This is a genomic window from Porphyromonas somerae DSM 23386 (assembly GCF_000372405.1).
GTDB lineage: Bacteria > Bacteroidota > Bacteroidia > Bacteroidales > Porphyromonadaceae > Porphyromonas_A > Porphyromonas_A somerae.
Window position 1 is genome coordinate 1 of record NZ_AQVC01000012.1, and the last position, 57,671, is coordinate 57,671.

General features: G+C 46.2%; 40 protein-coding genes, 5 tRNA genes and 1 pseudogene (1 of these 46 running past the window's edge). 32 read left to right on the forward strand and 14 right to left on the reverse strand.

Annotated elements, in window-relative coordinates; translation table 11 throughout:
• Positions 1-208 precede the first annotated feature (208 nt).
• The 5 genes and pseudogenes from A3GK_RS11205 to A3GK_RS0103460 all read right to left on the reverse strand — a co-directional run.
• A pseudogene (locus tag A3GK_RS11205) lies at positions 209-430 on the reverse strand (transposase); the annotation flags it as partial.
• A gap of 381 nt (positions 431-811) precedes the next feature.
• A tRNA-Gln gene (locus A3GK_RS0103445) sits at positions 812-882 on the reverse strand.
• A gap of 49 nt (positions 883-931) precedes the next feature.
• Entirely contained in the window at positions 932-3,535 is a 2,604-nt protein-coding gene (gene clpB, locus A3GK_RS0103450) for an ATP-dependent chaperone ClpB (RefSeq protein ID WP_018028092.1), read from the reverse strand.
• Positions 3,536-3,722: 187 nt separating this feature from the next.
• Positions 3,723-6,014 carry a family 20 glycosylhydrolase gene (locus A3GK_RS0103455; RefSeq protein ID WP_018028093.1) on the reverse strand — a complete coding sequence of 764 codons (2,292 nt, stop codon included), beginning with the start codon at positions 6,012-6,014 and terminating at the stop codon, positions 3,723-3,725.
• Positions 6,011-7,066 (reverse strand): aminotransferase class I/II-fold pyridoxal phosphate-dependent enzyme, encoded by a 1,056-nt coding sequence (locus A3GK_RS0103460; protein ID WP_018028094.1) that lies wholly within the window; start codon positions 7,064-7,066, stop codon positions 6,011-6,013. The genes A3GK_RS0103455 and A3GK_RS0103460 overlap by 4 nt, the downstream gene beginning before the upstream one ends.
• Positions 7,067-7,339: 273 nt before the next feature.
• On the opposite strand from A3GK_RS0103460, the gene A3GK_RS0103465 reads away from it, so the two are divergent.
• The 7 genes from A3GK_RS0103465 (at position 7,340) to A3GK_RS0103495 (ending at position 17,542) form a co-directional block, all read left to right on the forward strand.
• Positions 7,340-8,044: a succinate dehydrogenase cytochrome b subunit gene (locus A3GK_RS0103465; protein WP_018028095.1), complete on the forward strand. Its 705-nt coding sequence runs from the start codon at positions 7,340-7,342 to the stop codon at positions 8,042-8,044.
• A gap of 23 nt (positions 8,045-8,067) precedes the next feature.
• Entirely contained in the window at positions 8,068-10,008 is a 1,941-nt protein-coding gene (locus A3GK_RS0103470) for a fumarate reductase/succinate dehydrogenase flavoprotein subunit (RefSeq protein WP_018028096.1), read from the forward strand.
• Between the two features lie 30 nt (positions 10,009-10,038).
• Complete coding sequence (locus A3GK_RS0103475) at positions 10,039-10,794, forward strand: succinate dehydrogenase/fumarate reductase iron-sulfur subunit (RefSeq protein ID WP_018028097.1); 756 nt, start codon at positions 10,039-10,041, stop codon at positions 10,792-10,794.
• A gap of 693 nt (positions 10,795-11,487) precedes the next feature.
• Positions 11,488-14,331 (forward strand): carboxypeptidase regulatory-like domain-containing protein, encoded by a 2,844-nt coding sequence (locus A3GK_RS0103480; RefSeq protein ID WP_018028098.1) that lies wholly within the window; start codon positions 11,488-11,490, stop codon positions 14,329-14,331.
• Positions 14,332-14,434: 103 nt separating this feature from the next.
• Positions 14,435-14,746: a hypothetical protein gene (locus A3GK_RS0103485; RefSeq protein WP_155799424.1), complete on the forward strand. Its 312-nt coding sequence runs from the start codon at positions 14,435-14,437 to the stop codon at positions 14,744-14,746.
• 75 nt (positions 14,747-14,821) lie between these two features.
• Complete coding sequence (locus A3GK_RS0103490) at positions 14,822-16,363, forward strand: DUF6850 family outer membrane beta-barrel protein (protein WP_162138132.1); 1,542 nt, start codon at positions 14,822-14,824, stop codon at positions 16,361-16,363.
• A 21-nt stretch (positions 16,364-16,384) separates the two neighbouring features.
• Entirely contained in the window at positions 16,385-17,542 is a 1,158-nt protein-coding gene (locus A3GK_RS0103495; protein ID WP_018028101.1) for a DUF4876 domain-containing protein, read from the forward strand.
• Between the two features lie 180 nt (positions 17,543-17,722).
• On the opposite strand, the gene A3GK_RS0103500 is transcribed toward A3GK_RS0103495, so the two are convergent.
• Positions 17,723-18,649 carry a YitT family protein gene (locus A3GK_RS0103500; RefSeq protein ID WP_018028102.1) on the reverse strand — a complete coding sequence of 309 codons (927 nt, stop codon included), beginning with the start codon at positions 18,647-18,649 and terminating at the stop codon, positions 17,723-17,725.
• A gap of 315 nt (positions 18,650-18,964) precedes the next feature.
• Between A3GK_RS0103500 and A3GK_RS0103510 the strand changes: the two genes are divergently transcribed.
• The 6 genes from A3GK_RS0103510 to A3GK_RS0103535 all read left to right on the forward strand — a co-directional run bounded on the left by A3GK_RS0103510 (position 18,965) and on the right by A3GK_RS0103535 (position 28,339).
• Positions 18,965-21,010, forward strand: coding sequence for a glycogen debranching enzyme N-terminal domain-containing protein (locus tag A3GK_RS0103510; protein WP_018028104.1), 2,046 nt, complete (start codon positions 18,965-18,967; stop codon positions 21,008-21,010).
• A gap of 10 nt (positions 21,011-21,020) precedes the next feature.
• Entirely contained in the window at positions 21,021-22,280 is a 1,260-nt protein-coding gene (locus A3GK_RS0103515; protein ID WP_026161686.1) for a glycosyltransferase family 4 protein, read from the forward strand.
• Between the two features lie 34 nt (positions 22,281-22,314).
• The gene (locus A3GK_RS0103520; RefSeq protein WP_018028106.1) at positions 22,315-23,613 is read left to right on the forward strand and encodes a glycoside hydrolase family 57 protein; all 1,299 of its coding nucleotides are present in this window, start codon (positions 22,315-22,317) and stop codon (positions 23,611-23,613) included.
• 79 nt (positions 23,614-23,692) lie between these two features.
• Entirely contained in the window at positions 23,693-24,712 is a 1,020-nt protein-coding gene (locus A3GK_RS0103525) for a branched-chain amino acid aminotransferase (protein ID WP_026161687.1), read from the forward strand.
• 132 nt (positions 24,713-24,844) lie between these two features.
• Entirely contained in the window at positions 24,845-27,085 is a 2,241-nt protein-coding gene (locus tag A3GK_RS0103530) for a GH92 family glycosyl hydrolase (protein WP_026161688.1), read from the forward strand.
• A 12-nt stretch (positions 27,086-27,097) separates the two neighbouring features.
• Positions 27,098-28,339 (forward strand): ABC transporter permease, encoded by a 1,242-nt coding sequence (locus tag A3GK_RS0103535; RefSeq protein ID WP_018028109.1) that lies wholly within the window; start codon positions 27,098-27,100, stop codon positions 28,337-28,339.
• 209 nt (positions 28,340-28,548) lie between these two features.
• Here the strand turns inward: A3GK_RS0103535 and tamL are convergent, their stop codons facing one another.
• Positions 28,549-30,852 (reverse strand): translocation and assembly module lipoprotein TamL, encoded by a 2,304-nt coding sequence (gene tamL, locus A3GK_RS0103545; protein ID WP_018028110.1) that lies wholly within the window; start codon positions 30,850-30,852, stop codon positions 28,549-28,551.
• Positions 30,839-35,761 carry a translocation/assembly module TamB domain-containing protein gene (locus A3GK_RS0103550; RefSeq protein WP_018028111.1) on the reverse strand — a complete coding sequence of 1,641 codons (4,923 nt, stop codon included), beginning with the start codon at positions 35,759-35,761 and terminating at the stop codon, positions 30,839-30,841. Before A3GK_RS0103550 ends, tamL begins: the two co-directional genes overlap by 14 nt.
• Positions 35,762-36,451: 690 nt before the next feature.
• On the opposite strand from A3GK_RS0103550, the gene A3GK_RS0103555 reads away from it, so the two are divergent.
• From A3GK_RS0103555 to pnp, 6 genes are all read left to right on the forward strand, one after another.
• On the forward strand, positions 36,452-38,056 hold the full coding sequence (locus A3GK_RS0103555; RefSeq protein WP_244860718.1) for a THUMP domain-containing class I SAM-dependent RNA methyltransferase: 1,605 nt from the start codon (positions 36,452-36,454) through the stop codon (positions 38,054-38,056).
• 9 nt (positions 38,057-38,065) lie between these two features.
• Positions 38,066-39,700, forward strand: coding sequence for a DEAD/DEAH box helicase (locus tag A3GK_RS0103560; RefSeq protein WP_018028113.1), 1,635 nt, complete (start codon positions 38,066-38,068; stop codon positions 39,698-39,700).
• Between the two features lie 113 nt (positions 39,701-39,813).
• Positions 39,814-41,277 (forward strand): cell division FtsA domain-containing protein, encoded by a 1,464-nt coding sequence (locus A3GK_RS0103565; RefSeq protein WP_018028114.1) that lies wholly within the window; start codon positions 39,814-39,816, stop codon positions 41,275-41,277.
• 11 nt (positions 41,278-41,288) lie between these two features.
• Positions 41,289-42,638 (forward strand): cell division protein FtsZ, encoded by a 1,350-nt coding sequence (ftsZ, locus tag A3GK_RS0103570; RefSeq protein WP_021903447.1) that lies wholly within the window; start codon positions 41,289-41,291, stop codon positions 42,636-42,638.
• A gap of 15 nt (positions 42,639-42,653) precedes the next feature.
• Positions 42,654-43,103 (forward strand): GatB/YqeY domain-containing protein, encoded by a 450-nt coding sequence (locus A3GK_RS0103575; RefSeq protein WP_018028116.1) that lies wholly within the window; start codon positions 42,654-42,656, stop codon positions 43,101-43,103.
• Positions 43,104-43,148: 45 nt separating this feature from the next.
• A complete protein-coding gene (gene pnp, locus A3GK_RS0103580; protein ID WP_026161690.1) occupies positions 43,149-45,371 on the forward strand; it encodes a polyribonucleotide nucleotidyltransferase in 2,223 nt (740 codons plus the stop codon).
• 128 nt (positions 45,372-45,499) lie between these two features.
• Here pnp and A3GK_RS10975 read toward each other — a convergent pair whose 3' ends face one another.
• From A3GK_RS10975 to rpsU, 3 genes are all read right to left on the reverse strand, one after another.
• Positions 45,500-46,096, reverse strand: coding sequence for an aminotransferase class IV (locus A3GK_RS10975; RefSeq protein WP_018028118.1), 597 nt, complete (start codon positions 46,094-46,096; stop codon positions 45,500-45,502).
• Positions 46,097-46,098: 2 nt separating this feature from the next.
• On the reverse strand, positions 46,099-47,085 hold the full coding sequence (locus A3GK_RS0103590; protein ID WP_018028119.1) for an aminodeoxychorismate synthase component I: 987 nt from the start codon (positions 47,083-47,085) through the stop codon (positions 46,099-46,101).
• 151 nt (positions 47,086-47,236) lie between these two features.
• Complete coding sequence (rpsU, locus tag A3GK_RS0103595) at positions 47,237-47,428, reverse strand: 30S ribosomal protein S21 (RefSeq protein WP_018028120.1); 192 nt, start codon at positions 47,426-47,428, stop codon at positions 47,237-47,239.
• Between the two features lie 251 nt (positions 47,429-47,679).
• Here rpsU and A3GK_RS0103600 point away from each other — a divergent pair, with 251 nt between their 5' ends.
• The 10 genes from A3GK_RS0103600 (at position 47,680) to A3GK_RS0103645 (ending at position 54,049) form a co-directional block, all read left to right on the forward strand.
• Positions 47,680-48,801, forward strand: coding sequence for an N-acetylmuramoyl-L-alanine amidase family protein (locus A3GK_RS0103600; protein ID WP_026161691.1), 1,122 nt, complete (start codon positions 47,680-47,682; stop codon positions 48,799-48,801).
• Positions 48,802-48,825: 24 nt separating this feature from the next.
• The gene (locus A3GK_RS0103605; RefSeq protein WP_026161692.1) at positions 48,826-49,518 is read left to right on the forward strand and encodes a hemerythrin domain-containing protein; all 693 of its coding nucleotides are present in this window, start codon (positions 48,826-48,828) and stop codon (positions 49,516-49,518) included.
• Between the two features lie 12 nt (positions 49,519-49,530).
• Positions 49,531-50,124, forward strand: coding sequence for a response regulator transcription factor (locus A3GK_RS0103610; RefSeq protein ID WP_018028123.1), 594 nt, complete (start codon positions 49,531-49,533; stop codon positions 50,122-50,124).
• A 7-nt stretch (positions 50,125-50,131) separates the two neighbouring features.
• Entirely contained in the window at positions 50,132-51,256 is a 1,125-nt protein-coding gene (hemW, locus tag A3GK_RS0103615) for a radical SAM family heme chaperone HemW (RefSeq protein WP_018028124.1), read from the forward strand.
• A 45-nt stretch (positions 51,257-51,301) separates the two neighbouring features.
• Positions 51,302-51,850, forward strand: coding sequence for a nitroreductase family protein (locus A3GK_RS0103620; protein WP_018028125.1), 549 nt, complete (start codon positions 51,302-51,304; stop codon positions 51,848-51,850).
• Positions 51,831-52,604: a Rossmann-like and DUF2520 domain-containing protein gene (locus A3GK_RS0103625; protein WP_018028126.1), complete on the forward strand. Its 774-nt coding sequence runs from the start codon at positions 51,831-51,833 to the stop codon at positions 52,602-52,604. Before A3GK_RS0103620 ends, A3GK_RS0103625 begins: the two co-directional genes overlap by 20 nt.
• 11 nt (positions 52,605-52,615) lie before the next feature.
• Complete coding sequence (locus A3GK_RS0103630; RefSeq protein ID WP_018028127.1) at positions 52,616-53,140, forward strand: KdsC family phosphatase; 525 nt, start codon at positions 52,616-52,618, stop codon at positions 53,138-53,140.
• Between the two features lie 2 nt (positions 53,141-53,142).
• Positions 53,143-53,757 (forward strand): Maf family nucleotide pyrophosphatase, encoded by a 615-nt coding sequence (locus tag A3GK_RS0103635; protein ID WP_018028128.1) that lies wholly within the window; start codon positions 53,143-53,145, stop codon positions 53,755-53,757.
• 93 nt (positions 53,758-53,850) lie between these two features.
• Positions 53,851-53,926: transfer RNA gene (locus A3GK_RS0103640), tRNA-Pro, on the forward strand.
• Between the two features lie 49 nt (positions 53,927-53,975).
• Positions 53,976-54,049, forward strand: a tRNA-Arg gene (locus tag A3GK_RS0103645).
• A gap of 634 nt (positions 54,050-54,683) precedes the next feature.
• Here the strand turns inward: A3GK_RS0103645 and A3GK_RS0103650 are convergent.
• Positions 54,684-54,756: transfer RNA gene (locus A3GK_RS0103650), tRNA-Gly, on the reverse strand.
• Positions 54,757-54,770: 14 nt separating this feature from the next.
• Positions 54,771-54,856, reverse strand: a tRNA-Leu gene (locus A3GK_RS0103655).
• A gap of 163 nt (positions 54,857-55,019) precedes the next feature.
• On the opposite strand from A3GK_RS0103655, the gene A3GK_RS10980 reads away from it, so the two are divergent.
• Positions 55,020-55,526: a YbjN domain-containing protein gene (locus A3GK_RS10980; RefSeq protein ID WP_018028129.1), complete on the forward strand. Its 507-nt coding sequence runs from the start codon at positions 55,020-55,022 to the stop codon at positions 55,524-55,526.
• Between the two features lie 95 nt (positions 55,527-55,621).
• Here A3GK_RS10980 and A3GK_RS0103665 read toward each other — a convergent pair whose 3' ends face one another.
• Positions 55,622-57,019 (reverse strand): trigger factor, encoded by a 1,398-nt coding sequence (locus A3GK_RS0103665; RefSeq protein WP_018028130.1) that lies wholly within the window; start codon positions 57,017-57,019, stop codon positions 55,622-55,624.
• Positions 57,020-57,199: 180 nt separating this feature from the next.
• Here A3GK_RS0103665 and A3GK_RS0103670 point away from each other — a divergent pair, with 180 nt between their 5' ends.
• Both A3GK_RS0103670 and A3GK_RS0103675 read left to right on the forward strand, forming a co-directional pair.
• On the forward strand, positions 57,200-57,520 hold the full coding sequence (locus A3GK_RS0103670; RefSeq protein WP_018028131.1) for a DUF4298 domain-containing protein: 321 nt from the start codon (positions 57,200-57,202) through the stop codon (positions 57,518-57,520).
• A 30-nt stretch (positions 57,521-57,550) separates the two neighbouring features.
• Positions 57,551-57,671, forward strand: partial view of a fumarate hydratase gene (locus A3GK_RS0103675; RefSeq protein ID WP_018028132.1) — the 5' portion only. Its footprint extends 1,508 nt past the window's final position; only the first 121 of its 1,629 coding nucleotides appear in the window; it begins with the start codon at positions 57,551-57,553; its stop codon lies off the right edge, out of view.

A 57,671-nucleotide genomic window follows, 5' to 3' on the forward strand; every position in this document is an offset into this window, starting at 1 on the left:
TGGTCTATCTTTGTTGTTTATGGGAAGCAAAGCGAAAAAAATAAGTACTTTTGCAGTTCAAAGAGGCATTCTGCCTTACACACTTTTTGGGATACTACCGTTCGTTCATTGCGAGTGCTTTTTGGAGCTTCGTTCTCCCTTTCTCATCAATCATCTTTTCCCCGTTGGCAAGTAGAAGGTATCCTGTTCCCTTGATTAGTTTTTTCTTTCACTCGTCTACCTCTTTTGCCACTAATTCTCTTCGTACTTTATCAAGGGTGTCATTCATTAGCTTAATGACGTGAAAGTGGTCAAATACGTGTATGGTATCAAGGGTATTTTCACGTACTGATTTAGAGAAAGCTGATGACATATCTGTCGCCACATACTTTATCTGAACTTTCTTCTTCCTTACCCTTTTCCAAAACGTTGTAAGAGCATCCGCCCCCTTTCCGTCGCCAACAGGTCTTTTTGAGTCTCTTTGGAATCTTCTTTTTGCTTATTCTGTTCCTTTGCTAGTTGGTGCATAGGGCATAGCTTGCTAGTGTCGTCTACCAGCTTAGATCCATTCACCAAGCCTTGCCTGCGACATTCGGGGCAAGTGGGTAGCCCTTGCCCCTTAGTGTAGGGGTGCTTGTGGAGGTCAAAGAGACTGCCACTCTTACCAGGGTTATTCGCCAGCCCATCCTTAGGCTCATCCTTGAGTGAGCCATCTGGCAGAGTGGTTGGGGCTTTGTCGGTAGGGCGGACACGGCACTTGCAATTCCAATCAAGCGGAGTGGTATATGCCGTAAATGAAAAAGGCGAGAAGTCAATTGACCTCTCGCCTTTGCTGTCGCGCAGGGACTCGAACCCCGAATTAAAGGACCAGAATCTTTTGTGTTACCATTACACCACGCGACAGTGTCAGTGGTATCTCTACCCTTTCGGTGGCAAAGATACCACAAAAATATTAATTAGCCAATGATTGATTTATGAATTTCATCTCATTGTCTACATAATCAAGTTGTATCGCCTTATCCTTTTGGATTTTCTCCTCTAAGACTGCGATAGATAGTGGGTTCATCACCTCTTTTTGGATCACTCTCTTTACTGGTCGAGCACCGTATTGTGGGTCAAAACCAAGCTCTGCAATGTGCTCTACCGCCCTATCGGTATAGGTGAGCGTGATGCCATTATCGGCAAGTGACGTAATCACCCTATCCAGCTGTATACGTACTACCTCGGCTATCTGCTCCTTATTCAATGGGTGGAATACAATGGTCTCATCAATACGATTGAGGAACTCTGGCCTTATTCGCTCCTTTAGGAGTGACAATACCTGCTTCTCCGTTGTCTCTTCTATTTCGTGGGCATTATCTGCGGTCAACTTCTCAAAGTTGTGCTGGATAATATCCGAACCCATATTAGAGGTCATGATGATGATGGTATTCTTAAAGTTGACGGTACGACCTTTATTGTCCGTAAGTCGTCCATCGTCAAGCACCTGCAATAGCACATTGAAGACATCGGGGTGAGCCTTTTCAATCTCATCAAAAAGCACGACTGAGTAGGGTTTACGCCTAATCGCTTCGGTGAGCTGTCCACCCTCTTCATAGCCTACGTATCCTGGAGGTGCTCCTACCAGACGTGAGGCGGAGTGCTTCTCTTGGTACTCACTCATATCAATGCGCGTCATCATATCCTGATCATCGAATAGAAACTCTGCCAGTGCCCTTGCTACCTCCGTTTTACCTACACCTGTGGTACCGAGGAAAAGGAAAGAGCCGATAGGCTTCTGTGCATCTTGCAATCCTGCACGGCTTCGCCTTACCGCATTAGCAATTGCTTCAATCGCTTCATCCTGTCCTACTACTCTCTTGTGCATCTCCTCCTCTAGGTGTAGTAGCTTGGTACGCTCCGAAGTCATCATCTTGGAGACCGGGATATTGGTCCACTTAGAGACTACCTCTGCGATATCCTCAGCATCAACGACCTCCTTGATGAGGGCTGAATCGCCTTGAATCTCGTGGAGTTTTTGCTCCGCTGTCTCGATACCCTTTTGAAGCTCCTGAATCTCACCATATCTGATCATCGCTACACGCTCGTAATTTCCATCACGCTCAGCTTGCTCAGCCTCGAATTTGAGGTCCTCTATCTTCGCTTTATTCTGCTGGATAGTTTCCATTTGGTTCTTTTCACGCTCCCACTTACTGGTAAGGGTCGATTGCTCCTCCCTGAGAGTGGCTATCTCCTTATCGAGTTGCGACACCTTATCGGTATTGCCCTCCATCTTGATCGCCTCGCGCTCAATCTCTAGTTGTTTGATCTTACGAAGGCACTCATCGAGCTCCTCGGGGAGTGAATCCACTTGCATCCTTAGTCGAGCTGCTGCTTCATCCATAAGGTCAATTGCCTTATCGGGTAAGAATCGATCCGTAATGTATCTACTAGATAGTCTCACAGCTGCGATGATGGCGTCGTCGAGGATACGCACTTTGTGGTGATTTTCGTACCTTTCCTTTAGTCCACGCAATATGCTGATGGTAGAGAGCTCATCTGGTTCGTCCACAGTGACTATCTGGAAGCGTCGCTCCAGTGCTTTATCCTTTTCAAAATACTTACGGTATTCATCAAGGGTGGTTGCACCGATCGTGCGGATCTCACCTCTCGACAATGCAGGCTTCAGGATATTGGCAGCATCCATAGCTCCTTCACCGCCACCGGCACCTACTAGTGTGTGGATCTCATCGATGAATAAGATCACCTCGCCCTCCGACTTTTTAACTTCATTCACGACGCTCTTCAAGCGCTCCTCAAACTCACCCTTGTACTTAGCTCCTGCTACTAGAGCACCCATATCGAGCGAAAATATCTGCTTGCTCTTAAGGTTCTCTGGCACGTCACCACGCACGATACGCCTTGCCAACCCTTCGGCAATAGCGGTCTTTCCTACTCCTGGTTCGCCTATCAGGATAGGATTGTTTTTAGTTCGCCTACTCAATATCTGCAACACACGGCGGATCTCATCATCACGCCCTATGACAGGGTCAAGCTTGCCACTCCTCGCTTGTTCGCAAAGGTTGATGGCATACTGACCAAGTGCGTCGTAGGTATTGTCGGCACTAGGGTTATCTGCTTTTGCTCCGTTTCTTATATTCATAATGCTTTCCTTTAATCTCTTTTCATTTACCCCACTAGCTTTTAGTAATCGGCTAGCGGTATTCTCCTCTTGTAATAATGCCAAAAGTAGGTGCTCTATAGCGACAAACTTATCGCCCATCTCACTAGAGAGCTTTTCGGCACTTTGTAGTAGTTTGGCAGAGTCGTTGGATAGATAGGGCTCGCCCCCTTCTACACGTGGAAGCTTCCTTACCGCTTCATCTACGCTGGCACGAAGCCTCTGAAGATCGCCTCCTGCCTCTGGGATGCTCTTCTCTATCAAATGACCACCGCCATTGAGCAGTGCCTGTAGTAGGTGTAGTGGCTCAATCGCCTGCTGTCCTAACTCTTTGGCACTTTGTATTGTCGCTTGAATTATCTCTTGCGATTTAATTGTATATTTCTCCCAATTCATATATTCTTATGCTATTTGTTATCGTTTTTACATATAGTATTGTACAAAATTCCAGCCAATGGTGGCTGGCGGACAATTTGTAATAGAGCTATGATACTATTGTCTGTAGGCTGTGACAAAAAAGAGAGTGGTAGGTCAATTCCTACCACTCTCGCTCAAAATTTGTCAGAGATGTAAGTCAGTATCGTTACCAAATGACAATCTCATCGGTGAATAAGAACTTATCTTTGATAGGCAAGTGGTACTCTATCTTGAGGTAACGAGCTGTAGTATTTGGGGTAAATCTAAAAGTCTCAAAGCGCAGGCGAGTATCTTTTGGGTCGGTCTGTGACATAACCCTATCCACCACTTCGTACTGCTTGCCATCCATAGAAGTGGAGAGCTCCACCCACTCTGGCATGTGTACCCATGGGTCAATATCGTGCATACACTTAGTGCTGACAGAATTGATTTCAGTAGGTTCACCAAGGTCAATGACGCCTATGGTACTCTGAGAAGCAACATTGCCGAGCCATCTGCCATCCATATAGGTGATACTGCCACGAAGTCCATCGAGTAGGGCGGTCTCTACACCACCTGCGGAATAGCCACCGCCGAGTGGGGTAAGCCATTTCACTGTGTGCCCAATACCCTTATGGTAGTCAAATCGCTGTGTAGTAGGCTTGCCAAGTAGCTTGCCATCTCTGAACACGCCTGCAACCAGTGTGGCACTATCACGGAGTGTGATGGTCTCACCTTCTGTGTAAGTAGGGTCTTCAGTAGTAGGTACTTGACCATCCGTCCGGTAGTGAATCTCGTAGGGATATAGCTCCGTAGTCATCTGCACCTCAAAGGCTCTCTTGTCATAGTCTATGGTATGTGAGATATTGAGGTAGGTAGAGAGTGGGTAGCTATTAATTCCTCTCTTTATTAGTTGCGGAACATGGGTATTGACCCTTTTTCGGAAGCTTTCCCAGCTCTTGTACTCAGGATCTGTCCACGCCACCTCCGAGAGTGCTAGTATTCTCGGGAATAGCATATAGGCAGCATGGTTTTCATCCATCACATACTCAGTCCAAAGATTGGCTTGCACTCCATATATATAGGACTGTTCTTCCGTTGTGAGCTCCTTGGGGAGTGGGTCGTAGCTATATACCTTCTCCAGTGGGAGATATCCTCCAATCTGCTTCTTCTCCGATTGCGTTGGGTCTTCCTGATAGTAATCTAGATAGAGATGTGAATTGGGGGTCATAATCACTTTGTGCTTGGCTTTGGCCGCCTCAATACCACCTGCCTCGCCTCGCCAACTCATCACAGTGGCATTAGGTGCCAAGCCACCTTCTAGAATTTCATCCCAGCCAATGATCTGCCGACCATTGTCATTTAGATACTCTTCCATGGCATGTATCATATGGCTTTGGAGCTGGTCAATATGCTTATAGCCCATCTCACGCATCAGCTTCTTGCAACGGCTACAAGTGCCCCATGCCTGTTTGCCTGCTTCGTCACCACCTATATGGATGTACTCAGAGGGGAATATATCCATGATCTCACTCAGAACTACTTCCAAGAAGGTGTAGCTCTCCTCATTACCTATGCAGAAGTCGCTCTCGTAGGGTAGGGCTTTACCACTACAGCTAAGCTGAGGAAAAGCAGCAAGTACCTCTTCGCTGTGTCCAGGGATCTCGATTTCAGGGATCACTGTGATACCACGCTCTGCCGCGTAGGCCACAATCTCTCTTGCCTCCTCTTGAGTGTAATAGCCACCATAGGCTCCAGGAGTATCCTTACTGCAGTAGCGACGATCCTTCTCAATCCACCACTTCTGCCAATCACTCTCGGTACGATAGGCGGTCTTCTCGGTTAGTTCGGGGTGATTCTTGATCTCTATTCTCCAACCGCCGGCATCTACAAGGTGCCAGTGAAAGCGATTGAATTTGTAGTATTGCATCTCATCAAGTAGTTGCTTGATGAAGTCTATACTCATATAATGGCGGCTGACATCAAGCATTACGCCTCGGTAGTCCAATCGAGGAGCATCTTGGATTTCCACCTCGGCAATTCCCTCATCTGTCACTAGCTGTCGGAGCGTTTGGATGGCATAGCCTACCGCCTCAGGGCTCCCTGCTGTAATGGTAACGCCATAGGTGAAGTTGCTCTCTAAGTGATAGGTGTTGTCCTCTAGTTGGTTGTCTATTGAAATAGCCACCGAGGCCCCTTCATCATTGATGGTTAAGGCTAGGGTGGGGAGACCATGCTCTTGAAGTGTTGCATTGAGTTGCTCAGCTAGTAAGTCCCTATTTTCCACCTCCTTAGGTATGGATAGGGTGTTATGGTTGCCAAATGTGTAAGCTTTATTGCTGAGCCACTCTATCTGGTTGGGTAGGGGGATCAGCGCAGGTTGCTCTTCTAGCTCATGGGTAGTTGCTTGATTACAAGCGGTGAGGCTTAGAAGAGAAATCAATAGTCCAAGGTAAAGGAACCTAAAGGGTGTATTCATCTTTCTACCTCCTCTCCCTCTGTCTCAGTAAATCTAGTGACATACTCTTGAATGCCCTCGATGAGAGGTTCGTTATTTCTATCTCCAATGTAGCCACAGAGTCTCACTTCGTTTTCCTGAAGGTCGAGGTCATCTTCCCTGGTAGCTATTTTGATATCGTACTTCTCCCAAAGGAAAGTGGATAATTCGCTCACGGTGCCAACATTTAGTCTAATCATAAAGTAGGGAGTGGAGCCATAAATAACTTCAATACCGTAGATGCTATCCAGCTTTTCGGCAAGTTGCATTGAGTCCCTTAACCACTTGCGGATAGGGATGGTAAACTGCGCAGGGTGAAGTAATATAAAACGAGTTGCTTCAAGTGCCAAGGAGCCTACACAGCGTGGGGTGTAATTCTGCTTGAAGTGCTTCATCTTATCGGCAGTTGAGACTGCATATCCTACCCGCATGCCTGGGATATTATAAGCTCTTGAAAAGGAGCTCACCACAATAAGATTGGGGTATTTCTTTATATCGCTAGCTTTGATATTATCCTCCACCACGTAGCTAGCCATTGAGAGGTCTATCACTACATTGACCTCAGGGTGTTCACGGAGTAGTGAAAGTATGGCTCTGCGGCTGAAAAAGCGCCCATCGGGGTTGTTGGGGTTGCATATCCAAAGGTAATCAATCCCCGCGAGGTCTAGCTTGCCAAGATCTTTGACGTCGTGTGCTTCCTTGATGATGTGCTCGGCACGCTCAAGTGCATGGCGGAACTCCTGATTGGTAGGAGGTAAGATAAGTGAGGTAGCACCTTTTGAGATACTCGCCACTAAATGAAGTGCTCCGGTAGCGCCATCGGTGACAATTACTTGGTCCTCTTTTACCTCAAGGCGGCGAGAGAGCAATCGCACGATCGACTCCGCCTCGCGCTCGGGATACTCCTCCACAAGATGGATATTCTCTACTAAATGCTCCTTGAGATTGCCCAGCTCGGCACCTTTCCATGAAATAGAGCCAAAGTCGTATACCTGACTATCTCTCTTCTGTACTTCCTTATCTTTCTTCTGCATAATCCTTATTATATGTACTTATAACGATCTATCAATAAAATAACTTGGAACCTGACCATCCAATCACTTTACAAACTTAATCATTTTCCACCATATTAAGAGTTACTGCCCATTATCCAAGGCACCAAAGTAGGCGAAAAATGGGGGATAATTAATGTATTGTGGAAATAAATCGTAATTGATAGCGGTTTTCCTTGGTAGTCTACTTTTTTAAGTTTATCTTTGTACCTAGTAATTTTCACAACTAATACCTACTTTTAATTAACTCTGATTATGTGGTTAACAAAATCATCTATTGGTAGAAAGGTGGTGATGAGTGTGTCGGGTCTATTTTTGATCTTCTTCCTCCTGTTTCATGGAACGATGAACTTGGTGGCTGTATTTTCAAAATCGGGCTATGACCTTATCACTGAGTTTCTAGGCACGAATGCTGTCGTGCAGTTTATGGTGCCAGTGCTGGCACTAGGTGTCATTATCCATATTGTGTATGCTTGTATTCTGACACTTCAGAATCGTAAGGCACGTGGTAATGACCGATATGATAAGACTGGCAGGAGCGATGTCCAATGGGCAGCGAAGAATATGTTCGTGCTTGGTCTGATCATCGTTATCGGCATTGCTTTACACCTAACTCACTTTTGGGATAAGATGCAGCTGAAGGAATGGATGGGTCATGAGCCAGCGAATGGCTTTGAGCTGATCCAGTATTACTTCTCTAATATTTGGTATGTGGTAATGTACCTTGTTTGGTTTGTGGCTATTTGGTTCCACCTCACTCACGGTTTCTGGAGTTCGTTCCAAACCCTAGGCTGGAGCAATGCTATTTGGTACAAGAGACTTCATGTGATAGGTGTCGTTTTCGCTACCATCATCTGTCTTATGTTTGCATTCACTGCAATCGCTTTTTACCTACAGTCTATCGGCGTATGGCCTAGCGTAGGCAATATTTGGACGCTTGGGCAGCATGCCGCATTGTAAAATCTTTAGACATTAATATTAATATGATAAAGTTAGATGCCAAAATTCCAAAGGGTCCTTTAGCGGAAAAATGGAATACTTATAAGGCTAATCAGAAGCTGGTGAATCCGGCCAATAAGCGTAGATTGGATATCATAGTTGTAGGTACTGGGCTGGCAGGTGCGTCGGCAGCTGCTTCGTTGGCTGAGATGGGCTTCCATGTGGAGAACTTCTGTATTCAAGACTCCCCTCGCCGTGCACACTCTATCGCAGCTCAAGGTGGTATCAATGCAGCGAAGAACTATCAGAATGATGGTGACTCTGTGTACCGTCTATTCTATGATACAATTAAAGGTGGTGACTACCGTGCAAGAGAGGCCAATGTATATCGTCTAGCCGAGGTGTCCAATGCAATTATTGACCAGTGTGTAGCGCAGGGCGTGCCTTTCGCTCGTGAGTATGGTGGTACATTGGCCAACCGTTCGTTTGGTGGTGCACAGGTATCTCGTACTTTCTATTCAAGAGGTATTACGGGTCAGCAACTATTGCTAGGAGCTTACTCAGCACTTTCCCGTATGGTGGGCCTAGGTAAGGTCAACCTCCATACTCGCCATGAGATGGTTAATCTAGTAATGGTGGATGGTCGTGCAAGAGGTATCATCGTTCGTGACTTGGTTACTGGAAAGCTAGAGCGCTTCTCTGCCCACGCTGTGGTGATTGCAACTGGTGGTTATGGCAATACCTTCTTCCTTAGCTCCAATGCTATGGAGTGTAATGGTTCGGCCGCTTGGCAGTGCTACAAGAAGGGAGCCGCATTTGGTAATCCTTGTATGGCTCAAATTCACCCAACCTGTATTCCACAGCATGGCGACTTCCAAAGTAAGCTAACGCTGATGTCGGAGTCGCTACGTAATGATGGACGTATTTGGGTGCCTAAGAAGAAGGAGGATGCCGAGGCTATCCGTGCAGGTAAGCTACGACCAACTGAGATAAAGGAAGAGGATAGAGACTACTACCTGGAGCGTAGGTATCCAGCCTTTGGTAACTTGGTGCCTCGTGATGTGGCATCGCGTGCTGCTAAGGAGCGTTGTGATGCTGGCTATGGCGTAGGGACTGGTAATGCAGTTTACCTAGACTTTGCTGAGCCTATCCAGCGTCTTGGGCTAAAGGTAGTTGAGGAGAGGTATGGTAACCTATTCCAGATGTATGAGAAGATCACTAATGATGATCCATACAAGACCCCTATGATGATCTTCCCGGCTATCCACTATACAATGGGTGGCCTATGGGTAGATTATGAGCTGCAGACCACTATCCCAGGCCTATTCGCGATTGGAGAGTCCAACTTCTCAGACCACGGTGCCAACCGTCTGGGTGCTTCTGCATTGATGCAGGGGCTAGCTGATGGTTACTTTGTACTTCCTTATACGATCCAAAATTACCTATCAGATCAGATTCAGGTGCCACGTTTCAGCACAGACCTACCAGAGTTTGATGTTGCTGAGAAGGAGGTGACTGACCGAATCCACAAGTTGATGAATATTAAGGGTAAGCAGTCTGTGGATGACCTTCACAAGAAGCTTGGTCACATCATGTGGGATTATGTAGGTATGGGTCGTGATGAGGCTGGGCTAAAGAAGGGCTTAGAGCTGATTGCTGAAGTGAAAAAGGAGTTCTGGTCCGATCTATTTATCCCTGGTCAGGCTATTGACCTCAATGTAGAGTTGGAGAAGGCACTTCGCCTTGCTGACTTCATTGAGATCGGTGAGCTAATGGCTCATGACGCTCTTGACCGTAAGGAGTCTTGCGGTGGTCACTTCCGCCTAGAGTACCAGACAGAGGAGGGTGAGGCACTTCGTGACGACGAAAACTTTGCCTATGTTTCTTGCTGGGAGTATCAAGGCGAGGACAAAGCACCAGTGATGTATAAGGAACCTCTTGACTATGAGTTCGTAGTGAGAGCGCAGAGAAACTATAAGTCTTAATAACCCTTTCGTAAGATTAGACACAAAACTATGGATAAAGACATTAATATAAAGGTCAGAGTCTGGAGACAGAGGAGTGCTAAGGAGAAAGGGCACTTTGAGACCTACGAACTAAATAATGTATCTCAGGGTAGCTCCTTCTTGGAGATGCTTGATATATTGAATAACCAGCTGATTCACAAGGGTGAGGAGCCAGTGGTATTTGATCACGACTGCCGTGAGGGTATTTGTGGTATGTGCTCACTATATATTGATGGGCACCCACACGGACCTGACTCTCTTGTGACTACTTGCCAGCTGCACATGCGTAAGTTCAATGATGGTGATACCATTACTATTGAGCCATGGCGTTCTGCTGGATTCCCAGTGATTCGCGACTTGATGGTGGATAGAACTTCATTTGATAAGATCCAACAAGCTGGAGGATTTGTCAGCGTCAATACAGGTAGTGCCCCAGATGCCAATTCTATTCCAATCTCTCACGACGTAGCAGAGATGGCGATTGATGCCGCCTCTTGTATTGGTTGTGGAGCTTGTGTAGCTGCATGTAAGAATGGTTCGGCTATGCTCTTCGTGAGTGCTAAGGTGAGCCAGTTTGCATTGTTGCCACAGGGTCGTCCTGAGGCAGCTAGGCGTGCCAAGGCTATGGTGGCAAAGATGGATGAGCTGGGCTTTGGTAACTGTACCAACACCCGTGCGTGTGAGCTGGAGTGTCCAAAGGGCGTTTCGGTATCCAACATTGCTCGCCTCAATAGAGAGTTTATCAAGGCTAAGTTTAAGGATTGATCCTTGATATAGCCTTTATGATATTTGAAAGCCCCTCCGAGCGACTCTCGGAGGGGCTTTCAACGTTGAGGCTGTTGCACATTCAAGTTTAGACATTTTGGATTGACTTTTTGCTGATTTTTGTCTTATCTGGCTTGAGAAACTGCCTTGTTGTTTGATTATTCTCCTCTGTAAAAGCTCCAAATATGAGCTTTTACAGAGAATTTCTAGTACTTATCTCATAACAAATGCTCCTCTTATAGAGGCTTCTTCATTTTCTAATAATCTATTAACCGAGTCAACCTTTTTCAGGAAACCACATTGTGTAATTAAGCGTTTAGTGAATAATTCGCTCAATTATAATGGATTTCCAGTTCTCTTTCAAATTTTCAAAGAGGAAAAAGACTCCGTCGCCCATATCTTGCGGATTTCATCCCGCAAGATGATTGGTGTATACAGGCTGACGCAGTAGTCTCAAGGTGTCACAGTCGACTCTATCAAGCAGAATATCGGATGAGGCATTTTTAGCAAATGTGCGAGAATAACACTTCGTGCAACATACTCATTGAAGAGGTTTATTAAATTTAATCCCTATTTTTAGGTATGAAAATATATTTATTTTAATCAAAAATAGGTATTGAGGTGCAATATATACTTTCATAACTTTGCAAACAGAGTTACACATGAAGCAATACGTATATGAAAAGGTGAGAAATGAAGAACTTTATTACTAAAAAGTTGTACTTAACGATATCGGCAATACTCAGTGGTCTACTACTGACCGTGAGTGCGGTACAAGCACAATCTGTCGTTAAGTTATTTACAATTACTGTCACGGACAGAAGTACGCAGTCTCCTCTGCAAGGAGCACTGGCTACGCTGACCCTTGAGAATGGTAAAATATACCGCAATGTGGCAGACTCTCAGGGGAATATTTACTTCGGAAAATTGCCTGAAGGTGTCTATAGGATGCGAGTGACCTTTATTGGCTATACCCCCTTTGAGCAAAACCGTGTGAAGCTACCAGCTAAGAGCAATGGGCTGGTGGTTGGTTTGGCACCTTCGGATGAGCAACTGAGTGAGTTGGTTGTTGTGACCGCTAAGGAGACGAAGGGTATGACGAGTGGCTCGAAGATTGATCAGGAGGCAATGAAGCACATTCAGGCTTCTAGCTTTGCAGATGTTTTGGAACTGCTCCCTGGAGGTGTAGCTGTGGATCCGTATGTGATGACGCCGCAGCCTATACGCTTGAGAGAGGCTCACTTCCCATTCGACACCGGAGGGCGTATGATGCCTCGGGTGAACCAGCTCAACTATGCTACGGCCTCGCTTGGTACTGCATTTATTGTCGATGGTATGCCAATTGCTAATAATGCCAATATGATGACCCTCTCCGGTCTTGGCTCTAGTAATAATGGTGCTGTCAATAGTATCTTTAATACAGAAGGGGTTGACCTGCGTACCATAGGTACAGATGAGATTGAGAGTGTGGAAATCATCAGAGGCATTCCCTCTGTGGAGCATGCTAACCTAAGTACGGGGCTTATCAATATCAAGCGCAAGCGTACGCTGAATGACTTGGAGGCGAGATTTAAGGGTGATATGAGGAGCTACCTTACCTATATCGGTAAAGGCACCAATGATATTGGCAAGGATTATAATCTGAGTATGGGCCTCAGCATTCTTGCTTCTAGTGCTGATCCAAGGTTCCGTCAGACCTCCTATCAGAGGATCACAGGATCTATACGCTCTACGAAGCTTTGGCACTTTGATTCCGGAAGCCTTAGTTGGCTTGCAAACTTGGACTATACCGGTTCATTAGATGGCGAGAAGGTGGATCCGGATCAATCCTACAGCCAGCAGGACTCCTATCGCGTGAATTATCATCGTCTCTCTACGAATCACTCCTTAAGGTTTACGCCGAATAAGAAGGGATTATTTGCAGGGATGAGCTTAGATATGGCAGTCAGCTATGTCAATGATGTCATGAAGATAGTGCGAGGGGTGCAACATGATAATAAGCCTTTTGTCTACTCCATGAAAGAGGGTGAGTACAATTGGGGATTTTACCCCAGTGGGTTCTTTATCGCTAAGCACCGTGTAGATGATCAGCCTTTTTATGCCTACACTAAGCTGAAGGGAGAAAGCCTATTCTGGTTAGGAAAGGTACATAATCGGGCTATTTGGGGCTCGGAATGGAACTACAGTAAGAACTTTGGGGAAGGAACGATCTTTGACCCCGAGCGCCCTGTATTTAGAGACCCTTCCCAACGCCCCAGGAGGTTTAGTGACATACCGGCACTGAATAGGCTCACTTTCTTTTTGGAAGACAACATGAGCATTAACGTCAACGACCATGTGCTTTCCTTGCAGGCCGGGGTGACTACATCTACATTACTTGGGCTTGACAAGTCTTTTACAATGAGCGGTCACTTCTACACAGACTTGCGTGTCAATGCAAAGTACGATGTGGCTCCTATACAGATAGGAGATAAAAAGCTGGGGATTCACTTTGTCGGAGGGTATGGAACACTTCGTGTTTTCCCCGTCATGCAACAACTGAATCCGGAGAAACTCTATTGGGACTTTATTCAACTCAATACCGGTGGATTTCCTAATAGAGATAGCTGGATAGTCAATGCTAAGACTTATATCTTCCAACCTAATTCTACACAACTTGAGCCGGCGATAAACAAGAAATGGGAGGTGAGAATGGATCTGGACTATGATCAATATTACTTCACCGCTACCTATTTCCGGGAAGATATGCCTAATGGCTTCAGACGAGTGGGTGAGCTGACAACCCTCTCTTTCAAAAGGTATGATATATACAGTATCGACTGGAGAAACCTAACGGCACCACCTGATCTCTCCAAGATGAAGTATAAGGAGTATAAGGACTTTGCACTTATCCCATATACTAGGAATGGTAGCCAGACCAAAAAGGAGGGAGTAGAATGGGTGTTCAGTACTCCAAGGTACGACAAGATCCATACTCGTCTGACATTCTCTGGAGCATGGTTTAAGACTATATATAGAAATAGTGCACCGCTGTATGTCCAGCCTGATGTGCAGCTGGGTAAGCAATTGGTATTCCCGTACTATGGTCTATATAAGGACGAGGAGGGCTTGACAAGTGAGATGCTCAATACCGATTTCCGCTTTGATACGTATCTGAGGAAGTATAAGTTTAACCTTTCTCTCTCGATACAAACTAACTGGTATGCCTCCTCTGAATTTCTCCCTAAGTCTGATCGGCCTGACTACTATGTAGACCTCGACTTGGTAGAGCACCCCTATACCGAAGAGTCGAAGAAAGATACTTATTTGCAACACCTCTTCCGTGGAGAGTTGAAGCCTTTATTTGAAAAGTATACGGTGCCGATATGCACACACTTTAATGTGAAAGCAACCAAGTACTTTTTTGATGAAAAGCTAAGGGTGGCACTCTTTGTGAATCGTCTCTTTGACTATAGTCCGGACTACTATCATGAAGGGTATCTCCACCGGAGAAATAGGTATCCCTATTTTGGAATGGAGTTGAACATTAAGTTTTGATCAGTTTATGAAAAATAAAAGAGCAATTTTTGCGTTATTGTTGTTTCCATTATACACAGTCCTATTGAGTGGTTGTGAACTAAAGACCGATGACGTTAACATTATGTGTGAGTTGACGATAGAGGCCAGCCTACCTAATCCGGATTGTAAACTGGTAGATCTCAAGGACCTGGTCTTAGAAACTACTAACCTTAACACTAAAGAAGTGATTAAGCAAAAGGTTACGGAATTTCCTTTCACAATAACGCTACAAAAAGGTTATTACCAAAGAATATACATGGATAGCCAAAGTGTGACAGAAGAGAATACCGTTACCGGTGAAAAGCGAGTGCGGTGGATTCGTGGTTCCAAAAACGATCTATACTTGCTACAAGATAAGCAGAAGGTACAACTTACTTTCTTCTACATGAGATAAAGAGATACACTTATGAATACAAAAAAATATATATCAAGGATAGTTGGATATGCCTTTGTTATAGTTGCTTTTCTAATGAGCCCATACTCAGTTAGTGCACAGAATCATTCTGCCCACAAAGTGATTGACCATTACGAAGAGCGGCAGATGCTCCCATTCCGTTTTATCTCTCCTTTTGACCTCAACCCTTCATTAGCCGTCAAGCGTTGCGACAGTTCATTATCATCCATTGTGGTCTCTTACAATGCCCACAATAATGATGACTCAGGCCTGTATCAATATGGAAGAGGATATAACCATGTACGTATAGATGCAACCAGCTTTCAAAGGAATTCCTCTCAACAGCTGTGGGGTCGTGCCTACTATCAAAAAGGAGTTAATAAAAGTATCAAGTGGATGTCCAGTTCGGACTTACCGGAGATTTATCCTTACTTTACTGCTGATACAGTAGGAGGAAATGTGAAGTCTGAAGTCTACTTTTTTTCCGGAGGTCTTAACCAAAATACCTGGAGGGGTGGGTCTATAGGTGTGCAAGCCTCTTACAGAGCTCTACATGAGTTTAGAGACACTGACCCCCGTCCCCGTAATGTCGTTTCAGACTTTCGGAGTACGGTGGGCTTATCTCAGCTTATTTCAGATGAGTATTTTGTCTCTGTAAGTGGGCGGTATGATGTCTATAAGCAACGCAGCTATAAAGTTGAGTTCGCCAACGAATTGGGCGGTGTGCATGAGATGAGTATGAAAGGGCTTGGTGAAATTACGAAACGCTTTAGTGGGGCTAATGGCTCTTTGTATTATCGCAAGAGTGGCTATGGTGCTACCATCGAGTTTGTTCCCAAAGGCAGGTCAGGTATTTATGGCTCACTTGGGTATATGAAGCATCAGCTAGAGCGGGTAATCACTGAGAATAACCATGCTCCAACGAATAGCTATATTCAAAAAACAATTACCGCTTCCATCGGATACCTTCAGGAGCGTAGCCGGCAATTCTCATGGGGAGTGGCCAACCACTACGCTTACTCACATAAGAAGGGATTTGATAATATCATTGGCGATGATGGCTCCGGAGAGCTCTTAGTCCTCGAGACACAGCCCATTTTTTATCAACAGAAGTGGGAGGATAAGGTGACGGTGAGCCAAGAGCAGTATTGGAACCATGGCATTAAGTTTCAGACCGACCTATCCGCCTATGCTTCAGAGGAGTATATTGCTAATATTTACCCGGATGATAAGGTCCACTTGGCACGCATTGGTGGCATTGTATCCGGCACTATCAGTAAGCGTTGGGACAAGTCTCTACTGACCATTAATGTGGGTGCTGACTATAATGCCAATATTGACGGTTCATTTGACTACGATAGAGATCGGTACACCAAACGAAAAGATTTGCAAAAACCAAATCCTGATGAATACATTAGTGAGTATCTTGATCATACCTTTGCATTCCTCCAATCCAATAAACTTAAATTGAACGTAACGCCAACCTATGCTGTTGAGTTTGGGCAGGATGATACTTCCCCACTTGTCTTTACCATTAGCGCCAACTATCTTTATACGACGAATCAAGTAAGGTATAAAGCCCATACGGCAGTTGTGTCTTTTGGGTTGTCTTTTTGAACGCTATAATTATTTAATGCCATGAAGTTAAAACAAGATTATAAAGCGATGCTTCTTCCTTTTTTCATCATGCTTCTCTGCCTTGCATCCGGTTGCAAGAAGGAGTTGGGAGTGAAGGAAATCAAGGAGACATCTGTAGAGGTCAGCTTGAAATTACCTGCAAAATATGAGGTTGAAGAAGCTGAATTTATGCCGGTTGCTGTTACTGTAAAGCTGCAGCATGTAATGCTTCCGCACCTTTCATATGAGGTTACTGTAGAGCAGTATGACGGGTCAGAGCCTATAGTTGTACCCAATGTGCAAGAGGGAATTTATGATATTTCGTGCAAAGCCTCATTTTCATTTAAGGATAAGGGAGAGCAAGGGCTTAGACGCATTTCCACCAGACTGTATGAGCAGCGTGGGGTGGCAGTTAGATACTACAAAGAGAGTAAGTTTAAGAATCAATGCTCTCTAAGTTATGAACCGAGCATCAAGAATACCCGCAGTACCTCCTCTTTTGTGATTGCAGAGATTGGATTTAAGGCCACTGAAAATAATGGGGTGGGACAATACTTGATCGTTGCCAACAATTCACATGAAACTCTCTATGCCGATAGTTTGCTTGTGGTAGAGGGAGCTTACCAAACGCTCAAAGGCTATGCCCCTTCTTTTTCTAGCGTTGTAAGGTCTTCGCTCCCTATTCATAGAGCATACTTACTTCCGGGTAGTGGAAAGCAATACCCAATCGAGCCAGGGAGTGTTATGGTTTTGAATACGGACAAGCTGGTAAAGTTTGTGGATAGTGAGGAGGTTGCTAATGAGCGTGGTTTTTTCTCAGATAATGGTACGAGAGTATTGGCTCTAGCACGCACCAAATTGACTAAAGAGGCATTTGGTAAGAAGTTTACCCACACCAATCCATCTCCGACAGATAAGACACCTAAGACTTTCTTTACGTTGCCCAATAACTGCATTTTTGATGCTGTTGTATTAAGTCTTCCTCAGGATGGTGACGGCGATGTTAAGAATGCTATTAGTTCTGACCTTGACAAGGGTTATACAGGTTGGTCTTCTGCTATAGATGAGATGCCTAAGGCGGGAACTATCCTAAAACGAAAGATGCGACAGGGCGTAAAAGATGAAAAAGTTTATCAGGATTCCAATAATTCAACTCTGGATTTTGAGCTTGCAAAGTAACAACATTTGAAATACTTTTGGAAGAGATAAAATAGTTTCGGATATGGTTTTGCCTGGATCCGAAACTATTTTTATTTAGTCTGCTCGCGGTGTGTCCCGCCGATGATTACTATTCCGTTGCTGTCTCTTTTCCGCTAGATAGCTCACGTGCTTTTCGGGCTTTCTCAAATGGTCTGTTGATTAAGGTTTGGAGGGAGCGTTAACGGTGTCGTGACTGGCATCCATTGTGGAGATGAAGGCTGAGATATCAATGCCCTTCACGCTATCTTTGAGCTTAGGTAGCTTTTTGCGCTCCACAATTGTAAATATCATTTCTCGAGCCTCGCCTTTGTACATGCCTTTGCCCTGAATGATAGTCCCTCTAATCTCTAGATCGTTGAGTAGTAGATCTCTAATCTCTTCGGTTTTAGAGGAGACGATAAAGACTGCTTTCTTAGGGTTTTCGGGCTGAAGGAAGTTGACGATCTGGCCGTATATGATAATGGTTAGCCATGAGTAGAGAGGTACCGTGAGGTCGCCAAATACGATAAGTCCAAATATCACCACAATCGAATCTATTACGATAATGGTATCACTGAGTTTGTAATTACTCCCTTTCGCAATTACTCTACTCAAGACATCTGTTCCAGCGCTGGTGCTTTCGGCTTTGAATATCAGAAAAACCCCCACACCTAGGATGGCTCCGCCATAAAAGGCAGAGAGTATTCGATCATTACCTATCAATCCAACATTTTTGACCATTTGGCCAATTAGGTCGGTGAAGAAAGATATAAGAAGAAAGGTGGCAACTGTTTTGCCAGCAGATGAGAGCCCTAGCTTTTTTAGGGCAAGGAGGAGTAACGGCACATTGAAGAAAAGTGCTGTGGTACCAATGGGAAGTCCATCAGGGGCAAATGAAAATAGTCCCTTGGTAAGATGATTGAGGGCAATGGTGATACCATAGACTCCGCCTGGAATAATATTGGCAGGGGCAATAAATACGGAGTAAGCGATTGCTTGGAGTAGCGAGCCAATTAAGATGTAAAGTGCATCAGTGAGTGGCTTACTCTTTTGCAATCTTGCGTGCCATCGTTGCTGGACGTACGGTTTTGGAGGTAGCTCTTGCATTTCTAATTATATCTTATAGGTAATAGCTTCCGCAAAAATACCCAATTTGACTGAGTTCACATAATTCTAAATGGCGCCAACTAGTCATTCTCTATCATACCTATTCATTTGTTTTCTAACTAAACTTTATCTTTATCCAGCCAAGGAGTTCTCTGTCTTTGTCTCCTAAGGCAGCTTTCGACCTGTCGGATTGATGCCTGTGAAATAAATTAGGAGCATATATCCAATGAAGTCTTGTATTTATCAAAATAAAAGCGTAAATTTGGAAGTAGTTCAGAAGCTTAAGAATAACCATATAGAAGCGAAGTAATAATAATGAGTTACCTAAAGTTTGACCGGTCTAGCCTTACCAATCTTGACGAGTCTTTGCAGCGGGAAATCTTGTGTGCCAATAAAGGTGGAGCCTACTATTGCTCAACGATTTTAGGCTGTAATACACGTAAGTATCACGGTATGCTTGTGGTGCCTTCTCAAAATGACTCTGTGGCCAATCGGTGGGTCTTATTATCATCCCTAGATGAGACCGTAATTCAGCATGGTGCAGAGTTTAATCTTGCCGTCCATAAATATGCTGGAGGAGTCTTTAGTCCCAATGGTCATAAGTATATCCGAGAGTATGATGTGGAGAAGGCTGTGACCACCATTTTTAGGGTAGGGGGTGTGATACTCTCCAAGTCTTTTCTGCTCTCAGAAGACAGAAACCAATTGATTGTGAGGTATCGACTACTAGACGCCCACTCAAAAACGACCCTTCGCTTTAAGCCGTTATTGGCATTTCGCAAAGTTAAAGAGCTAACATACGAGAATAATCATATTAATTGGGATTATAATGAGGAGCCCAACGGCGTTTCTCTCTCCCTCTATGAGGGGTGTCCAAGGCTTTATCTCCAATTTTCAAAGCCTACCCAATATACTCATGCTCCGCATTGGAATAAGCATCACTATTATGATAAGGAGGCGGAGCGAGCACACAATTGTATAGAGGATTTGCCAGTGCCAGGACTCTTTGAGTGTGAAATCAAAAAAGGAGAGGAGATTTATCTTTCCATTTCTGATGAGGTATGTGATCCGAATAATCTTAAGGAGGAGTTTAATCAATCTGAAGGTACCGTTATTCCTAGAGATGGCTTCCTTAATTGTCTCAAAAGGACTGTTGATCAATACTACTATGAGCCAGAACCGGGCAAGAGCTATCTACTTGCTGGCCTACCTTGGTTCGATGTTCGCCATAGAGACCAGATGATAGGCCTTACTGCAGCGAGCTTTGGAATCGGAAAGCCTGAGCGATATAAAGCGGTGATGGACAATACGTTGGCAGCTCTTGATAGCTTTTATCAGAAGGGGGAGCAGGACCAAGTGATCAAAGGACTTGATCAGCCAGATGCCTTATTATGGCTTATAAATTGCGTGCAAGACTACTCTCGCTGGGTGGGTATGGAGAAGACGCGTGAAGAGTACGGAGCTGTGGTGAAGAAAGCACTTGGCTTTCTTCGGGCGAATAAGCATCCACTTATTAAGGTGATGGATAATGGTCTACTCTATGCGATGCCTGAGAGTGGCGATAAACCAATCACATGGATGGATGCTACCATTGATGGTTATCCAGTGGTGGATCGGCAGGGATATATTGTGGAGTTTAATGCCCTATGGTACAACGCTCTTTGTTTTAATAGAGCTTTATTTGGCATTGACGATTATAAGGAGGATGATTATATAGATAGGGTGGCAGAAAGCTTTATCCGCGTCTTTGTAAATGAGCACGACTATCTATTTGACTATGTTGTAGAGGGTCGTGAGAAGGATTGGAGTGTACGTCCTAACCAAATTTTAGCTGTGGGATTGAGTTATTCGCCACTGTCGCGCAAGCTACAGAGAAGTATTTTGGATATTGTCACTAAGGAGCTTCTCACCTCCAAGGGACTTCGTACACTATCACCTATAAGTGGCTTTTATCGAGGTTACTGTGCCGGTAATCTTGCAGAGCGTGCCTATTCTTACCTTCAGGGAGGTGTGTGGAGCTGGCTGATCTACTATTATTTAAGTGGATACTTGAAGCTATTCAGGCGTGTGGGTGTGTCGTTTGTGGATCGGCTCTTGATTCCATTTGAGGATGAGATGAAACTACACGGGATAGGCAGTATCTCTGAGGTTTATGACGGTACACCACCATATACCGCTAGAAGTGGTATCTCTTTTATGTTGAGTGCAACGGCGATTCTGAGAATCCAAAATAGGTTGAAAGAGTTTGATGAATACAAGTCGGACGATATTTTTGACCTGCGACTGAGTATGACCTCACACCACAAGGGTTCTCCAGAAGAGGGCAATGAGCCAATTGAGAATAATCACGACCAAAATTGATGTGGATATTATGAAAGCATTGATGTTTGGGTGGGAATTTCCACCTCATATCTTAGGAGGGCTTGGTACAGCGAGCTATGGTCTTACCAAGGGACTTTGTAAGCAACAGGATATGGAGGTTACCTTTGTTATCCCAAAGCCTTGGGGTGATGAAGATAAGTCGTTTATGAAGATTATAGGGGCGTCTCAAGTACCTATTGTCTATCGTGATGTGAACTATGACTACGTGAAGGATCGCATTGGAAATGTAATGGATCCTGAGGAGTATTATCGGCTGAGAGACCACATTTACGCCGACTTCTCCTATATGCTAACTAATGATTTGGGCTGTATTGAGTTTTCGGGAAAGTATCCCGATAATCTCTTTGAGGAGATCAATAACTACTCGATTGTTGCAGGGGTGATTGCTCGGACTGAAAACTTCGATATCATTCATGCACATGATTGGCTAACTTACTCTGCTGGTATTCATGCCAAGCAGGTATCTGGAAAGCCACTGGTGGTACATGTGCATGCGACGGACTTTGATAGGAGTAGGGGGAATGTCAATCCTCAGGTTTATAGTACGGAGAAAAATGGCTTTGACCATGCTGATCATATTATGTGTGTGAGTGAAGCGACTCGACGCACCGTCATTGAGAAGTACCATCAGGACCCTAACAAGGTGACTGCGGTGCATAATGCGGTTACTCCTCTTGATCCCGAGATATTGGCGATCCCTGATAAACGTGGAGTAAAGGATAAGGTAATTACCTTCCTCGGTCGTATCACTATGCAGAAGGGGCCAGAGTTTTTTGTGGAGGCTGCTTGTAAGGTACTTCAGCACACGAAGAATGTACGCTTTATAATGGCTGGAAGTGGAGATATGATGGATCAGATGATACGTTTGGTGGCCAAGCGTGGTATCAGTGACCGTTTTCACTTCACTGGATTTATGAAGGGTAAGGAGGTATATGAAATCTATAAGGCGAGTGATGTCTATGTGATGCCTTCTGTATCGGAGCCCTTTGGAATCTCTCCACTGGAGGCGATGCAGTGTGGTGTGCCAAGTATCATTAGCAAGCAGTCGGGGTGTGCTGAAATCCTCGACTATGCTGTAAAGGTAGATTACTGGGATGTGGATGCTTTGGCAGATGCTATGTATGCCTTAGTATCTTACCCCGCAATGCATCACTTCCTATCCGAGGAGGGGCTGAAGGAGGTGAATAGTATCAAGTGGGAAGATGTAGGAATAAAGATTCGTGCGATCTATGATCAGCTATTGTCATAGAGGATTGACGAAGGAATAAGGAAAAAGACTCATTATGAAGAAAAAGGTTTGTTTTGTCTTTCAATTGCATCAGCCATTTAGGCTAAAGCGCTATCGTTTCTTTGACATTGGTAATGATCATTACTACTTTGATGATTTCCAAAACGAGGAGATCTTTACGAAGTGTGCTAGGGAGTCCTATCTCCCAGCTTTGAAGTTGTTCCTTGACTTAGTGAGGGAAACGAAAGGGGAGTACCGCTTTGCTTTAGCTATTTCAGGCGTGGTATTAGAGCAGATTGAGCTCTATGCACCAGAGCTGATCGATGTGCTTGTGGAGTTGGTTGGTACGGGAAGTGTGGAACTTCTTGGCGAGACTTATGCCCATAGTATTGCGTCACTTTATGAGGAGAAGGCGGAATTTAAGACACAGGTGAAAGCTCATGCCAATAAGCTCAATAGTATGTTTGGAGTGAAGCCGAAGGTATTTAGAAATAGTGACCTCATATTTGATGATAGCATCGCTATTTCTCTCAAGGAGTTAGGCTTCAAAGGGGTGATTACTGAGGGTGCGAAGCATGTATTAGGCTGGAAGAGTCCCAATCATCTCTATGCTAGTAGCCTTGAGCCACACCTTAAGCTACAGCTTCGCAATGAACGGTTTACGGATGATATTGCTAAAAACTTCAACCGTTATGATTGGAGTGAGTTTCCACTAACGGCAGATAAGTATGCTAAGTGGCTTTCTGAAACTCCTGAGGATGACCAGCTAATCACTATTGATATGAGTTTGGATGTCCTTGGTGTAGGGCAGCCTGCACAGACGGGTATCTTTGACTTCTTCAGAGCACTTCCTAAGTATATTGTTAAGGCTGGAATGGAGTTTACTACTCCATCGGTAGCTATGGAGCAGCTCAATTCTAAGGATCTTCTTGATATACCAGAGCCAATTTCCTGGTCGGAAGAGGAGAAGAATACGCTTAGCTGGTTGGGCAATGACCTACAAAAGGAGGCATTTAGCAAACTAGAGAAGTGGGCTGAGCGAACTCGCTTGTCACGCGATCGCCGACTGATACAAGATTGGCACTACCTACAAAGCTCTGACCACTTCCTTTATATGTCTACTCAAAATGAAGATGCTTGGAGGTACACTCCCTATGAGAGTGCCTACAGTGCATTTAGCAACTATATGAATGTTCTGAGTGACTTCTTGCTACGTGTGGAGGCTGAGTATCCTAGCAGTATTGAAAATGAGGAACTCAATGCCTTGCTGACGACAATTCAAAATCAGGGAGACGAAATCCAGAAGTTACAAGAGGAGATCAAGGAATTAAAGGAGCAAAAGAAGAAAAAATAGTATAGAGGTAATTCATGTCCTTTTGAATACTGGTTACCTATATCAAATACAGTAAATAACCATACAAAACACTATCAACATGAAACAAATTGACTGGTCAAATCTAGGGTTTGGATATTTTCCAACCGACTACAACGTTCGCTGCTACTACAGAGACGGTAAGTGGGGTGAGCTAGAGGTTTCGTCTGAAACTACTATTAATATTCACATGGCTGCTACTTGTCTGCATTATGGACAAGAGGCTTTTGAGGGGATGAAGGCCTTCAGAGGCAAAGACGGTAAGGTGCGCCTATTCCGTGCTGAGGAAAATGCCAAGCGTATGCGTCGCTCTTGTGAGGGAATTATGATGGCACCTATGCCAGAGGAGCTTTTCCTACAAGCTATTGACCTTGTTGTAAAGAAGAATATCGACTATGTACCTCCTTACGAGAGTGGTGCTAGCCTTTATATTCGTCCGATTATCATCGGTCTTGGTGAGCAGGTGGGTGTGAAGCCAGCTAATGAGTATCTATTCCTAGTATTTGTATCTCCAGTAGGTCCCTATTTCAAAGAAGGTTTCAAGCCTACAGCTATGGCCATTATGCGTGGTTATGACCGTGCTGCACCTCTTGGTACAGGTACCTTCAAGGTGGGTGGTAACTATGCAGCAAGTCTTAAGAGCGGTATGATCGCTCACGAGAAGGGCTACTCTGCAGTGATTTACCTAGATGCGAAGGAGAAGAAATATATTGATGAGTGCGGTCCTGCCAACTTCTTTGGCATCAAGGGCAATAGCTATATCACCCCAGAGAGCACCTCAATCCTACCTTCTATCACCAATATGAGTTTGACTCAGATCGCTAAAGATCTCGGTATGACCGTTGAGCGGCGTCATGTACCTGAGGAGGAACTCGCTGAGTTTGAGGAGGCTGGTGCTTGCGGTACTGCAGCGGTAATCTCTCCAATCTCTCATATTGACGACCTTGATACTGGTAAGGTCTATACCTATTCTACCAATGGCGAGGCTGGGCCTAAGAGTACCAAGCTCTATAATACCCTAAGAGCTATCCAGTATGGCGACATTGAGGATAAGCACGGTTGGGTTACTTTCGTAGAGTAAGCCCTCTACATATATAAGATATGGCGGCTACCCAATCCGGTAGTCGCCATATCTTTTACCCTTAGCCCAATATTCCAACTCAAGTGGAATAATTTAGGTAGTTTTGCGTAAGGAAAAATATAAATGATGAGTATGCGAAGATTATCTTGGTATGTAGTTGGTGTGGTACTCCTATTTACTGTGGGAGCGAGTGCACAGGAGCGATTAATTGATTATGTACGTCCATTTGTGGGGACGACCAACTTTGGGACGACCAATCCGGGTGCTGTGGTGCCTCATGGTATGATGAGTGTGGTGCCTTTCAACGTGATGGGAAGTGATCAAAATAGATACGATAAAGACTCTAGATGGTGGAGTACTCCTTACGAATATACCAATTCTTATTTCACAGGTTTCAGCCATGTTAATCTCAGCGGGGTAGGGTGTCCAGAGCTTGGTTCGCTACTGGTGATGCCTACCACGGGGAAGCTCTCTGTGGATTATAGAGAATATGGAAGTGCCTACAAAGATGAAGTGGCCTCTCCAGGATATTATAGCAATCACCTCACCAAGTACGATATCAAAGCTGAAGCAACGGCTACGGTAAGAGGTGGGGTGACCCGCTTTACCTTTCCTAAAGGGCAAAGCCACATCCTCCTCAATCTAGGCGAGGGGCTTACTAATGAGTCTGGAGCGATGCTTAGGCGCGTGAGTGATGTAGAGGTTGAAGGGGTAAAGCTACTAGGTACTTTCTGCTACAATCCTCAGGCAGTCTTTCCGATTTACTTTGTGATGAGATTGAGCAAAACCCCTAGCCAACAAGGGTATTGGAAGTTGCAACGCCCAATGAAAGGTGTAGAGGCAGAATGGGATCCAGATCAAGGTAAATATAAGCTCTATACCAAGTATACTAAGGAGTTGGCTGGTGATGATGTAGGTGCATACTTTACCTTTGATACCGAAGCAGATGAGACGATAGAAGTCCAGGTGGGCGTGTCATTTGTAAGCATTGAGAATGCGAGGGAAAATCTACGGCAAGAGGTGTCTGGAAAGAACTTTGATGAGGTACGTAGAGAGGCAGAGAATCTTTGGGAGAAAGACCTTAGCCGCATTAGAGTAGAAGGGGGAACCTTAGAGCAGAAACAAATATTCTATACCGCACTCTACCATATACTTCTTCACCCTAATATCCTACAAGATGTCAATGGAGACTACCCTCAGATGGAGGGCGGAGCGATTCTCAATACTGGAGGAGGGAATAGATATACCGTATTCTCATTATGGGACACTTATCGCAATGTGCACCAATTCCTCACATTGGTATATCCCGAGCGGCAGATGGATATGCTGAAGAGCATGCTGGGAATGTATCAAGAGCACGGTTGGTTCCCTAAGTGGGAGCTTTATGGACGCGAGACACTTACAATGGAGGGCGATCCTGCTATTCCTGTATTTGTAGATAGTTACCTCAAAGGGCTTCGGGATTTTGATATTCAAACAGTCTACAAAGCGATGTATAAGTCCGCGACTACCAGCGGTAGTGAGAACTTACTCAGACCAGATAACGACGACTATTTATCGCTAGGATATGTGCCATTAAGAGGGGAGTTTGATAATTCGGTATCTCATGCCTTGGAGTATTACGTGGCAGATAATGCCCTCTCTATTTTGGCTCAGGAACTAGGGTACAAGGCTGATGCTCGTAGATTTAGACAGCAAAGTCTAGGCTATAAGCACTATTATAGTCCTGAATTCAAGACCTTCCGCCCTAAACTACCTGATGGTACCTTCCTCACTCCTTTCAATCCAAAACTTGGCGAAAACTTTGAGCCCAACCCAGGATTCCATGAAGGAAGTGCCTACAATTATACTTTCTTTGTTCCTCATGATATCAAAGGCCTAACTAGGTTAATGGGTGGAAAGCGTGCCTTTATCAATAACCTACAGGCGATATTTGATGAAGGTCACTACGACCCAACTAACGAGCCAAACATTGCCTATCCATACCTCTTTAGCTACTTTAGAGGCGAGGAATGGCGGACTCAAAAGTTGGTGACAGAGCTACTTGAAAAGCACTTCACTACTCAGCCAGATGGTCTTCCTGGAAATGATGATACCGGTACGATGAGTTGTTGGGCTCTGATGAGTATGATGGGATTGTACCCCGATTGCCCTGGCGTGCCAGAGTACACCCTCACTGCCCCAGTATTTGATAAGGTGGTGATTACCCTAGACCCCAAGTACTTTGGAAAAAGCGAACTGGTGATTGAGGGTGCTCCTTCCCACAAAGGGCAGTACATCAAGTCTATTAAGTTGGGTGGGCGGAAGCTCAAGTCGCACCGCATTACACACCAAGCACTGATAGAGGGCGGACATATCAAGTTTGAGTATTAAGTATTTCTACCTATGGAGCTAGAGCGTACTCTTGCCGAGAAGTTTCTATTTTCGGAGAGCGGGAAATACCGGCCTGCAGTGCGAATATCGTCCATAGGTATCTCATTGGGTGTCTCATTGATACTGCTGTCTCTTTTCGTAGTACGAGGTTTCAAACAAGAGATAGAAAAGAAGCTCAATAACTTTGTCGGCACTATTCGGATCTCCAATCCCGATAATAATTATGATGCCTACGCCCTGCCCCTCACTATTAGTGAGGACCTACTTACCGAGATAGAGAGAACTAGTCAGAGCACCTTTCCTGAGGCTAGGGTAGAGGCCTTTATTGACCAGATGGCCTTGGTAAAAGTAAACTCCTCATTCCGTGCTGTGATGATGCACGGAATGAGCGAAGGGTACGACCAAGCGTTTTACGAAGAGTACCTTGTGGCGGGAAGGCTCCCAGACTTGCACAAGCAAGGGGAGTTGCTACTTTCCAATAAAGTAGCACAGTTTTTAGGCCTTAATGTGGGCGATGATTTCCTTGCATACTACAGCAATGGCGACCGCACCAAAGTGCGAAAGTATCATATTGTAGGGCTGATTGAGACCGGTTTCGATACCTTTGATCATTCCCTGGCACTCACCTCCCTTTCCGACCTTCAGAGTGTCAATGATTGGAGCGAGCATCAGGTGGGGGGGCTTACCGTTACTCTAAAATCAAGGAGTGGGGCAAGCCAACTCTACGACCTTCTTTTTGACTTACTTGCCGACCGTAGTGAGAAATATGGAGAGCGGTATGCTATGTTTACCGTAGAGGAGCTGAACTACAACTATTTTGGCTGGCTCAACCTTTTGGATGCCAATGTGCTACTCATCCTTATCCTAATGATTGCGGTGGCTGCCATGACCATTGTTACAGGAGTTGTGGTACTGATCCTTGAAAGAGTCAGAGCTATTGCCACCCTCAAAGCATTGGGCCAGCGTAACCGCTCACTACAGCGGATATTTTGGATTATGGCGAGCCATATCCTCCTGAGGGGAATATTGTACGCCAATGCGATTGCCTTGGCACTCGCCTTCCTACAGAAGCACTTTAGAGTGATTTCTCTAGATTCTAGCCAGTACTACATGAGCTACGTCCCCATCAGTATTGATTGGTGGGTACTTCTCGTAACCAATTTGGCGGTATTTATCGTTGTCTTTCTTTTCGTGCTTCTTCCCACCCGCATCATCGGTGGCATCAACCCTTCCCGCACCCTCCGCTTCGATTAGAAGAGACTTTGCACGAAGGCGAACTGCTGCGTTGCTATCGGAATTCGAGCTCGGTCACGTACGTGAGTACGCTCCCTTCGCCCCGTTGTGGCCTTGGTGCCCTACGTGCACCTTGCCCTCATCCTCAATGCCTTGCATTTCATCCTTCGTGCAAAGTCTTGACACATTTGTCTGCAAATGTGTGAGAATGGCACTTCGTGCAACATTCTCTAGAAAGGGTAGCCGATAGCTAGGTGAAATACCGTTGGGAAGCCATTTTCGAAGGTATTGAAATACTTCTCCGCCCTTCTTGTGGGCTTATGAAGGCCTATTCCGATATCCAGACGCAATACCAAGAAATCAAGGTCATACCTCACTCCTAGTCCCGTTCCCAGTGCGATATCATTAAGGAAATATTCCTTAGTCAGCTGTCCATTAGGTCTATTTGCATCCTCCCTCATCAGCCAAATATTACCGGCATCAATAAAAGTTGCCAGTTCAATCGCCCCAAAAACCTTGTACCGTATCTCTAGGTTAGTCTCAAAACGAATATCCCCCGTGCGATCCATAAAACTCAGCGGATCCTCCATCGCTGGATTATATCCTCCTGGTCCTAGCGTACGCACATTAAATCCTCTGATACTATTCGCTCCACCCGCATAAAACTGCTCAGAGTAGGGCGCCACCGTCATATTTCCATAGCTGTAGACCGCACCAGCATAAGCTCGACTGGCCAATTGGAGTTTTGGGCTAAACTTGTAGTTGTATCGCAGCTCCAGCGTCCCCTTCACAAATTGCGCAAAAGGGGCACCCAGAAACTTATAAGGTTCCGTACCCTCTCGCTTCTTCCCCTTATAGAAAAGCGAAAGCACATTTCCCGCCTCAGCAATATAAGTCTGGATGCTAAATCCATGCCTTCCCTTCAATTCATAACCAAAGAGATAATTAGCCTGCGGAATAAATTGATTCCTAAAAGAGAGCCCAATGATCGGATTCTTTGCGATCACCTCCTCAAAACGGTCCGTCTTAGAGAGTAGGTGATTGTAACTCAGGCTTAGGGGCGTGATAGAATGCCGCATATTGGCATTCGGTTCGAGACGATATGTGAGGTCAGCTCCAAATTGTGCCTGTTTGTAGAAGCGGGCACGGTTCAGAAACGTACCATTCAGTGAAATCAGCGTAGAAGCCGGAAACGAAAGCGGTTCGTGATTCAACACCGGCAGCAATAGCCTTGGAAAAGTGAGCGACGTCGTGACCCCTAGTTCATAGCTATTAATGTCCCAGCTTCTCCCCTTCGTATTGTGCTTCGTCTCCCATTCATAGCTCCCTCTCGCCGTCACCGTGAGCATTTCACCGCCCCTAAATATATTCTTCCTATTGACCGAAAAGTTGAGCCCCGGCCCCACCTGATTATTACTCTTAAACCTAAAAACCCCCTCCAGCTCCGTGCTATAAGGCTTATCCAGTTGCGAAGTAATAATAATATCAAGCGCATTATTAATGCTATCATTCGAAGAACGGTTAAAAGCCACATCGGTATAGGCAAAAGCATTCAGATCCGCCATAGAGCGGAGCGTCTTGATCTGGCTCTCTTGATTGTAGAGAGTCCCCGACTCAAATCCTATGCGTGGCAAGAGCGATGAAAACTTCACCGGCGACCTTTTATGGTACTTAAATAGCACCCCCTCCACCATCAAACTATCCGTGAGGGCACTATTCTGCCCATCCCGCACCTCATAGGTAATAGAGCCGATATGCCACGGACGGTACGCCTCGGGGAGCATCTTTTCCGAAAGCAACACCCTCAGCTGCACCTTTCTAGGCACCTGTACCGTATCCGCCTCATAGACGATATGATTGGGCTGAAAAAAGTAATACCCCCGATCCCTTAGGAAGTTGCTGATCCTAGTCCGCTCATTTTCCAAAGCCAGCACCCCAAAAGGTTCCCCACGGTGTAGAAAACCCCGTTTTGAATGTACCAGAGAATCCAGTTCTTGTAAAGGCAGAGCTTCCAATTGATAGTTGATACTATCCAGCACGTGCGGTGCTCCCATTGCAATGTGGTAGCTTGGCCTGGCACTAATTGAGTCCTTGCCCACGATCGTAACCTCAGGTGTTACTGAGCTGTGGAAATAGCCATACTCCCTCAGCACCTGCTCCGCCACAGTCGCCCTCAGCTCAGGGTTCACCTCCGAGAGGAGAATCGGCTTCTCCCCAAAAGTCTTATAGAGCCACCTCCCGAAGAAATTATTGGAGTGGGCATAGTACTTATCAAAGAAAAAAGGATATGAAAAGGGCAATCGATGCTTTGCCGACCCTAGCAAACTATTATTTGGCTTATAGTTAAGCACACTCTCCAGCTCATTGCGTGCCAATTTACTATTGTCCGAAAAGCCCGTCCCCTTATCGGCATACTCAATTTTTCCCACGCCAGCATAAAACTGCTCCCCCTCGGGGATATACTTAGCTACCGAGCAGCCACCCAGCAGTAGCAGAGAGAGCCAAAGCCCACACCATTTATTAATTCCCTTCATCCTCTTTATCATTTGTCGTCACCTCCTCCCTTCTTGGCAAAGCTTTTATCTCCCATATAGCTCTAGGAGTAGGGGCATTAGATTTCAGTGGGTTGGAGAACTTAAATAGCTCATTCAGCTTATTCATCTTCCTCCGGATCACATAACCAATTCCCGTCTCAATCACCTCACCATCCAGGAGATTTTCATAGTTTTTATTGTGGAAAAGCCTCAGATAGTGTGTCCCTGCCTGGTCCAGCTGATAGTCCAGCGACATATTATCTATAAACGTCTGCTGCAATCCAGTAGCCGCAGCACCCGTCACCATCTTACCGCCCACCTGCACGCTGATTCGGTTGTTAAAGAGGCGCTTAGTAATGCTGTACGAGTAGTTAGTCCCCACACCATACGCATTTGTACCGTCGGTAATACCTAGATTGATCTCGGCATCAAGAGCCTCCCCAGCGAGCGAATTAATCTGACTAGCCAGGAACGAAGTGAGTGCCCCATTCACATTAAATCCCTTGGTATTAGAAGAGCCCCCACCGCCAAAGTAGTGCCCCGAAGCCAGAAGCATTATTGATTGCCTATTCTGCTCCTCAGGACTCAGGCGTGCCAGCATATTTCGGATCGTAAGGTCTTGCGGTGCCTCCATTTCAAATCGCAGTTTCAGGTTGTCCAGCCTATCCTCCGCGATCACATGCACGTCAAAGTCCACCTGTCTATCCGGCTCCCCTGCTAGCGATACATTACTGCGTATCCTAGCCGTCGCCTTCACATCAATGTCTGGCTCCATTAGTAGCCCATTCCACGTTACCTTACTCCCCTGCTGTACCTTAAACTTCCGCTTTAGTGGTGATACGTACAAGTGGATATCCCCCTCATGGATATTGTACGTCCCATTCAGCGTCATCGCCCCATACGGTGGGATAGAGAGATTAAAGTCACCACCCCCTTGGAGCGCCACCTTATTATTACCATCAGTCGTCAGAATAGCATTCACCTTAGCGGCAGGGTCTATGTGGAGCGCCAGTTTGATATCCATACCACCGAGAGAAAGGCTATCCACCGTGCTTTTTTGCTTCACAAAGAGCGTATCCGAAAAGTCGGTAAATGTCACCAACCCCTTGTACCCAGCCCTGCTCTGTAGCTCCCCTGTTTGCGACTGATAAGTGACATCAGTATCCCCCTTAATAGAGAGCGAACCCGAGAGCTTAAAGGCACTCAGAGGCCCCTTGATCCTTAGATCCGCATCGGTATTCACCTTGCCATAGAGGAGCGTCTCACTCGTCGCATCAGAGTCCAGAAGCATCATATCCCTACCCACTATACGGAGGTCACTCTTCAGCCCATTTGCCACCGATACATATCCTTGAGTGGTGAGCCTGCCTGTATTGGCACTCAGTGCATACTCTTCTAGCAAAATGCGCCCATCTACCACTCTGATTGGTTTCGAATCGAGGTGGTACGTTTCATTGGCAAAAGGAGTATAGAGACTCGCCTTCTCAAAGGTGATCTGCCCACTCAGTGGCACCACCTTAGCACGCTCAATCTTCTCTCCTAGAGCATAGTTGCTCACACTTCCGCTCATCCGCCCCTTCAGCTTAGCATACTTTGCGGGGAGAAAAGGATTGCTCCTCTCCAGCGGTAGCTCCTTCACCGTTAGGTGGTACCTCAGAGCCTCCTTCGTCTCCTTCGATGAGCTCTTCGGCGCAAAGGCCTCAGCCCATAGCACCGACTTCCCCCCTAGAGCCACCTCACCAGATAGATGGCTCCCCGACGTACCGTCCTCCATATTACCCGAAGCCTCCACTTGCCCGATCTCCCTCTTTTGGTAAAATAGATTCTCCGCCTTCAGCACCCCCTTCATCTCACTGCCCCCCTTCGGTAGCTGTAGCCAATCCACCGTCGCATTCAGTCGGCCCGAGAGGTCAGGCACCCAAGGCACCGCACCTAGGTCGGCAAGGCGAAGGTCGCTGATCGTTGCTCTCAGCAAGTGACCCCGCTCATCCGGCAGGTTATGTATCTTGATCCAAGTCCCCTCCGCTGTCGCCAGCTCCAGCTGGGCAAGGATCTTGTTGCGATCCTCTTTAGGCAGCGTCACGAAGTCTTCCCCCACCACCTCAAATCTATTGTAGGCGAGCACCACTGGATCGGGGGTAAATCCTAGCGTCAGGTCACCATTCGGCCTGTTCATTAGCTCCAAACCCATCTGTACAAATGGCTCCTGTTTCGAATCCAGCCAATTGATATACGCCTCACTGCGGTGTACATTAGATGAGAGCGAGAGAATCATATCAAACGCCGGTTGATTGAGGAAGGGCTCCTTGTGTACCGTCCCCATAGCCGTAAAGAAAGCCGAGTCTTGCCGAAGCACCAAGTCGATATTATCGATTCTAAAGGTATCCGACTGAAAATGGCTCACCACTCCCAATCCCGAGAGCCCCTCCCCTGCTACTGTCTGCAGATCCAGCGACACCGAGGTAGCCCCTATGCGGTGCTCATCAAGGTAGGCCCTCAAGAGGTTGTCCCGACCCATCTCAAATCGCAGCTCCATATCTGGGTAATAATGTATCCACGGCGCCATATTTACCTGCCCTACTGAGTCGGCGAGCGACTTCTGTGCTTCCTCCATCACCTTTTGTAGGCGAGTAGTAAAGTCATTCAGACCATTCTTAGCCGCAAAGTGGAGCGAGAGATCACCCGACGCCACCTCCGCCCCAAGATCCCTTTCTGAGGTGTGGAGCGTGAGATAAGTATTCTTCGGGTAGATCGTTCCCTTATCCGTCACCAGCACAAAGTTTTCGATCTCACCCTCCCATTGGTACCGCTGCTTCAGGTCGCTCATCACATTACTTCTCAGCTCCAGCTTACCCGCTTGCAAGATCGGCAGATCCACCCCAATCGCCGAGGGGACCACCGTATCCACCAGTATATTGATACTCCCCGAGAGACTATCCCGCCGCATCATGATATCCGATTGTGCCGCCAGCCGAAGCCCTTCACTATCAGTGCTGAGTGCCGCAAAGAGCTGATGATCCTTGAGCTGTGAGAGAAGCGTCATTTGTTGCAGGCGATAGCCACGGTAGCTCACACTATCCACATCCACGTAAAGGATTCCTCTCGAGTGCTGGTCAAAGGGGTCAGTACCACGTCCCTCTAGATTAATCGTTGCCGAAAGGGGGCCGATCGTATCATTCGGCAAAAAAGGCTGTAGTGCTAGATCTCGTACCCTAAGGTCGGCAAAATATTCCTCCCGCCGTGGGTGGTAAAAGGCATGGAGAGTGAGGTCGCCTCCTCCCATATCCGCTGCCTGTCGTAGCTGTAGATCTGCCCCCATTTCCTCTGCTGAGTAGCGTGCCGACCCTCGTAGCTGTACCCCCTCTGGGATATCCCAGCTAGGCAACTTTCTTCCTTCTTTACCCTCCATTAGCATGAGCAACCACTCCCGTAGCTCACTACCCGTCTGTAGCTCCAGAGTAGCATCCACTTTCCGACCCTCTGTAAGTGGTTGCTTTGCCACTCCCTTTAGGCTCAGCTCCGCCACCTCCTCCCCCTTCAGCCGAAGAGCATAGGTGAGCTGATCCTCCATGGTCCCATTAGCCTCTAGTGACACCTCCAGTGGCTTAGAGACCCTTGCCAGACGGTCCCCCAAAAAGCGACCAACATCCTTTGGGGAAAGCACCCCCTCCAGTCGGAGATCTGCCACCCCCACACTATCCGGTAGCCAGCCCTTAAATGGTAGCGAAGCCGAGCCCTTCAATTGGGTATCCCCCACCGATAGCTCCAGCCCCTTCGCCACCAAGCGATCCCCTTCCTTTCGTAGCGAGAGCCGCCCCTCCTGCAGCACCACTCCATCGCCTACCGCATAGTGTAGATGCTCCAGATCACCCCGTAGCTCCTCTACACCGCCATACCATACCTCATGCCCCTTTAGCTCGGCATACCATGGTAGGGGCAAAGGCGAAGGCTGTGCAAAGGCACTGCTGTCACCTAATGCAGTCAATCCTGCCGCTAGATCCACCGCCGATGCACCATATCGACCGCTTCCAAGGTCCACCTGCACACCCCGGAGATCGCCCCTCGTGATGTAGCTATTAATCCGCATCGGAGTGAGCGAATCAAGGGGAAAGGGGGAGGGGGTGGGGAGGGTGTCTGAGATGGTAGGTGGGGAGAGAAGGGTGATATAGGCTGCCACATTGCGTAGCTCCCCACGAGAGAGTTCTATCAGTAAGTGGGAAGGATCTTTCTCCGGTTCCTTGACCGAATCCCCAGCCGTGATGATGGTCAGGTAAAGGTCGGTATCGTAAAGCCCCAGATTTCCCGCCTCTATTCGTTCCATTGAGAGGTCTAGATCAATGTGATCCAAAGCGAGCCGACCAATGGCCCCTGCTACTTGGATCGAATCATTACTGAGAGAAAAGCGAGCCCGTCCTCGTTCCAGTACCACCCCACCAATCGGCAGGAGCCCACCACGCAATAGAGGGAGCAATCGTACATCCGCGGTGAGCAAACCTACCGACCCCAGTTCATCCCCACTTGCGATCTCTGTAGCCCGAACCTCTTCCAGTCGCAGCTTCAGTGGAAAGGCTACCCCCACACGCTCCCACTCCAGCGCAATGCCAGCGCGCTCTGCTACCTCGGTCCGAACCAAACCCAAGAGCCACCCCTGCACCACAGGTAGGTAGAGGAGTGCCGTACCTAGTATGAGTATTGCAAACACCGTAGCTATACCGATGCCAAGCAACCGTAGCCCTCGTCGCCACCAGCTTCTATTGACCTTAGGCGAAGGTTCCTCCCCGTCCGCTCCCTGTGGTTCATCACCGCCCTCGTTATTGGACAGAGTGGTCTCTGCCGAAGAGGCTTCGGTGCTGGTCGCTACAGTGGACAGCTGGGTGGATTGTGACTCCCTTTCCTCGGTTCGCTTCATCGTAGGTACGCTATCTATATAATGTGTATGTCTCGTATAAATTGAACTAATGGACACTCTCCTCTCCTCCCTATCGCCCATCGCTCACTCTGCAAATTTACTCATTATTATCCATACCTACCTACCACTCCGACCTATACTTATGGATTGTGCATTAGAGGTGTCAACTGCTTTGGCTTCTATTTATCGGAACCCGACTAGTACTGAACCTGTTTTCCCACCACAAGCCACTCAGTCTTCCAGAATTTTAAACTGCAGAACCAATGTGAAAAAACTGAAATGGGGTTTCAGAGACCTGCTTTTTAATCAATTGAAATTCAATGTCATACTAAATCGTTCGCTGAGATGCAACTAAGCAATCGGCGAGATGCAACTCGGCAAATGCTTAGTTGCAACTCGCCGATTGCTTAGTTGCATCTCGACTTTTACTCTACTAGTACAGAGGTTTTATAGAGATAGACTCCTATGTTTGTCACTATAGTTTTTCTTTTAGTGTGTATTGGCAGTGGTTACGCATTAGAAGGAGTCTTACCATGAATGACCTCCCCTCGGAGGTCCTTACTCATAGACACCCCGCTAAAAACCATACGGCGTGAACTTCCTAATGCGTAACCCCTGTGTGTATTGGTTTACTTTCACTGACTTTGGCTGATTATAGTTACCTTTGCGTGTTGAAATGTAAATTTAAGAGTGAAAGTAGCGAGATCTAGGAAGTTGGCAATGGAGCAAGAATTGAAATGGGAGGGTCGAGAGCGTGAGGAAGGTGAGATGGATCTGCTAGCCAAGACGCTGTATGGGTTGGAGGATGTATTGGCGGAGGAGCTTCGTGAGCTTGGGGCTAATGAGGTGGTGCCGGGGCGTAGGATGGTGGCCTTTAGGGGTGACCGACGGATGCTGTACCGGGCCAATATCCACCTTCGGACGGCGCTAAAGGTATTGGTGCCGGTGGCACAGTTTGAAGCTCATAGCCCCGATGAGGTGTATGAGTATCTGTATGAGCATATTGAGTGGGATCGTTATCTGACGCCACGGAGCACCTTCGCGATTGATACGGTGGTCTACTCGGAGCAGTTTACCCATAGTAAGTTTGTGGCGTATCGTGCCAAGGATGCGATTGCCGACTACTTTACCGATCGTGGTGGTCGTAGGCCGAATGTGTCGGTGGTGGATCCAGACCTGCTTTTTCATATCCATATTGCCGATAGTGTGGTGACGCTAGCCCTTGATTCGAGTGGGGAGAGCCTACACAAGCGTGGCTACAGGGTGGGTCAGAATGATGCCCCTCTGAGTGAAGTGTTGGCGGCAGGTATTTTGCTGAAGATCGGTTGGCACGGTCAGTGCAACTTCCTGGACCCGATGTGTGGCAGTGGTACCTTTATTACCGAAGCGGCCTTGATTGCGCTAGGCATTCCGCCTGGTATTTTCCGCCAGAGTTATGCCTTTGAGCGGTGGATGGACTTTGATGCCGACCTGCTGAGTGAGGTGCTGGAGGATTGGGAGGAGCAGCCTTTTGATCACAAGCTCTATGGTTCGGATATCCATCCGAAGGCGATTGCGATCACTCGTGCCAATGTGAAGAATACTGGTATTAGTCGGTATGTGGAGCTAGAGGTGAAGCCCTTTGAGGAGTATTCGGAGGAGAATAGACCTGGAGGTGAGGGGATTCTGGTGATGAACCCGCCTTATGGCGAGCGCCTGAAGCCGATGGATCTGGAGAAGCTATATAACTCTATCGGGAGTACGCTGAAGCATGTATTCTCGGGTTGGAAGGCTTGGATCATCAGTGGCAGTTTGGAGGAGGGCTTTAATGCAATCGGATTGAAGCACTTTCAGCGAGAAAAGCTCTACAATGGTATGATAGAGTGTGAGCTGAGAGGGTATGAGCTCTTTGAAGGAAAGCGTGATGAGCACATGGAGGAGCTTCGTCAGCAGGGGCTACTCCCCTCACGTGAGGAGAGGGAAAAGTACTACCAACAGCGTGAAGCGATGAAGCAGGAGCAGCGAGCTTTTAGAATGAAAAATCGTAGGCAACGTGCTGGCAGTGGAGATAGAAACGAGCGTGAGGGTGGCTATGGTGAACGTGAGCGACGGACTGGTGGCGCACGTGATTTTGGTGACCGCAAGGTGGCTTCTAAGTCGAGACCTCGTAACCAATCACGCACCAGAAGCGAAGAAAGTGCATCTCCAGCTGGAGAAGTGCGTATGCGGAAACGAGAGAAGACCGCTAGAACTTTTGTTCCTCGACCAAATAGTGAGAGGAAGCCTGAAGGGGAGGGGTCAAGCAGTATCAACTAATCATTATTTATGACTTTTGAAGAACTAGGGCTTGCCAAGCCCCTACTGAAAGCGATCGAGAAGATGGGCTTTCAGACTCCTACGCCGATACAAGAGGCGGTGATCCCTTTGCTTCTAGGGGAGCTGAAGGATATTATGGCATTGGCTCAGACGGGGAGTGGCAAGACAGCTGCTTTTGGATTGCCTATTATTCAGAATATCACCAGTGACCTCAAACGTCCACAGGCCTTGATCATCGCCCCTACTCGTGAGCTCTGTATGCAGATCACGAGGGATATGGCTAGCTATGCTATCCATATGGACGACTTTAGTATCGTGGCGGTCTATGGTGGGGCATCTATTGAGGAGCAGATACAGCATATACGGAGGGGCACACAGGTGGTGGTAGCGACACCTGGACGGCTTTTGGACTTGATCCGTAGAGGGGCTATCGCACTCAATGAAATCAAAGATGTGGTGCTGGATGAGGCCGATGAGATGCTCAATATGGGCTTTATCGATGATATTGAGGAGATCCTCTCTTATATCCCTGAGGAGCGTCATCTGCTCCTTTTTTCTGCCACAATGCCTCAGGAGATCCGATCTATTGTGCGAAAGTTTATGCAAGAGCCCACTGAGGTTTCGGTAGGAAATAAACAGCGGATCAATCGTAACATTCAGCATATTTACTATGTAGTGAGTGCTAACGACCGCTATTTGGCGCTGAAGCGTATTGCCGACTATTACCCCAATATCTATGGCATTATATTCTGTAAAACGAGGCGTAGTACTCAAGAGGTGGCAGCGCAATTGATCGCTGATGGGTATAGTGCCGATGCTCTCCATGGAGAGCTAAGCCAAGCACAGAGAGATAATGTGATGGGACGCTTCCGGAATGGAACGATCCAGCTCCTTGTGGCAACCGATGTGGCAGCACGAGGGCTCGATGTGGATAATCTATCGCACGTGATCCACTTCGGTCTGCCTGCCGATGTGGAGAGCTACACGCACAGAAGTGGTCGCACCGCGAGAGCGGGAAAGAAGGGAATTTCGATCGCTATTTGCCATGCCAGGGAGCGAGGGCAGATTAGGCGAATCGAAAAGGAGAGTGGCATCACTATCGAGCGTGCAATGCTCCCAACGGCCGAGATGATCTGTGAAAAGCAACTATTGCAGCTGGTGCATCGTATGGAGCATACGGTGCCTGACCTGGATGCGATTGCCCCTTATATGGATAGTGTGGTGAATCGGCTCTCATGGCTAGATAGCGACGAATTGATACAACGGCTTATTTATCTAGAGATTCAGCGAATGCTGGATTACTACAAGAATGCAGCCGCGGTGGAGGAGATCCCTGAGACGGAGAAGAAAAGCTCCAAAAAACGAAAGGCTTCCCGCGAAGAGGAGGAGAGAACCTCGGAGGGGATGGATTTACTTCAAATCAATGTGGGAAAGCGAAATAAACTCTATCCCAATAAGCTGATTGAGATGATTGAGTATTGCACGGGTAGAAAGGTGCCGGTGGGGAAGATTACTATTTTTGACAGAAATGCCACTTTTGAGGTGGCTCGTGGTGAGTCGGAAGAGGTGCAGGAGGCTTTGAATGCTTTTCAATACCATAAACAGCCTCTTCGGGTCACTCGGCATAAGCGTAAAAGACGGTAATATTTTCTCAAAAGGGTAGGTGGGTAAGATAGAATTTGGTAAGTTTGTGGGAATTAGTGTGCTAGGGAGTTTTTTAGCTCTTGGCAACCATAAATGAAGCAAATATTATATTGATGAGAGAGCACAGAGAAGATAAGATAAATGTGGCTATCCTAGACTTTGGTAGTAGTGCCATAAAGCTAGCGGTGGCAGAGAAGATGGCCCCGAGTGATGAGCTCTTTAGGACGGTCTATCTGGATAGTGAGCCATCGGAGGGTGCCGTGCAGAGGGGCGTAGTATTTAACTTATCCGAAACGTCGGAAAAGCTGCGCAAACTTTTATCACGTGCCGAGGCTGATCTAGGTATAGAGATAGACCACCTATATGCGAGTATTTCGGGACAGGGGCTACACAGCCTACTGATAAAGCAGGTGGAGGAGTATGATGCCCCTCATGAGATCACTCAGGCCGATATTGAGCGTCTATGGGGAAAGATTGAAGAGCCGGATGGTAAGTTTTTCTTGAATGCCGACTTTGCTCGCTTCTCTGTGAATGGTAGCTCGGTGCTTCGCCCAGTGGGGGTGAAGGCGATGAAGCTACAGGTGAGTATCCAGACGGTGGTCACTGATCGTATGGTGACGGATAATGTGGAGGAGGTCTTGGCTCACAAACTAGATCTAGAGGTAGAGCCTTATTTAGTTGGAGTCGTGGAGCTCAGTAAGCGTGTCCTGACGCCCGAGCAAAAGAGAATAGGTTCGGCATTGGTGGACTTCGGTGCGGAGACTACCACAGTGGCTTACTTTAATCACGGCGTGCTAGAGTCATTGAGGGTGATCCCAATGGGTGGTAATCAAATCACTTATGACCTTACGGATCTAGATATTAGCCCAGAAGAGGCGGAGAGGGTAAAGATAGCTCACGCTTCATTGTCTCTTGATACGAGCGACAAGGAGGAGCTGATCGTGAAAGCTCCCGATATGCGGACGGATAAGCGTGTTTTTCGCTACAATGTGAACCAATATATTGAGGCACGTACCCACGAGATAGTGGATAACATCAAGGCAATTATTGCTCGTGCTAAGGGCTCTGAAGGTGACTATAAGGTGCCTGGGGGAATGGTGATTACTGGCGGGGCGTCGAAGCTAGCTGGTTTGCCTGAGTATCTCAAGGATAAGTTTGGTGGGGAGCTGAGTGTGAAGCAGGTGAGCCCTGCATTCTTCTCTGATGGTGGTAACCAGGAGCTGACCGCTAACCCTGAATTCCACAGCTTGTATGCGATGCTTTATGCGGCAAATGTGGATGTGGCTAGGACTGAGGAGGAGCCTAGTGTGGTGGAACAGCACGAAGAACAGCATGAGGAGCCAGCAATTCATATTGTGGAGGGTGAAGCTGATATAATGTCTCAGCCGGGGGTATTGCCTTTTGACGAAGAGGATCTGAAGCCTCAAGCAGACCCAGCACCAAGAGTGAAGCCACGAAGAGAGCGTACACCTAAGCCTAAAAAGGAGAAGAGCAGTAAAAGCTCATTTATGGGAAGGCTGAAGGACCTTTTTGCGATGTCTGATGACGACTCTAACTTTTCGGATGACGAGGATTAATGATGGAGGTTATGGAGAGGAATATATTGCCTATTAAGAAGGAGATAAACGATCAGCCAACAATCATTAAGGTGATTGGTGTAGGTGGAGGCGGTGGCAATGCGGTCAATTATATGTATAATCAGAATGTGAGCCACGTCTCATTCCTTCTGTGTAATACCGACCGACAGCATCTCAATGTATGTGATGTGCCACAGACTATTTGCCTAGGTACTAAAACGACAAAAGGTCTGGGCGCCGGAAATAACCCACGGCTAGCTCAGGAAGCTGCCGAGGAGAGTGAGGCGGAGGTGCGTGAAGCACTGAATGATGGCACAGAAATGGTCTTTATCACTGCTGGTATGGGCGGTGGTACTGGTACAGGTGCTGCCCCTGTAATTGCTCGTATCGCTAAGGATATGGGGATTCTGACGGTGGGGATTGTGACCATTCCTTTCCTATTTGAGGGGAGGACGAAGATTCTTCAGGCAATTGATGGGGTGGAGGAGCTGAAGAAGAATGTGGACGCTATTTTGGTCGTTAATAATGAGCTACTGAATAAGATCTATCCCGACCTGAAGATTTCTGAAGCTTTTAGGAAGGCCGACGAAACGCTGACCACCAGTACGCGCTCAATCTCGGAGCTGATCACTATCCCTAGTGGTGTGAATCTGGACTTTAACGATGTGAAGCGGACGCTTCAATCGGGGGGAGTCTCCATCATCACTCGTGGCTTTGCAAGTGGCGAGGAAGGTTTGGAAAAGGCGATGGAGCGGGCGTTGTCTTCGCCATTGTTGAATACTTCCAACTTCAATCTAGCTACCCGTCTGCTGGTGCAGGTTATTTATAAGCCTGAGCATGAGCCAACCACTCGTATGAGTGAGAAGTTGAGGGATATGACGGCCAAGATCAAGGGCTCCTTTGACTTCATTTGGGGCATGTCGCCTCGGGAGGACGATGGTATGGAGGACGACCTCGGCTTTGTGCTTCTAGCCTCAGGATTTGACGACAGCGTGATGTTTGCTGATGAATACAGCGACGAGCGTCCGAAGGCAACAAAGGAGGAGGAGGATACCAAGATTAGCGACTACTACGGTAGTGAATTGGCTCAAGGAAATAGCTATAAGGAGTATGAAACGGTGGTATTTACGGAGGAATTGATGACGAATAATGGGTTCATCTCTTTGGTCAACCAAAGACCTACGCTTACACGGTCTAAGGAGCAACTAGATACTATCAAGCAATTTATTGAAGAGCGACCTATGCAGTCTTGGAATAGTCAGCCTACGGTTTCTGTAAATCACTCTAGCTTTTCCAGCCGTGACTCTGTTGAGACAAGTGGTAATTCAATTGGAAGAACAATAACTTTTGGAGACGATTAAATAATAATAATAGATATGGCACTTTTAGAGCAAGTAAATGAGGGAATAAAGCAGGCGATGCTGAGCCGTGATAAGGTGAGATTGGAAGCACTTCGCGGTATTAAGAAGGAGTTTCTAGAGGCAATGACTGCCAAAGGAGCTGCTGGTGAGTTGGATGATGATCACGCACTGAAAATTATTGCAAAGCTAGTGAAGCAGCGTGAGGAGAGTGCAAGTCTCTATCGCGATGCTGACCGCCTAGACCTTGCCGAAGCAGAGGACGCGGAAGCGGAGGTATATAGGAGTTTTCTCCCTGCACAATTGTCGGAAGAGGAGATCACTGAAAAGGTGAAAGAGATGATCTCTAAGCTTGGTATCACAGATATCAAGGGGATGGGTCAGGTGATGGGAGTGGCCACAAAGGAGCTAGGTGCTTCGGCTGATGGCAAGTTGATCTCCCAGATTGTTAGGAAACTGCTCTCCTAACCATTAGTTAACTGAGAATTAAGCTGTTTTTATATAGAATTTTTTATCATGAATGTAATCACTAAGACCATCACAATGGGTGATGGAAGCACCATTACAATTGAGACTGGCAAGCTAGCTAAGCAGGCCGATGGTGCTGTGACTGTTCGCATGGGCAACACCGTATTGTTGGCAACAGTTACTGCTGCACAGGATGCTAATCCTGGTGTGGATTTTATGCCTTTACAGGTAGAGTACAAAGAGAAGTTTTCAGCCGTGGGTCGTTTCCCAGGTGGCTTTACCCGTAGAGAGGGTAGGGCTTCGGACTACGAGATTTTGATTTGTCGACTAGTTGATAGGGCACTGCGACCACTTTTCCCTGATGATTATCATGCAGAGGTTTTTGTTAATATCACTCTATATAGTGGTGATGAAAACGAGCTCCCAGATCAATTGGCTGGGCTGGCAGCTTCTGCGGCACTTGCTGTAAGCACAGTGCCTTTCCACGGTCCTATCTCTGAGGTAAGAGTGATTAGATTGGATGGTGAGTATCTAGTAAATCCAACCAAGGAGCAACTAGAGCGTGCCGATTTGGACCTGATGGTAGCGGCCTCAATGGATAATATCATGATGGTAGAGGGCGAGATGAGGGAGGTACAGGAGTCGGATATGCTTGAGGCTATTAAGGTAGCTCACGAAGCTATCAAGAAGCAATGCCAGGTACAGTTGGAGCTAATGGAGGAGTGCGGCACTGTGGAAAAGCGTACCTATTGCCACGAGGTGAATGATGAGGAGCTTCGCCAAAAGGTACACGATGTATGCTATGATAAGGCATATGCAGTAGCTACCTCAGGCACTTCAAAGCACGAGCGTACAGATGCCTTTGCTAATATTGTGGAGGAGTTTAAGGCTCAATATACTGAGGAGGAGCTAGAGGAGAAGGGCCCGATGATTGATCGCTACTACCACGATGTGGAGAAGGAGGCGATGCGTCGGATGATTTTGGACGAAGGAAAGCGCCTTGATGGTCGTGATACCAAGACCATTCGCCCAATCTGGTGCGAGGTAAGCCCATTGCCAGCACCTCACGGTTCCTCTATATTTACACGTGGTGAGACTCAAGCACTAGCAACGGTGACCCTTGGTACCAAGAGCGATGAGAAGCTAGTAGATGATGTGCTTAATCATGGTAAGGATCGTTTCCTATTGCACTACAACTTCCCTCCCTTCTCTACTGGTGAGGCTAAGCCACAGCGTGGAGTAGGACGTCGTGAGATTGGTCATGGCAACTTGGCTCAGCGAGCACTTAAGTCTATGATCCCTGAGGATTATCCTTATGTAGTGCGTATCGTGAGTGATATATTGGAGAGTAATGGATCTTCTTCAATGGCTACCGTTTGTGCTGGTACTCTAGCATTGATGGATGCTGGTGTGCAGATCAAAAAGCCAGTGAGTGGTATCGCCATGGGACTGATTTCTGAGAATAAAGGACAGAATTACGCGATCCTTTCAGATATCTTGGGCGATGAGGACCACCTCGGTGATATGGACTTCAAAGTGACTGGTACTCGGGATGGAATCACTGCTACCCAGATGGATATCAAGGTAGATGGACTTAGCTACGAAATCCTAGAGAGAGCTCTTGCACAAGCTAAGGAGGGACGCCTCCATATCCTTGGCAAGATTGAGGAGACTCTTCCTGCGCCTCGTACCGACTTTAAACCACAGACTCCACGAATCGTTACTATGCGCATTCCTAAGGAGTTTATTGGTGCAGTGATTGGCCCTGGTGGTAAGATTATTCAGAGTATCCAAGAGGAGAGTGGTGCCTCTGTAAATATTGAGGAGGTAGAGAACGAAGGTATTATCGAGGTGGCTGCTGCTGGTAAGGAGCCAATCGATAAGGCACTCGAGATGATCAATGCCATTGTGGTAATTCCTGAGGTAGGTAAGGTGTACGAGGGAACCGTTAAGAGTGTGATGCCTTACGGTGCATTCGTAGAGTTCTTGCCTGGCAAAGAGGGACTTCTCCATATCTCTGAGTGGGATTGGCGTAGGTTTGAGACCATTGAGGAGACTGGTGTAGCGGAAGGCCAGAAGATCAATGTGGTTCTTCTTGAAGTGGATCCTAAGACTGGCAAGTTCCGTCTATCTCGTAAGGCTGCTATTGAAAAGCCTGAGGGATATGTAGAGCGTCCTGAGCGTCCACGCAATGATCGCCCTCGCAATAATGGCGACCGACCAAACCGTGGTAATCGCAACCACAATCGCCACAACAACAATGATTGATCACCATTGACTTAGTACCACCTATATACTGTATATAGGCTGTAATTTTTCAAATTGAACGTAGCGGGGTAAGTGTTCTTACTCCGCTACGATCTTTTATGGAATATTGCTGAATTAGTTTCTCTCTACTAGAGCACTGCTTCAATGGGGAGTGTCAGTTGGTGGGGTGAGAGCATTGCATTGACAAGGTGTATGGTATCATAATGTCTTAAAACTTCAAGCGTTATATCGCACTCATGTATTATCCCTTTATCCAAAAGGTAGCACCTTTTAGTCCCTTTAAGTAGGTAGCTTTTGGGCGTGAATAATTGCCCATCTTTCTCGAGTACTACATTCGTGAATGAGGTGTCGGTAACCAAGCCGTCCAAGATGAACAGAGGCTCTGTGCCACGAGGAAGCTCCTTTTTGATGCTTTCAAATTGAGAGCGATCAGCCCATTTGTATGAGTAAAAGTTCTCTTTGATTGTGGTGGGCTTCAGTAATCCTATTTCTGGCACTTGGTAGGGCACAAAGCGTATGGAAAGTATGCTACTGGGCGAATAGGTGACGCTTACCCTCCACTTTCCTTTCTGAGCAAGAGTATAAGAGGGATCCGATTTTATCGCTTCTGTAAAGAGCGATATATCTATCTCTTGACCAGTTGACCATCTCACTCTATCTTGATGGTATTTGAGGTGGAAAAGTTGTTTATTCTCTAAGCAGAAGGTCTCTAAGAGAGGTTCCATATTCAGTGAAGTGGTAGGTAGATTTTGTCTATCACCTCTTGGTACTCGTGATCTAGTATACTATTAATGGTGATTCCGCCACCTGAGTGGTAATACTTTTGACTCTCTTTATCTTCCCTGATAAAGCGAATAAGAACGGAGGAGTCTAGCTCTTTGCCATCGAAGTAGCCAAAGACGCCACAGTAATAGCCCCTTGTGTGGCTTCCTTCGGCCTCTGAGATGAGCGTGCGAGTACTTTCACGAGGAGCCCCAAGGATTGAACCTGCTGGAAGAAGGTGGTCAAAAATATCTCCTATATGTGATGTCCAATCCGTGGGGAGTTGCCCTTTGATCTCCGAGCTAACTTGGAAGATTGTGTGCTCCGGAGCTTTGATTTCTGTGAAATATCTGAATTGAGAGACTTCAATATCAGTCGCTACGGTAGAAAGGTCCTTTCTTAAGAGGTCTACTACGGCACAGTGCTCTGAGGTCTCTTTGTAGTCATTGAGTATGACTTCTGGAGCCCCTGGGACATCGCTAGTGATAGTTCCTTTCATCGGATCTGTGGAAATGATGCCTTCGTTAGTTACTCGTACAAATCTCTCTGGAGAGAAGCAGACAAAGCGAGCCTCGGGCAGATAGATCTGGTATTTAGCACTGGTGGTGTATAGGATTTCCTTTAGGGTAAGGGGAGTGGATATTGGAGTGCATACGGTGAGGTTGGCAAGAACCGAGCGCCCCTCCTTCATTCCTTGCTGAATGACTTTGAAGCGTTGGCCATACTGATCTAGGCTTTCAGGCTGTCTGGTGATGTGTTCGTTAGTATTTTTGATGGGTTGCGCCTTGAAGTTTGAGACGGTCCCGACTTTAAAAAGCACCTCGCTCTGCTCCTGTGGATTGGTCACTATGGCTCCTTCACTCTTTTCATAGTCTAGAACGAATAAAAATGGTATACCAGCTTTACCTGCTTCATTCATCTGAGTGAGTACCTCCTTGTATGTTTTTAGCATCACTATTATATGATAAAAAGAGGATGACTACTGCTCAGTGAGCTTTAGCCATCCCTTTATTTATTAAACAACACCTCCTTGGTGAAAATGATTTATTATTCTTCTTCTAACTTCGTCGTCTAGCATCCACCTATGAGTGGTAGTATTCAGACTAATCCTCCATCTGGCGAAGTTGCTGCACGTAGCGAGCCTTTTCCATCTTGCGGCGCTTTACTGCCGATGGCTTTTGGAACTCCCGACGAGTGCGAAGCTGACGCATTGTACCTGTGCGGTCAAACTTTCTCTTGAATCTCTTCAGTGCTCTCTCGATGTTCTCGCCTTGTTTTACTTCTACAATAATCATAAACTCCTGTAAATGTTGTTAGTAATTCATTAATTGTTGTACTCATTTGAGTGCGATGGCAAATTTACAAAGAATATCCAATACTACCAAGATAATCGCTTCCTCCCATTACAATTATTGGGTGTGTCTCAATGAGAAATGCCTATAATGTCTTAACATTGTATGGAATTTGGAGATACTCATATTTGGAGATATCCGTAGAATTAGTTAATTTCGCAGTGATAAGTAAGTATGATTCGGTTTCGCTAGGTATGAGGATATTTTATAGAGCTTTGATTTTGCTCGTTTTGCTTTCTCTGCCCTCTCTAGGCACGATGAGCCAAGCTAGAGATGGCAAAGGGCGTTTTGTGGTTGTTGTTGATGCCGGTCATGGTGGTAAGGATAGCGGGGCCGTGGGTAAACGCTCAAAGGAGAAAAATATAGTCCTAGATGTAGCTCTAAAGGTGGGTGAGCGTATCAATGTACTAAACCCCAATATCGTGGTCTATTACACTCGAAAGGATGACCGATTTATTGGTCTCCAGCAGCGAGCAGACTTTGCCAATAAAAAGAAAGCAGACTTATTTGTATCCGTTCATGCCAATTCGCATAAAACTTCTCGTCCTCATGGCTCCGAGACTTATGTGCTTGGATTGCACCGAACTCAAGATAACCTTGATGTGGCAATGAAGGAGAACTCTGTGATCCTCTATGAGAAAGACCATGGAGCTATCTATAAAGGTTTTGACCCTAATGAATCGGAAAGCTATATCATATTCAACTTTATTCAAAATAAGCATCTCTCCTCTAGTATCGACTTAGCAGAGTTGATACAAGGTGGTATGGTCAATGGGGGGTTAGGTAACCGCGGAGTGAAACAAGCTGGTTTTTTGGTGCTGAGGGAAGTCGCTATGCCTAGTGTGCTGGTGGAGCTTGGCTTTATCTCTAATCCTTCTGATGAAGAGTATATGTTGTCGAAGAATGGGTCGAGAAAACTAGCCCAAAGTATCGCACAGGCAGTAGTCGACTACGAAGCTAAGATATCTGGTCGTGGAGGCGGAAACACTAAGGGTAAGGAGGTAGTGGCTGAGAATGCACCCGAGGTTGCCTCGCAGTCAGTAATGACCAAATCCGATGGTAAGGCCGTTGCCGGAGAAATACATTATCGAGTACAGGTAATGGCAGATACAAGAAAGCTAAAACCAAGTTATTTCGGCTCATATAGGGATGTAGTAAAAGTAACTAAGGAGGGTAAGTATTACAAGTACACCTTTTATGATACCACTAGTCTAGATGAGGCAAAAGGCTATCAGCGTGATTTGAGACGGAAGTATAAAGATTGCTTTATTGTAGGCTTTGATGGTGAAGGTAACAAGGTAGGTAGTTATTATTAATGACAAGGGAGATAAGAATAACACATGAAGAATAAACATTATTCCTCGCACAGTAAGATGGCGGATTTGGTGAGTGAACACTATAATATCCTGCTACTTATCTATAGATTTGATATCCCATTGGGAGTCGGTGAGCGGACGATCAAAGAGATTTGTGATGAACATGGTGTTGATGTGGATACTTTCCTTTTTGTGGTCCATTTTATTCTCTTTGATGAGGGGGTAGGGCAGAAAGGGTTGTACAAAAAACTATCAATACCGCTACTAATTCGTTTCCTTAGAAATAGCCACAGCTACTTCCTTGATTTCAGGCTTCCTGAGATCCGAAGAAATATGTTGGAAGCTATTGAGCAGGCCCCTGAGGATATAAGGTTTGTGATTCAGAAGTACTTTGATAATTATGAAAAGGAAGTGTTTCAGCATATGAAGTATGAGGATGAGGTGGTTTTCCCATACGTTGAGTCACTTCTGGAGGGAGCTAATGACCTAGAGTATTCTATCCGAACTTTTGAGAAGCGTCACGACCAAGTGGAGCTAAAAATGCTGGAGCTTAAGAATATATTTATTAAGTACTATCCGATGGAGATGGACTTCAAGGTAAATAATGTGCTTCATGATCTCTTTACCTGTAGTGAGGAGCTTCACATTCATAATGATGTGGAAGATCATATCCTCATTCCTTGTGTAAGAGAAATGGAGGAAGACAAGCTAAATTAGAGCATTCTGTATATGAGATATTCGGTATTGGTGGCTGTGGGGGATGCTGGGCGTGCGCATTATATTGAGCATTTGCTCCAAAGACAGACGACCTTCCATTTGGGGTTAAATATGCTAGCAGATCCCTATAGGCTACTAGAGAGTTATAAGGAGGTGTTGCCTGACTTGCTGATTGTATCTCCCGACGTGGTTTCTGATCCAATGGTGCCTATCTTGAAGGAAGCACTTGGAAATGATGAGTTGAGGATCGTATCTTATTGTACCACATTGGCTGAAGCAGAGCTCTCAAAGAATTTTGATGGAAAAATCCTCTCAACAGATGGGGGGAATGAAGTCTCTAATATGCTTGAGAGTGTACTAGAAGTGGATGGAAGCAATGCAGAGGAGATGGTGCTGACACCTAGGGAGCAAGAGGTAGTGGTAGCAGTGGTGAAGGGGCTTACTAATAAGGAGATAGCCGAGAAGTTTTTCCTCTCTACCCATACGATCATTACCCACCGGCGCAATATAGCACGCAAACTCAATATTCATAGCCCTTCTGGTCTCACAATTTATGCCATAATGAATAAATTGGTAACGCTTGACGATGTGAAGGATCACATATAGTGCGACTATGGCTGGTATTTATGTTCACGTTCCTTTTTGTCAGAAAAAGTGCCTGTACTGTGATTTTTACTCTGTGGCCAACAGCCGTGAGGTCGTTCGCTATGTAAAGGCGTTAAAGATTGAGGCACAAAAGCGAGCTTATGAGCTCGGAGGAATGGACATTGAGACCATCTACTTTGGCGGTGGAACCCCTTCTTTATTGCCACACCATTATATCGGAGAGATAGTAGGAGTATTGCGAAGCCATTACAACGTTTCACCATCGGCTGAGATATCATTTGAGTGTAACCCTGGTGACGTTGGAAAGGTAGATATTGAGCATCTGCTCTCCTATGGTGTCAATCGTTTTAGTATCGGGGCTCAGTCTTTCCACGATCGGTTGCTTCAAAAGCTAGGTCGCCGGCATAGCCATCAGGAGATCATTGGTCTCTTTGAGAGCCTACGTCAAGCCGGAGTAAATAATATCTCTCTTGACTTAATATACAGCATTCCTACTGAGGAGCTCAAAGAGCTAAGGGAGGATTTAGACCAATTGGTCTCACTTTCTCCAGAGCATATTTCTACTTATGATCTTATCTATGAGGAGGGAACTCCACTTTATGAGATGCGTAGTAAGGGAGAAATCAACGAGCTGAGTGAGGAGGTTTCTATAGAGATGGCACATACTGTGAGGCAGGTGCTAACCGAGGCGGGCTATCAGCACTACGAGATATCCAACTTCGCAAAACCCTCTTTTCGTTCTAGGCACAATAGCAACTATTGGAGTGGGGTGCCCTATATCGGATTAGGTCCTTCCGCTCATAGTTATGTAGCTCCTTGGCGCTCGTGGAATGCTAGTTCCTTGCCACTATATACCGATCAATTGCTTACAGGTGCAGGTTTTTTATCCCGTGAGATTGAGTATATTACCCCAGAGATGGAGTATGAAGAGTTTCTCCTAACACGCTTACGAACAGCTGAGGGAATATCTATTGCAGAGATGGAGAAAAAAAACTTTGCTATTCCAGAAAAGTCACTTTTCAGGCTAGTGGATGAAGAACTCCTAAAGCAATGGGGCGATCGCTTTGCCCTTACTGATAAGGGCTGGGACTTCGCCGATAGAGTACTATTGGAGTTGGCGATGAATGACTAGACAATTGCTTTTTTATGAGCGTTAATCATTAATGATATAAGGAATATGTTTTCACATTTGACTTTTTTATCTCGAAAGAGAAGGAGCGTACGCGAGTATGCCAACCAACCTGTCGATTCGGAAGTGCTAAAGGATATATTGGAGGCGGGGCTAAGGGCACCTACATCTAAGAATAGCAGAAGCACTCGATTCTTTGTGGTTGAGGATAAGCAGCTGCTCAAAGACTTTAGTGAATGCCGAGAGCGCGGGAGCCAGTTTTTGTCTGGTGCTCCAGTTGCCATTGTGGTGTGTAGCGATAGCAATAAGAGCAAGCGCCCTTATTCGGATTGTGCTATAGCTGCCTCCTTTATTCAGCTAGCAGTGACTGATCACGACCTTGGCTCTTGCTGGTGCCATATAGAGGACAGCCCTTCGCCCAAAGGAGCTACTGCCGAGGAGTATATCAAGTACAAGCTAGATTTGCCCGATAGCTATAAAGTACTCTGCATTATAGGCATAGGGGAGGTGGCAAAAGCCGATATGCTTAAGCCACGTGAACGAGAGGTGGAGTGGGAGCGTCTTTTTGTAGGAAGGTATGAGGAAAGAGAGCTTTAATTTCGCCTTAGTGGGTAGCGGCAGAGTGGCTACTCACTTGGCGGAAGCGTTAGTGAAGGGTGGGGTAACTTGCTCGGCACTATACAGCCCTACCAAGTCACACGCGACCGCATTGGCACAGAAGATAGGTGCCGAAACTGTTGACTCCATTGATCAGCTAGCTGACTTGCCAGTTGATTTTGTCTTGATTGCAGTCAAAGATGATGCGATTGGTGAAGTAGCAAGTCATTTCCCTAGTGATTATAGCGGTGTAGTGTTGCATACCTCAGGCGGAACTTCAATAGATGCCTTGACGCCCATCAAGAATCGAGGAGTACTCTATCCGATGCAGACCTTCTCTGAAAATAGAGAGCTGGTGATTTCCGAGATCCCTATTTTTCCAGAAGCCAATACCCAGAAATGTCAAGAGGTCATCGGCAAAATCACGAATGCGTTATGCAGCAGACAAGTACATTATCTATCTAGTAAGGAGAGAGTGAAGCTGCATTTAGCCTCTGTTTTTGCGTGCAATTTCGTTAATCATCTCTACTCCATTTCCGATGAAGTATTGCACGATATTGGACTAGACTTTCAGTTGCTGGGTCCTTTAGTCAAGGAGACCTTAAATAAAGCGTTATCAGCTTCGCCCAAGGAGGTACAAACAGGGCCCGCTATTCGGCACGACTATCGGACTATCGATCGCCATTTGGCACTTCTTCAAGGTCAATCACGTGAGATCTATGAGGTGCTGACTAAGTCAATTATGAATCATTGATTTACTTAAATATGAGTTCTTTTCCAACGGATCTAAACCATATCAAAGGAGTTTTATTTGATGTCGATGGGGTGCTCTCGAGAGTCACCACCCATATCAATAGCGAGGGGGTGCCAGAGCGAACTGTCAATGTACGAGATGGTTATGCGATACGAGAAGCCTGTAGGCAAGGACTTGTGCTCGGGATCATCTCCGGAGGTTATTCCGATAGTGTGCCGAAGCGATACAAAGGGCTGGGCATCCAACATATCTATATGGGGGCTGGTCTTAAAATCGATGCTCTTAATGACTTCTTGCAGAAGACTGGTCTTAAAGCATCTGAATGCCTATTTTGTGGTGATGACATCCCCGACATTCCAGTGATGAAAGCTTGTGGTTTTTCGGTGGCTCCTAAGGACGCTTCACCAGAGACCAAAGCAATTGCTAGCCACATTGTTCCTATTAATGGAGGTGAAGGGGTAGCACGTGCTGTGATCGAAGAGGTGCTAAAAATGAAAGGATTATGGCTCAATGATGAGCACGCATTTGGTTGGTAAATATGACAAATGATGGAAAAGTGGCACATCCACTAGAAGCAAGGTTAAGAGGGCTCCATATCATTCTTGGCTCCCAATCTCCTCGCAGGGTAGAACTACTAAAACAGCTGGGGCTCACCTTTGAGGTGCGCCCTAGCCACGCACCAGAGGATCACATTGAAGTGCAGGACCCGCATGAAGTGCCATTGGTATTGGCAAGTCGCAAGGCTGAGTTCTTACTCCCTCAATTACACCCCAATGATCTACTGATTACAGCAGATACAGTAGTGGTCTTGGAGGGGCAGATTCTTGAGAAACCCCACAGCCTCGACGAGGCGGTCACCTATCTCAATAGATTGTCTGGAAAGTGGCATCAGGTAATTACAGGTTATTGCCTTACAATGTCTGATCGACAGTTCAAAGCGAGCGTGACGAGCGATATACTCTTCGACCATTTGACCGAAGAGGAGATTAGCTACTATGTCAATCAGTATGAGGTCTTGGATAAAGCTGGGGCTTATGGTATTCAGGATTGGATAGGGTTGATTGGAGTTAAGGAGATTCAAGGCTCCTACCACATTGTAATGGGGCTGCCTACGGCTCATCTTTATCAGCATCTCAAGGAGTTTCTACCCTAATTATTGCCTCTTTGCCTTAGTAAACAGTAATTTCTTATTGCAAATTCGTGGCAAATAGCAATTATTGTGTTATCTTTGCACACAGTAAAAGTTCGGGATGTAGCTCAGTCCGGTTTAGAGTACACGTCTGGGGGGCGTGGGGTCGCTGGTTCGAATCCAGTCATCCCGACTATTTTATAAAGCTTCTTTCGAAGCAATCTAGGTTAAATAGATGGATTGGTTGGGTAGCTCAGCTGGATAGAGCAATAGCCTTCTAAGCTATCGGTCATGGGTTCGAATCCCATCCCAATCACACATTGAGCCACTCGTGGCACTAAAGTTTTAGGTCGCCTCATCGGTATCTTTCTGATGCTGATGAGGCTATTTTATTTATAGAGTTGTACGAAGGTGCTCAGCCCTCTTGTCTATGGTATATATTTGTCCGACCCACAAAGGGTCGTGAGGTAGGGGATGCTTGAAACAACAATCGGGTAGAGCGTTTTATAACCATCTGATATTCAGTGCCCTTATCTGAGCAAAAATTGAGATGCAACTAAGCAATTACTTAGTTGCATCTCGCCGTTTGCTTAGTTGCATCTCGTCAATTGGTTAGTTGCAACTCAACTTTTAGCCTCCTACTACGGAGGAAATATTGGGGTGTTTTGTGAGTCTATATTAAATACCCTCTTATTGAGAGTGTTGCACGAAGTGCCATTCTCGCATATTTGATTCAAATGTGCTGAGACTTTGAACGAAGGATGAGATGCAAGGCGCTGAGGATGAGGGCGCTGAGAGCGTACTCACGTACGTGACCGAGCCCGAATTCCGAAGGCAACGCCGCAGATCGCCTTCGTGCAACAGTCTCTTATTAGTGGAGTGGTGCTGCTTGTGTGTGAAAAATAAGAGAGTTGGATAAATTGTATATCCAACTCTCTTATTTACTTTAGAGCGGTAGGCGAGGTTCGAACTCGTGACCTTTGGCTTGGGAAGCCAATGCTCTACCAACTGAGCTACTACCGCAAGTGCATATCTTGTACCCGAAGCGGGACTTGAACCCGCACAGCCATTGCTGGCCAAAGGAGTTTAAGTCCTTCGTGTCTACCGATTCCACCATCCGGGCTCGTATCCTTAATTGCTCTGCAAAGGTAATCTAAATTTCTCAATTATACAATGAGAGGCGTTGCTTCTTTCTATCCATATGTTAATAGGTCGTTGACCTAATACACTCAATTCCTTTTTTCACTACCTTTGCGATAGATTTATCAACATTTAATTACTTGTTTATGTATAAGAAGTTTATTTTATTCGTTGCCTTTGCTCTGTCAGCATTGAGCTGCTTTGCTCAGGAGCCACCTGTACAGCGTTCGGCTGACAATGTGGCATTTAGAGATTCCATTGCGAATTTTCTGAAGCTGGAGGGATATGTCCCATCTATTGATGAGGATGGCGACATTGAATTTAAGAAGGAGGGAAGCACTTATTTTGTTATAGTTGTAGATGATGAGGCTCCTTTTTATGTGCAGTTTACCTATTATTTAGGAATGGACGAGGATACAGACCAAGTTGCGATGCTAAAAGCTATGAATGAGACTAATCGAGACAATCGCTGTATCAAGTGCTCTATCGTAGATAAAGATTTACTCTGGATTACTATAGAATCTTACGATGCTACCGTAGCAGAGTTCGGAAAAACCTATGACCTTTATTTGGAGCATCTTTCTGAGAGTGGGGTGATTTTGGCGCAAGCTTACGACAAGTATAGCAAGGAAAAGACAAATCAATCCAAGTAATCGAGCTCATACTCTTTAGAGTATAGCCTCTAGTATAAAATAGCGGGGTCGACTATGCATAGTCGACCCCGCTACTATTTAATCACTTATGGGGATTACTTCTCCTCTTCGGCAGTTGCTGTCTCCTCCTCCTGCTTAGGATTGAGAATCTCATGCAGCTCCTCTGCATTTACCTGCTTAGTCTCTAGCTTTACCTTATCGAGCATTGCTTTACCTACCTTCTGCTCTAGGATATTCATCTCGATAGAGTAGGCGAAGTTGCTATCGCTTAGTTGTTGCTCAGCGTACTTAGCCACGATCTCGTGATCGGGATTGTGCCAACCCATCTGGGCAAACTGGCTACGGATCATCTCATAAGCAAAGCCCTTGATATCCTCGTCGCTAACCTTTAGCTCTTCACGATTGGCGAGCTCTCTCACGTACATTTCGCGCTTCAGGCTAGAGATAAGAGCCTCCTTATCTACCTTTTCGGCCTTCTCCTCCTCGTCGTTTCTCTTGAGGTTGTCGGTGTACCACTCTACGATCAGGTCGTCGGCTAGCTGTAGCTTTGGTGCTTTCTCCTCCTTCACATACTCCATAAAGTCTTGTGTGAACTTGTACTCAGCATTGCCATTCTCGGAGCTTTGCATAAACTCCTTTAGCTTGGTCTTGGCCTCCTCCTCATTGTGTACTTGGTCCTCACCGAAGACGGTGTCGAAGAACTTCTGATCAAGTTCTGCTGGTACCATGTGGCGAATGGTCTCGATTTGGAAGCTAAACTCCTTATCCTTCAGCTCCTCAACATGATCCTTCTCTATGCCGAGTAGGCTAGTGAGCTCAGCTGCATTGCCCTCGAATGCCTTGTAGGGGTTGAATACCACTACAGAGCCCTTGCCTGCATCAATGAACTTCTTTTGCTCCTCTTCGTCCTTCATGAACTGAGGATAGATGGTTACATTCTCCTTGAGGATACCACCCTCCTTGCGAGTGTCACCCTCGATCTCTGCGATATCACCACCTACAATGGCATCGGCCACTACGGTATCGGTCTCTTGGAGATCGGCATTGGCTTTCTGCATCTCCTCCAACCTCGTTGCTACCTCTTCGTCGGTAATAGTTACCTCGTACTTAGTGAAAGTCTTATCGTCGAAATTAAAATCGTACTCACTTGGGTAAAGAGCTAGCTTGAAGTAGAGCGTCATATCATCCTTGGTCATCTCCTCGGTATTGCTCTCCTCAGGAATCGCCCAACCAATAACCTTGAACTCCTTTTCCTTGATGAAGCCATCTACTAGGTCACCTACAAGGTGGTTGATTGCTTCCAAGCGAACTCCTTCGCCAAACATCTTCTCAATCATCCCCACAGGTGCCTTACCAGCTCTAAAGCCTTTGATATTGGCACCCTGAGCTACCTTCTTTAGCTCTTTCTTATAGGCCTCTTGGTAGTTGTCTTTCTCAACATCTACTTGAAGTCTTACAAATCCCTCCTTTTGCTCTACTATTGAGATATTCATTACTCCTTAGTCTTGTTATATAGTTGATTATTTATTCTCCAAACAATTATCGGCAAATATACCTCTTTTTCGTCACATACTGATGCTGTACCCTCCTATTTTATCTATAACTATAAGTGATTACCTAACTTTTGGTATCTTTGATGAGTAGAATAGGGAGGGATTAAATATACAAGGCTTATGAAAGAGGTGATAAAGAGGGTTGCCCAAATGGAAGAGGCTACCAATCGTATGAATGCGGCTAATGAGGCTTTGCAAGCAACTTTGGAGGAGTGGCGAAAAGCTCGAACCGCCTTTCAGGAGGTACACAAATATTACTACAGCCAGGAGTGGAGAGATGATGTGGAGCTGAGCAATCAGGGTAAGCTCCCTAGTGACTTGCCACAGGGGGTCCTCTCCGAAGATTGGGTTTACGATGTGATGGGCTCCAATCACTTTCTAGCATTGGAGCTGATTGATGCAGCGATGAAGCTAGAGCTGTATAGAGAAGATGAGCAATAATTTAAAACATATAACTAATTGAGAAGAAGTATGGCAGAGAAAGAGTTTCATTATCAGGAAATGTTCCCACTTGGTAAGGAGAAGACAGAATATTATTTACTGACCGATAAATATGTAAGTACGGCTGAGTTTGAGGGTAAAAGCATCCTCA

Excerpts from the sequence above, each read along its gene's own strand:
- ftsZ (WP_021903447.1), top strand. The coding sequence starts at position 41,289 with ATGGAGAGGAATATATTGCCTATTAAGAAGGAGATAAACGATCAGCCA.
- A3GK_RS0103510 (WP_018028104.1), top strand. The coding sequence starts at position 18,965 with ATGAGTTACCTAAAGTTTGACCGGTCTAGCCTTACCAATCTTGACGAG.
- rpsU (WP_018028120.1), bottom strand. The coding sequence starts at position 47,428 with ATGATTATTGTAGAAGTAAAACAAGGCGAGAACATCGAGAGAGCACTG.
- A3GK_RS0103490 (WP_162138132.1), top strand. The coding sequence starts at position 14,822 with ATGAGCCCATACTCAGTTAGTGCACAGAATCATTCTGCCCACAAAGTG.
- A3GK_RS0103565 (WP_018028114.1), top strand. The coding sequence starts at position 39,814 with ATGAGAGAGCACAGAGAAGATAAGATAAATGTGGCTATCCTAGACTTT.
- A3GK_RS0103605 (WP_026161692.1), top strand. The coding sequence starts at position 48,826 with ATGAAGAATAAACATTATTCCTCGCACAGTAAGATGGCGGATTTGGTG.
- A3GK_RS0103485 (WP_155799424.1), top strand. The coding sequence starts at position 14,435 with ATGTGTGAGTTGACGATAGAGGCCAGCCTACCTAATCCGGATTGTAAA.
- A3GK_RS0103560 (WP_018028113.1), top strand. The coding sequence starts at position 38,066 with ATGACTTTTGAAGAACTAGGGCTTGCCAAGCCCCTACTGAAAGCGATC.
- tamL (WP_018028110.1), bottom strand. The coding sequence starts at position 30,852 with ATGAAGGGAATTAATAAATGGTGTGGGCTTTGGCTCTCTCTGCTACTG.
- A3GK_RS0103460 (WP_018028094.1), bottom strand. The coding sequence starts at position 7,066 with ATGCAGAAGAAAGATAAGGAAGTACAGAAGAGAGATAGTCAGGTATAC.
- A3GK_RS0103635 (WP_018028128.1), top strand. The coding sequence starts at position 53,143 with ATGACAAATGATGGAAAAGTGGCACATCCACTAGAAGCAAGGTTAAGA.
- A3GK_RS0103500 (WP_018028102.1), bottom strand. The coding sequence starts at position 18,649 with ATGCAAGAGCTACCTCCAAAACCGTACGTCCAGCAACGATGGCACGCA.
- A3GK_RS0103665 (WP_018028130.1), bottom strand. The coding sequence starts at position 57,019 with ATGAATATCTCAATAGTAGAGCAAAAGGAGGGATTTGTAAGACTTCAA.
- A3GK_RS0103670 (WP_018028131.1), top strand. The coding sequence starts at position 57,200 with ATGAAAGAGGTGATAAAGAGGGTTGCCCAAATGGAAGAGGCTACCAAT.
- A3GK_RS0103575 (WP_018028116.1), top strand. The coding sequence starts at position 42,654 with ATGGCACTTTTAGAGCAAGTAAATGAGGGAATAAAGCAGGCGATGCTG.
- A3GK_RS0103600 (WP_026161691.1), top strand. The coding sequence starts at position 47,680 with ATGAGGATATTTTATAGAGCTTTGATTTTGCTCGTTTTGCTTTCTCTG.
- A3GK_RS0103620 (WP_018028125.1), top strand. The coding sequence starts at position 51,302 with ATGTTTTCACATTTGACTTTTTTATCTCGAAAGAGAAGGAGCGTACGC.
- A3GK_RS0103590 (WP_018028119.1), bottom strand. The coding sequence starts at position 47,085 with ATGCTAAAAACATACAAGGAGGTACTCACTCAGATGAATGAAGCAGGT.
- A3GK_RS0103530 (WP_026161688.1), top strand. The coding sequence starts at position 24,845 with ATGCGAAGATTATCTTGGTATGTAGTTGGTGTGGTACTCCTATTTACT.
- A3GK_RS0103495 (WP_018028101.1), top strand. The coding sequence starts at position 16,385 with ATGAAGTTAAAACAAGATTATAAAGCGATGCTTCTTCCTTTTTTCATC.
- clpB (WP_018028092.1), bottom strand. The coding sequence starts at position 3,535 with ATGAATTGGGAGAAATATACAATTAAATCGCAAGAGATAATTCAAGCG.
- A3GK_RS0103630 (WP_018028127.1), top strand. The coding sequence starts at position 52,616 with ATGAGTTCTTTTCCAACGGATCTAAACCATATCAAAGGAGTTTTATTT.
- A3GK_RS10980 (WP_018028129.1), top strand. The coding sequence starts at position 55,020 with ATGTATAAGAAGTTTATTTTATTCGTTGCCTTTGCTCTGTCAGCATTG.
- A3GK_RS0103535 (WP_018028109.1), top strand. The coding sequence starts at position 27,098 with ATGGAGCTAGAGCGTACTCTTGCCGAGAAGTTTCTATTTTCGGAGAGC.
- A3GK_RS0103520 (WP_018028106.1), top strand. The coding sequence starts at position 22,315 with ATGAAGAAAAAGGTTTGTTTTGTCTTTCAATTGCATCAGCCATTTAGG.
- A3GK_RS0103550 (WP_018028111.1), bottom strand. The coding sequence starts at position 35,761 with ATGAAGCGAACCGAGGAAAGGGAGTCACAATCCACCCAGCTGTCCACT.
- A3GK_RS0103455 (WP_018028093.1), bottom strand. The coding sequence starts at position 6,014 with ATGAATACACCCTTTAGGTTCCTTTACCTTGGACTATTGATTTCTCTT.
- hemW (WP_018028124.1), top strand. The coding sequence starts at position 50,132 with ATGGCTGGTATTTATGTTCACGTTCCTTTTTGTCAGAAAAAGTGCCTG.
- A3GK_RS0103610 (WP_018028123.1), top strand. The coding sequence starts at position 49,531 with ATGAGATATTCGGTATTGGTGGCTGTGGGGGATGCTGGGCGTGCGCAT.
- A3GK_RS0103475 (WP_018028097.1), top strand. The coding sequence starts at position 10,039 with ATGGATAAAGACATTAATATAAAGGTCAGAGTCTGGAGACAGAGGAGT.
- A3GK_RS10975 (WP_018028118.1), bottom strand. The coding sequence starts at position 46,096 with ATGGAACCTCTCTTAGAGACCTTCTGCTTAGAGAATAAACAACTTTTC.
- A3GK_RS0103625 (WP_018028126.1), top strand. The coding sequence starts at position 51,831 with ATGAGGAAAGAGAGCTTTAATTTCGCCTTAGTGGGTAGCGGCAGAGTG.
- A3GK_RS0103470 (WP_018028096.1), top strand. The coding sequence starts at position 8,068 with ATGATAAAGTTAGATGCCAAAATTCCAAAGGGTCCTTTAGCGGAAAAA.
- A3GK_RS0103515 (WP_026161686.1), top strand. The coding sequence starts at position 21,021 with ATGAAAGCATTGATGTTTGGGTGGGAATTTCCACCTCATATCTTAGGA.
- A3GK_RS0103480 (WP_018028098.1), top strand. The coding sequence starts at position 11,488 with ATGAAGAACTTTATTACTAAAAAGTTGTACTTAACGATATCGGCAATA.
- A3GK_RS0103465 (WP_018028095.1), top strand. The coding sequence starts at position 7,340 with ATGTGGTTAACAAAATCATCTATTGGTAGAAAGGTGGTGATGAGTGTG.
- A3GK_RS0103525 (WP_026161687.1), top strand. The coding sequence starts at position 23,693 with ATGAAACAAATTGACTGGTCAAATCTAGGGTTTGGATATTTTCCAACC.